Origin of the sequence: Pseudomonas sp. SM4 (genome assembly GCF_051913165.1) — a bacterium.
Classification (GTDB): Bacteria; Pseudomonadota; Gammaproteobacteria; order Pseudomonadales; family Pseudomonadaceae; genus Aquipseudomonas.
On sequence record NZ_JBODOE010000001.1, the window covers coordinates 1 to 57,671 of the forward strand.

The window sequence follows — 57,671 nt, forward strand, 5'->3', positions numbered from 1 at the left end:
CACCCAAGCAATTTGAGTCGAAAGGCCAGATTGCGGTGTGTGAAGACGAAACGAACCGAAAGTTCGATGTTCACAAACACCGAAAGCTGTCACATACCCAATTTGCTGAAGCGAGGCCATCTGGCCACGACTCAGTACCCGAATTTCTTGACGACCATAGAGCGTTGGAACCACCTGATCCCATCCCGAACTCAGCAGTGAAACGATGCATCGCCGATGGTAGTGTGGGGTTTCCCCATGTGAGAGTAGGTCATCGTCAAGATTAAATTCCGAAACCCCAATTGCGAAAGCAGTTGGGGTTTTGTTTTGCCCGCAGGAAAGTTCTTACAGCATTCACGGACGCCGTCCGGCTGCTACAACCTGCCGACAATGCTAAGGTTCTGCCCTGGCTTTCGTACTTTCCAAGGAATCCTTTATGCCGGGCGCCCAGTCCCTCAACGCTGCATTCATGGTGGTCCAGAGCAATAGCCTGGACGAACTGCGCAGCCTTGTGATCAGCATAATGCGGCGTTATCCACTGGCGCCCCTGGAAAACGAAATAGCCCTCGTGCAAAGCAACGGCATTGCTCAATGGCTGAAATTGGCACTGGCCGAGGACCCCGAAGACGACGACCTCGGTGGCTGCGGTATCGCTGCAGCAATTGATGTGCAGTTGCCCGGCAGTTTCATGTGGCAGCTCTACCGGATGGTTCTGGGTCGTGAAGAGATTCCTGCCAAGTCCCTGCTCGATAAGGCCCCGCTGACCTGGCGTCTGATGCGCCTGCTCCCCCAGGTTATTGATCGCCCTCACTTTGAACCGTTGCAGCGCTTTCTTACCCACGACACTGATTTGCGCAAGCGCTATCAGCTGTCCGAACGTCTCGCAGATCTCTTCGATCAATACCAGGTGTACCGGGCGGACTGGCTTGAAGATTGGGCGGAAGGGCGACACCAGTTGCGCAATGTCAGAGGTGAAATAAAGCCACTGCCTCCGACCAGCTGCTGGCAAGCCGAGCTATGGCGAGCATTGCTGGGGGACGTCGGTGAACAAGGCATGGCGCAGAGCCGTGCCGGCGTCCATCAGCGGTTCATTGAGCGCATCAACAACCTCACCGAGGCGCCGGCGGGCCTGCCCTCGCGAGTCATCGTTTTCGGTATCTCTTCGCTACCAGCCCAGGTACTCGAAGCGCTCGCAGGGCTTGCGCGTTTCAGTCAGGTTCTGCTGTGCGTGCACAACCCTTGCCGTCACCACTGGGCCGATATCGTCGCCGACAAGGATTTGCTGCGTCACCAGTACAAACGGCAATCGCGCAAGAGTGGCATGCCCGTAGTACTCGACCCGGACACGATGCATCAACACGCCCATCCGCTGTTGGCTGCCTGGGGCAAACAAGGTCGCGACTACATCAACCTGCTCGACAGTTATGATGATCCCAACAGCTATCGCGCAGCTTTTCGCGATGGGCGCATCGACCTGTTCAGCGATACTCAGCCGGATAATCTGCTCAATCAACTGCAGAACGACATCCTCGAATTGCGTCCCCTCGATGAGACCCGCGAGCATTGGCCTGCGGTTGATCTGGAACAGGACGATTCGATCCGCTTCCACATTGCTCACAGCGCTCAACGTGAAGTTGAAATCCTCCACGACCAGCTCCTGGCACGCTTCAGCGCCAACCCGGATCTGCGCCCGCGCGATGTCATCGTAATGGTTCCGGACGTCGACAGTTATGCCCCGCACATTCGCGCCGTTTTTGGTCAGCTTGATCGGCATGACCCGCGTTTCATTCCCTTCACACTGGCGGATCAGGGCCAGCGTGGTCGTGATCCCCTGTTGATCGCCGTCGAACACCTGCTCAAATTGCCAGACAGCCGCTTCCCGGTCAGTGAGATCCTCGACCTGCTTGATGTGCCTGCACTGCGTGCCCGTTTCGGTGTGGAAGAGCGCGATCTGCCGACGTTGCACCGCTGGATCGAAGGCGCGGGCGTGCGCTGGGGCATGAACGCCGAGCAACGTGCGGGCCTCGGATTACCTGAGGAGCTGGAGCAGAACAGTTGGCATTTCGGCATGCGCCGTATGCTGTTGGGGTACGCGGTCGGCAGCGCCGATGCCTGCGCAGGTATTGAGCCCTATGACGAAATCGGTGGCCTCGACGCGGCATTGATCGGCCCGCTGGTGGCCTTGCTGGATGCGCTGGAACTCGCTCATCAGCAGCTCACACAACCGACTCAACCCAAGGAGTGGGGTCAGCGCCTGCAAGCGCTGATGCAGTTGTTTTTCAAAGCCAGCAATGAGCACGACGATTATTTGCTGACCCAACTGGAAGAGCTTCGCGAAACCTGGCTGCAGACCTGTGAAGCGGTTGGTCTGGAGGATGCTCTGCCGCTCACCGTTGTACGTGAAGCCTGGCTCGCCGGGCTGGATCAGGGTCGATTGTCTCAGCGCTTTCTGGCCGGTGCCGTGAACTTTTGTACGCTGATGCCCATGCGCGCCATTCCGTTCAAACTGGTCTGTCTGCTGGGGATGAACGATGGTGATTACCCTCGCGCGCAACCGCCGCTGGACTTCGATCTGATGGGCAGCGACTACCGTCCGGGCGACCGCTCCCGACGTGAAGATGACCGTTATCTCTTGCTCGAGGCGCTCCTGTCGGCGCGCCATCAGCTCTACATCAGTTGGGTAGGCCGCAGCATTCGCGACAACAGCGAGCGACCTGCTTCGGTGTTGATCGGCCAGTTGCGCGATCACCTCGCCAGCGGTTGGCGACTGCACGATGAAAGCCAGGACCTGTTGAGCGCAATGACTGAAGAGCATCCGCTGCAACCGTTCAGCGCACGCTATTTTCATGAAGGTGATCAGCTGTTCAGCTACGCCAGTGAATGGCAGGTCTTGCATCAACAGCCTGTGTCACAAACCAGCGGGCAGTTGCTCACACCTTATGTTCAGGAGGAACCGCTGAGCCTTGTTCTGTTGCAAGACTTCCTGCGTAACCCGGTACGGCATTTTTTCACTCAGCGACTCAAAGTTTATTTCGAGGCGGCCGAAGCGCCGCTGGCCGACGAAGAACCTTTCGTGCTGGACGCGTTGCAGCGCTATACGCTCAGCGACAGCCTGCTCGAAGCAGCGCTGCGGCAACCGGATAACATCGATCAGGCGCTCGAAGCTCAGGCCAGGCGTCTGCAAAACAGCGGCTTGCTGCCGATGGCAGGCTTTGGTGAATGCCTGCAACGCGAATTGATAGAACCACTGCCGGACTTGCTGCAGCGCTATCAACAGCTTTTGACGTTGTGGCCGACCCCGCTGACCAGCGCCATCCCGATTAATCTCGAGTTGCAGGGCGTACGTCTTGAAGGCTGGCTCTCAGGCCTGCATCAGCGCGCCGATGGCGGTGTGTTGTCGGTCACGACCATTCCCAACAGTATCGGCTCGATCAAAAGTCGCAAATGGCATCGACTGACCAAGTCCTGGGTCAATCATCTGGTCGCCTGCGCCAGCGGGCTTTCATTGAGCACCGCGCTGGTGGCCAGTGACGATACGCTGCTGCTGGAGCCCATGGCGCCAGACCGATCCGTGAGTTTGCTCGGCGATATGCTTCTCGCCTGGCAGGCGGGCATGCGTCAACCATTGCCAATCGCAGTGAAGACCGCATTTGCCTGGCTGTCGCAGACCGACCCGCTCAAGGCCGAAACCGCTGCCCGTAAAGCCTACGAAGGTGACGGTCAGACCAGCGAAGGCGAGCGCCGCGAAAGCCCGGCGTTGTCCCGACAATATGCCAACTTTGATGCCCTGCTCGAAGACGAGACGTTCACCGGCTGGTGCGACGCTTTGTATCGGCCTTTGTTTGAAGCGCCATGGCGCTCTTTGTCCAGTGAAGGGGCGCGCGCATGAGCAGCAAAACACCGCTCGCCCTAGCCTTCCCGCTGCGTGGCAGCCAGTTGATCGAAGCCAGCGCCGGCACCGGTAAAACCTTCACCATTTCTGCGCTCTATCTGCGGCTGATCCTGGGGCATGGCGGCGAATCGAGCGGGTTCGCCCGTGAATTGTTGCCGCCGCAGATCCTCGTGGTGACGTTCACCGATGCGGCGACCAAAGAACTGCGCGAGCGGATCCGTATACGCCTGGCCGAAGCCGCTCGCTACATGCGTGACGAAATTCCCGCGCCCGACGGTTTGATCGCTGAACTGCGCGATCAATTCGAGCCTCAGCAATGGCCGGGATGCGCCAACCGACTGGATATCGCCGCGCAGTGGATGGATGAGGCCGCCGTCTCGACCATTCACAGTTGGTGTCAGCGCATGCTGCGTGAGCATGCGTTCGACAGTGGCAGTCTGTTTACTCAATCCCTGGAAACCGATCACAGTGATTTGCTGGGCGAGGTGTTGCGCGATTATTGGCGGCTGTTCTGCTATCCGATGCACGGCGATGCGCTGAATTGGGTGCGCAGCAACTGGGGCGGGCCGGCGGCGTTGTTGCCTCGGGTACGCGGGCTGTTTGCCAGCGAACGTGACAGTGATGAAACCAAGTCTCCGGCCGAGCTGATCGAAGAATGTCTGCTGGAGCGTCGCGCGGCGTTGGTCGAGTTGAAAATGCCCTGGCGTCAGTGGGCGGACGAGTTGCTCGCCATCTGTCATCAGGGCGTTGCCAGCAAAACCGTCGACGGTCGCAAGATGCAGGCGCGTTATTTCGAACCGTGGTTCGAGAAGCTCAAGGCCTGGGCTGAAGACGAGACCCTCGAACAACTCGACATCGGCACTGGCTTCAGTCGGCTGACCCCCGACGGCATGGCGGAAGCCTGGAAGGGCCAGGCCCCGAGCCATCCGGGCCTGGATGCCATGCCCGGGCTCAAGTCGAGTCTCGATGCCTTGCCGACGCCCGACGCCGCTGTTTTGCAACACGCCGCCAAATGGGTCGGTGCGCGCTTCGAGGAAGAGAAGCGCCGTCGCGCTGAAATGGGTTTTGACGATATGTTGCTGCGCCTGGATGCGGCGCTGCAATCGGAGGGCGGCGAGCGTCTGGCGACGTTGATCCGCGAGCAGTTCCCGGTCGCGCTGATCGACGAATTCCAGGACACCGACCCGGTGCAGTACCGGATTTTCGAGAGCATCTACCGCATCGAAGACAACAGCCCAGACACCGGCCTGTTCCTGATCGGCGATCCCAAGCAGGCGATCTACGCGTTTCGCGGTGCGGACATCTACACTTACCTGCGCGCGCGTCAGGCCACCACCGGCCGGCTGCATACGCTGGGCACCAACTTCCGCTCCAGCCACGGCATGGTCAAAGCGGTCAATCATGTTTTCGAACGCGCCGAGTCCCGAGAACTGGGGCGCGGTGCGTTTTTGTTCCGGGAAAAAAACGGTGAGAATCCCGTGCCGTTTCAGCCGGTCGACTCACAAGGCCGCAAGGAAAAACTGCAAATTGCCGGACAAGACGTTGCGGCGCTGAACGTCTGGCACTTGTCCTCTGATCAGCCACTCTCCGGCGCTGTCTATCGCCAACAATTGGCCGCAGCCTGCGCCAGTGAAATCACCGCGCTGCTCAACGGCGGACAAACCGCCAGCGCCGGATTCACTCAGGACGGTAAGGACTTCAGAGGGCTGCGGCCATCCGACATCGCGATCCTCGTCCGTGATGGCAAAGAGGCCCAGGCCGTGCGCGGTGAACTCGCCGCGCGCGGTGTACGCAGTGTCTATCTCTCCGACAAGGACTCGGTATTCGCCGCGCAAGAGGCCCACGACCTGCTGGCCTGGCTCAAGGCCTGTGCCGAACCGGATGTCGAGCGCTCGCTGAAAGCCGCACTGGCGTGCATCACCCTCAACCTGCCATTGGTTGAACTGGAGCGGCTGAATCAGGATGAGCGGGTCTGGGAAACCCGGGTCATGCAGTTCCGTGGCTATCGCGAACTGTGGCGCAAACAAGGCGTGTTGCCGATGCTGCGGCGTCTGCTGCATGACTTCCATTTGCCGCAGAGATTGATCGCGCGCACCGACGGTGAACGGGTGCTGACCAACCTTTTGCACCTGTCGGAGTTGATGCAGCAGGCCGCTGCGGAGCTTGATGGTGAGCAGGCGTTGATTCGTCATCTGGCCGAGCTGCTGGCGTTGTCCGGTCAAGCCGGCGAAGAGCAGATCCTGCGCCTGGAAAGTGACGAGCAGCTGGTCAAGGTCGTGACCATTCACAAATCGAAAGGCCTTGAGTACCCGTTGGTCTTCCTGCCCTTCATCTGCTCGGCGAAACCGGTGGACGGCAGTCGTTTGCCGCTGCATTACCACGACGCAGCAGGCAAGGCGCATGTCAGCCTCAAGCCGACGGCCGAGTTGATCGCGCAAGCCGATGACGAGCGCCTGGCTGAAGACCTGCGCCTTTTGTATGTCGCCCTGACCCGCGCGCAGCATGCCTGCTGGTTGGGCGTGACGGATCTCAAGCGAGGCAATAACAACAGCTCGGTGCTGCACCTTTCTGCGCTGGGCTATTTGCTGGGTGGCGGCGCATCGCTGGGTGAATCCAGCGGATTGCAGCGTTGGTTGCAAGACCTGCAACAGGACTGCCCGGCCATCAGCATCGGCGAGATGCCCGCGCCTGCCGACGAGCACTACCAGGCTCCGCGCAATGAGGCCATCCTCAGTGCCACGCTGCTGCCCAAGCGCAGGGCCAGCGAAAACTGGTGGATTGCGTCCTACAGTGCATTGCGCATCAGTGACGTGTTGAGTGTCGGCAGCGATGAAGCCCCGGACAGTCCGCAAGCGCAAAAGCTGTTCGATGACGAACGCCTCGACCCGGATGCGCCGCGAGAAATCATTGCTGGCGGAGCGGACATCCATCGCTTCCCTCGCGGCCCCAATCCGGGAACGTTTCTCCACGGTTTGCTCGAGTGGGCAGGGGATGATGGTTTTGCGGTTTCCCGTGAAGCGCTGGTCGACGCGATTGCCCGTCGCTGCAACCTGCGCGGCTGGGAAGGCTGGATCACGACCCTCAGTGACTGGTTGCAGCATCTGCTCAAATCGCCGTTGCCAGTCGGCAGCGGGCGAGTACCGGTGGTGCTTGAGCAACTCAAGCAATATCGCGTCGAGATGGAATTCTGGTTCGCCAGCCACAAGGTCGATGTGCTCAAACTCGACGAACTCGTGCGCCAGCACACGCACAATGGTGTGGCCCGTGTGGCGGCGGAACCGGTGCAACTGAACGGCATGTTCAAAGGTTTTATCGACCTGACGTTTGAACACGATGGTCGTTATTACGTGGCCGACTACAAATCCAACTGGCTCGGCGTGGACGATCTGGCCTACACCGAGCAAGCCATGGAAAAGTCGATCCTCGATAACCGCTACGACCTGCAATACGTGTTGTACCTGTTGGCGTTGCATCGTCAGTTGAAGGCGCGACTGCCCGACTACGATTACGACCGGCATGTCGGTGGCGCGCTGTACCTGTTCCTGCGTGGCACGCGAGCCGACAGTCGCGGCGTGTATTTCGCCCGGCCGCCGCGCACGTTGATCGAACGCCTGGACCGGATGTTCCAGGGCAAACCTGAACCCAAAGCCGAACCCGCATGGGAACAGGGAGTCCTGCTATGAGCCGTACCTTTGCCGATCTGCTGCCAACGCCTTTGACTGCCGATAGCTTGTCGACGCTATCACCACTGAGCAAAGCCGATGATTTGCTGTTGTTGCTCACGCGTTGGGTCGAGCGTGGCTGGCTGCGGGCACTGGACAAGGCCTTCGTCGCGTTTCTTCACGAACTTGAGCCAGGCACTGATCCGCTAGTACTGCTCGCCGCAGCCCTGACCAGCCACCAACTTGGTCATGGCCACGTCTGCCTGGATCTGTTCGAAACCCTCAAAGCCCCGGATTTCGCACTGTCACTGCCACCCGAAGGCGATGTGCAGGGAGGCGTGTTGTTACTGCCCTCGCAATTGCTTGAAGCGCTTGATGGCGTGCATTGGTGCAAGGCCCTGGCGAGCAGCGATCTGGTCGCGCTGGCGGCCGATACCCGGCCAGCGGCGCAGCAGCGTCCGCTGGTGCTCTGCGGAAAACGCCTGTATCTACGGCGCTATTGGGCCTACGAACGGCGCATCGATACGGCGTTGCGCCAACGTCTCACCCAGGCCGAAGCGACGCCGGCTGATCTGTCGCAACGGCTGAATGAGTTGTTTGGCTCAGCCACGGCGGGTGAAGTCATCGACTGGCAGAAACTCGCCTGCGCCCTCGCCACGCGCGGCGCTTTCAGCATTGTGACGGGCGGTCCGGGCACCGGTAAAACCACCACCGTGGTGCGGTTGCTCGCGTTATTGCAGGCGCCGGCCGTCGAGGCCGGTCAGCCACTGCGCATTCGTCTGGCTGCACCGACAGGCAAGGCCGCTGCGCGGTTGACCGAGTCCATCAGTCAACAGGTGCAGTCGCTGAAAGTCAGTGAAGAGGTGCGGGCGAAAATCCCCTGCGATGTGACCACGGTGCACCGCTTGTTAGGCAGCCGTCCCGGCACCCGGCACTTCCGTCACCATGCGGGCAACCGTTTGCCGCTGGATGTTCTGGTCGTCGACGAAGCTTCGATGATCGACCTGGAGATGATGGCTAACTTGCTTGACGCCTTGCCGCCCCATGCGCGGCTGGTGTTGCTGGGCGACAAGGATCAACTGGCCTCGGTTGAGGCCGGCGCAGTGCTCGGCGATTTGTGCCGTGATGCCGAGAGTGGCTGGTACAGCCCGCAAACACGCCAGTGGCTGGAGTCGGTCAGCGGCGAATCCTTGCAGGACAGTGGTTTGCACGAAGACCTCGATGGTGCGCATCCGCTGGCACAACAAGTAGTGATGCTGCGTCACTCGCGGCGCTTCGGCGAAGGCAGCGGCATCGGTCAGCTGGCGCGGCGGGTCAATCAGCAGCTGCCGGACGAGGCGCGTCAGCTCCTCGCGGCCGGGCACTACGCCGATGTGTTTTCCCTCGCGCTCAAGGGTGAACACGATCATCACCTGGAGCGCTTGCTGCTTGAGGGCCATGGCGACGGCCCGCAAGGCTATCGGCATTATCTGAGCGTGCTGCGCGATCAGCGTCCGCCGCTGGGCAGACCGCTGGAACACCCGGACTGGATCAACTGGGCGCGTGAGGTCTTGCAGGCATTCGATACCTTCCAGTTGCTGTGTGCCGTGCGCAAAGGGCCGTGGGGCGTTGAAGGTTTGAATCAGCGCGTTACCGCCGCATTGCTCAAGGCGCGACTGATCGAAAACGACCAGCAATGGTACGAGGGCCGCCCGGTGCTGATGACCCGCAACGACTACGGCCTGGGCTTGATGAACGGCGATATCGGCATCGCCCTCAAGTTGCCCGAGCGCGAAGGGCCTGACGCTGGCAAAGCGGTGTTGCGTGTGGCTTTTCCGCGAAACGACGGGCAGGGCGGGGTGCGCTTTGTATTGCCGAGCCGGCTCAACGATGTCGAAACCGTCTACGCCATGACCGTGCACAAATCCCAGGGCTCCGAGTTCGCCCACACCGCGCTGATCTTGCCGGACGCCTTGAATCCGGTGCTGACCAAAGAGCTGATCTACACCGGCATCACGCGCGCCAAGCATTGGTTCACCTTGATCGAGCCTCGCGCCGGGGTGTTTGAAGAAGCGGTGTTACGCAAGGTCAAACGCCTGAGCGGCCTGATGCTGGAACTGGAGGAAGGCGTCGAGCCTCAGCAGTGAAAACGCGCGGGGCCGGCGACGATTATTGACCAACCGGTCAGTGGTCGGCGCCTCGCTGGCGTTTAGCCGCTGTGCTATCGTTGCGGCATCATTTCGATAGATCCAAGAGAATCCCTGCATGAAGGTGTCTGTCTGGGCGACAGGGCGCGTAGTTGGCTGCCAACACGCGTTGCTTGGCGCTCTGCTCTGGTTGTTGACGGGCTTAGCCGTCGCGCAATCACAAGCGCCGACAGGCATGGCCGAACAACGTGCCAAATCTGTCACGCAGGTGGTTCTTGGCATCCTCAGCTATGCGCGCTGGCCGGTCGAACCTGCGCAGTTGCGTCTGTGCATCGTCGGCCCCACCGAATACACCGATGACCTGGTCAAAGGCACCACGCAGGCGACCGGTCGCCCGGTCATCGTGCGTCGGCTGTTGGCCGATAACCCGGCCATCGTCAGTGAATGCGATGCGGTGTACATCGGCAAACTCACCTCGGATGAACGCAGTCGCCTGTTCGCCTCGCTGATCGGCCACCCGGTGCTGAGCATCAGCGAAGGCGACGATCAGTGCACGGTCGGCAGTCTGTTCTGCTTGCGCGTGGGCGACGATCAAGTGTCCTTCGAGGTCAATCTCGACTCCGTTGCCCGCAGCGGCGTACGCATTCATCCAAGCGTGCTGCAGTTGTCGCGTCGCAAACCGGCGGCACCATGAGACTCTTTCGATCGAATACCCGCCCAACCCTGGGCTCGGTGCTAGGCCGTGGACATTTGACCGTCGCGCTAATGGCGGTGGCGATGGCCAGTGTTTCGCTGACGCTGTTAGGCGTTCTGGCGTTGCGCGTGTATGCCGATCACAACCTGCACCTGATTGCTCGCTCGATCAGCTACACCGTTGAAGCGGCAGTGGTGTTCAACGACAAGACGGCTGCCACGGAAGCGCTGGAGTTGATCGCGTCCACTGAAGAAGTGGCCGATGCGCAGGTGCTCGATGCACAGGGGCGGTTGCTGGCACGTTGGCAGCGACCAGAGAACGGCCTGTTCTCCGAGCTGGAAATGCTCATCACCCGCGCTTTGCTGGAGCGACCGATCAGCCTGCCGATTGTCCATCAGGATCGGGAAATCGGTCGCGTGCTGCTCATCGGACACGGCGGCAGCCTGATGCGCTTTCTGTTGAGCGGTCTGGCCGGGATTCTGCTCTGCACCGCCATCAGCGCGTGCGTGGCGATTTATCTGGCGCGGCGGCAACTGCGCGAAATCATCGGCCCGCTGCGCAGCCTCGCCACCGTGGCCCACGCTGCTCGCAGCGAACGGGCGCTGGACCGGCGCGTGCCGCCGGCGCAAATCGCTGAGCTGGACAACCTCGGCAACGACTTCAATGCCTTGCTCGACGAACTCGAGTCCTGGCAGAGCCACCTGCAGAGCGAAAACGAAACCCTCGCCCACCAGGCCAGTCACGACAGCCTCACCGGTCTGCCGAACCGCGCTTTTTTTGAGGGGCGACTGATCCGCGCTTTGCGCAGTGGCGGCAAACTCAACGAGCGAGTGGCCGTGCTGTTTCTCGACAGTGACCGTTTCAAAGGCATCAACGATAATTTCGGCCACGCCGCCGGCGATGCCGTGTTGGTGGCCATCGCCAATCGCATTCGCGCGCAATTGCGTGAGGAAGATCTGGTGGCGCGCCTTGGCGGTGACGAGTTTGCCGTGCTGCTGACGCCTTTACACAGGATCGAAGATGCCGAGCGCATTGCCGACAAGATCCTCGCCAGCATGGACATGCCCATCGCGCTGCCGGGGGATAGCAGTGTCGTGACGTCGCTCAGTATCGGCATCGCGGTTTTCCCCGATCATGGCGCCACCCCCGGTGCCCTGCTCAATGCCGCCGATGCGGCGATGTATCAGGCCAAGCGCCTGTCGCGTGGCGCCCAATTCACGGCTGGGTCGGAGCACTTGGTCGATCCCGTTCAAACCAGGAGCTGATGCCCGTGTTCACACTTCCAATCCGATTGTTTTCCGCGCTGTTGTTGATCGCCGCACTGGCCCTGACCGGTTGCCAGACTGCCCCACAAAAAGGCCTGACCCCGGCGCAAGTCGCCGTGCTCAAACAACAGGGCTTCGAGTTGACCGACGAGGGCTGGGAGTTTGGCCTGTCCGGCAAAGTGCTGTTTGGCAGCGACGTTGAAAGCCTGAATGCGCAAAGCACCGAAATCGTCGAACGCATTGGCAAGGCCCTGCTGGGTGTCGGCATCGAGCGCGTGCGGGTCGATGGCCACACCGACGCGTCGGGCAAGGAAACCTACAACCAGCAGTTGTCACTGCGCCGTTCCAAGAGCGTTGCCAATGTGCTCGGCACCGTCGGCATGAAACAGGAGAACATCCAGTTGCAAGGCCTGGGTAGCAGCGAGCCAGTGGCCTCCAACGCCACGGCGGCGGGCCGTACGGAAAACCGTCGGGTGGCGATTGTGGTCAGCGCCGATTAATCGGCGAACTGCATCTCACGGCTTTCGCCCATCAACAGCGCCTGATTACGCTCGGTCACCTCACGGATGTAATCCCACAACAGGGTGATCCGCTTCAACTTCCTCAGATCCTCCCGGCAGTACATCCAGAACTGCCGGGTGATGTTGATTTCCTCCGGCAACACCGGCAGCAAACGCGGATCCTGCGCGGCCAGGAAGCACGGCAGAATCGCCAGTGAACGCCCCTGCTGTGCAGCAACGAATTGCGCGATCACGCTGGTGCTGCGCAAATTTGCGTGGGCACCGGGCAGCACGTTGGCCAGGTAGAGCAGCTCCGAGCTGAACGCCAGATCGTCCACATAACTGATGAATTGATGCTTGCCCAAATCTGCTGGGCGGCGAATCGGTGGGTGTTTGTCGAGATAGTCCTGGGTTGCGTAGAGCTGCAAGCGATAGTCGCAGAGTTTGCAGCAGACGTACGGGCCGTGCTCCGGGCGTTCGAGGGCGATGACGATGTCGGCCTCGCGTTTGGACAGGCTGATGAAGTGCGGCAGCGGCAGGATGTCCACCGAGATCGCCGGGTAGGCATCGACGAAATGGCTCAGTTGCGGGGTGATGAAAAAACTGCCGAAACCTTCGGTGCAGCCCATGCGCACATGCCCGGACAGCGCCACGCCAGAGCCTGAAACCTGCTCGCAGGCCATGTGCAATGTGCTTTCAATCGACTCGGCATAACCGAGCAAACGCTGACCTTCGGCGGTCAGCACGAAACCGCTGGTGCGCGACTTTTCAAACAACAACGTGCCGAGCGCCGCTTCCAGCGAACTGATCCGTCGCGACACCGTGGTGTAGTCGACAGCCAGCCGTTTGGCCGCCGTGCTGGCCTTGCGGGTGCGGGCGACTTCGAGGAAAAACTTGAGGTCGTCCCAGTTCAGCGAACCTAGAGATGTGATGTTTTTTTGCATGATGGACGGGCTTATATGTGCGTTCTTATTAGAAGTTTGCACATCTATACTCCAAAAACAGTCCGACAACCAATTCGTGACACACGCCTCATCTCAAGGCGAACCCTTCGCCTTGGCTCCTACGATAAAAACAAGTTTCGGAGACCAGCATGAACGCATCGCTTACGCCCAACGACACCACGCTGCAAAAGGTCAAACTGCTGATCAATGGTGAGTGGGTCGAATCGCAGACCACCGAGTGGCACGACATCGTCAACCCGGCGACCCAGCAAGTGCTGGCTAAAGTCCCGTTCGCCACTGCCGCTGAAGTCGATGCCGCCGTCAGCGCCGCACAGCGTGCCTTCCAGACCTGGAAACTGACCCCGATCGGCGCGCGCATGCGCATCATGCTCAAGCTGCAAGCGCTGATCCGCGAACACTCCAAACGCATCGCCGTGGTGCTCAGCGCCGAGCAGGGCAAAACCATTGCCGACGCCGAGGGCGATATTTTCCGTGGCCTGGAAGTGGTTGAGCACGCCTGCTCGATCGGCACTCTGCAAATGGGCGAGTTCGCCGAGAACGTCGCCGGCGGCGTTGATACTTACACGCTGCGCCAGCCGATCGGCGTGTGCGCCGGCATCACGCCGTTCAACTTCCCGGCGATGATTCCGCTGTGGATGTTCCCGATGGCCATCGCTTGCGGCAACACCTTCGTCTTGAAGCCTTCGGAACAGGATCCGCTGTCGACCATGCTGCTGGTGGAACTGGCGGTCGAGGCTGGCGTTCCGGCGGGCGTGTTGAACGTGGTGCATGGCGGTAAAGACGTGGTCGATGGCTTGTGCACGCATAAGGACATCAAAGCGGTGTCCTTCGTCGGTTCGACCGCTGTTGGGACTCACGTTTACGATTTGGCCGGTAAGCACGGCAAACGCGTGCAATCGATGATGGGCGCGAAAAACCACGCCGTGGTGCTGGCCGATGCCAATCGCGAACAAGCACTGAATGCCTTGGTCGGCGCCGGTTTCGGTGCGGCCGGACAACGTTGCATGGCCACTTCGGTGGTGGTGCTGGTTGGTGCGGCGAAACAATGGTTGCCGGATCTGAAAGCGCTGGCGCAGAAACTTACCGTCAACGCTGGCAGCGAGCCGGGCACCGACGTTGGCCCGGTCATCTCGAAGAAAGCCAAGGCGCGAATTCTCGAGCTGATCGAAAGCGGCATCAAGGAAGGCGCCAAGCTGGAACTGGACGGTCGTGACATCAAGGTGCCGGGTTACGAGCAAGGTAACTTTGTCGGCCCGACCCTGTTCTCGGGCGTGACCACCGACATGCAGATTTACACCCAGGAAATCTTCGGCCCGGTGCTGGTGGTGCTGGAAGTCGACACCCTTGATCAGGCGATTGCGCTGGTCAACGCCAACCCGTTCGGCAACGGCACCGGCCTGTTCACCCAGAGCGGTGCGGCGGCGCGTAAATTCCAGACGGAAATCGACGTCGGCCAGGTCGGCATCAACATCCCGATTCCAGTACCGGTGCCGTTCTTCAGCTTCACCGGTTCGCGCGGTTCGAAACTTGGAGACCTCGGCCCGTACGGCAAACAAGTGGTGCAGTTCTACACGCAGACCAAAACGGTCACGGCGCGCTGGTTCGATGACGACAGCGTCAATGACGGCGTGAACACCACCATCAACCTGCGCTGAGGAATGGCCATGAAAATCGCATTTATCGGGCTGGGCAACATGGGCGCGCCGATGGCGCGCAACCTGATCAAGGCTGGCCATTCGCTGAACCTGGTCGACCTGAACAAAACCGTGCTGGCGGAACTGGAACAAATGGGTGGCACCATTCGCGCTTCGGCGCGTGAGGCGGCCGAGGATGCCGAGCTGGTGATCACCATGCTGCCGGCGGCCGTGCATGTGCGCAGTGTCTGGCTCGGCGAAGATGGCGTGCTGGCCGGCATCGGCAAAGGCGTGCCGGCGGTGGATTGCAGCACGATTGATCCGCAGACGGCGCGCGATGTCGCCGCCGCTGCCGCCAAGCACGGCGTGACCGTGGCCGATGCGCCGGTGTCCGGTGGCACCGGTGGCGCGACCGCCGGGACGTTGACCTTCATGGTCGGCGCCACCCCGGAACTGTTTGCCACCCTGCAACCGGTGTTGGCGCAGATGGGCCGCAACATCGTGCATTGCGGTGACGTCGGCACCGGGCAGATCGCCAAGATCTGCAACAACCTGCTGCTGGGGATTTCGATGGTCGGTGTCAGTGAAGCGATGGCGCTGGGCGATGCGCTGGGGATTGATACCTCGGTGCTGGCCGGGATCATCAACAGTTCGACCGGGCGCTGCTGGAGTTCGGAGATGTACAACCCGTGGCCAGGCATCGTCGAAACGGCGCCGGCCTCGCGTGGTTATACTGGTGGTTTTGGTGCGGAGCTGATGCTCAAGGATCTGGGCCTGGCAACGGAAGCGGCGCGTCAGGCGCACCAGCCAGTGGTGCTCGGCGCGGTGGCGCAGCAGTTGTATCAGGCGATGAGTCAGCGAGGGGAAGGCGGGAAAGACTTCTCGGCGATTATCAACAGCTACCGGAAACCGCAGTAACTCTTCAAAAACCTGAGGTGAAAGGGCTTTTTGTGGCGAGGGGATTTATCCCCGTTGGGGGGCGTAGCAGCCCCCTACAGTGTGTCAGGTAAACCGAGTGCTCAGGTTTTGCGACTGCTGCGCAGCCGAGCGGGGCGGTGCGACGTTTCGCTGAATCCCCTCGCCACAGGGTTCCTGTTTCCACAGGGATCATTGGGGTGTGGTTAAGAAATTTGCAGTAGGTGTTGCCGGGACATCACGTCGGGTGATCTCCCGGCTTTTTTGTGCCAAAAAAAAGATCGCAGCCTGCGGCAGCTCCTACAGAAACACATTCCCATGTAGGCGCTGCCGCAGGCTGCGATCTTTTGCTTTATCAGGCAAACACGAAATACTTGCGCACGGTCTCGACCACTTCCCACGTCCCCGTCATCCCCGGCTCAATCACAAAGATGTCGCCAGCGCGCAGGTGGATCGGCGCCATGCCGTCCGGGGTGATCACGCAGTAGCCTTCCTGGAAATGGCAGTACTCCCACTTCACGTATTCGACGCGCCACTTGCCCGGTGTGCAGATCCAGGTGCCCATGATCTTGCTGCCGTCTTCGCTGGTGTAGGCGTTGAGGTTGACGGTGTGCGGGTCGCCTTCGAGTTTTTCCCATTTGCAGGCGTCGAGTACCGGCAGCGGGTGGGTGTCGCGCAGAACGGTGATAGGGGCGGACATGGTGGCTCCAGACAAATGACGAGTTGAATCATCACCCTAACGTCTGGTGAAGCAGCCCAGATGTCTGGGGTCGACCTCGGGATGCTTAGGAGCGCTGAGCGGAAATTTCTCATAACGCCGGGGATTTGCACCAATGCTGTGCATATATGACGAATTTAATACAGTCTTGCCCCATAAAAGTTCAATAAATTTTTAGACTAAAACGAGATAACCATTCGGACACCTATTGCAAAAGAAAATCGTCTGTACTATAACATTCGTACTAAAGGACATTCCCACCCTGATGGAGTTACACCTGAGTCACGGACAGACTTGAGCTCGCTTTTTCTCGGACCGACAACAGACTTGGCCATTGGCCAAGTGTGAACTTTCACCTGTCGTTAATGAATAACGATAATTGAATGGAACAGTCAGTTAATAAGTGGCGCAGGCGCAATGCCATGCGTGCTTTGAGATAAGCATTTAAATAAATCGTTAATGATTGATCTGCATTGATTGACGGCGTGCGCGGTATTTCTGCGCGCAAAAAATCACTTGTGCTCGGCATCATGGAATGAGGCTAGATTGTGGACGACGTAAATGTAATTGAAGTTTCAACCTCCGTTGACAGTTGCAGTGTGCTCGGCCGGCATGTGTGGGTGCGAGCAGGCACTCGTCTGCAAAATGTTCAGGTGGCGGATGACTGTTTTATCGGTTTTCGCTGCGATGTGCAGTTTGCCTCGATCGGTCAATCCAGCATGTTGGCCACGGGTGTGCAATGCAGCGGCACCGCGCAGGCACCGATCCGCATCGCCGACAATGTCTGGCTCGGCGCCAAGGTCGCCGTCAACGCAGGTGTCAGTATTGGTGCTGGCGCAGTGATCGCCGCCGGTGCCCTGGTGACGGCAGATGTACCGGCCGACGCCATCATGGTTGGGCGCCCGGCGCGCTTCATCGGCTTCCGTTCGGTGGTCGAGGATGGTCGCCCGAGCCCCCGGCAGGTGTTGGCGAAAGTGCGGGAAAGGGTCCGTTCCGGCTTGCCTTCGATGCTTGATCGCTCAACGCAGTCGGTCTCCCGGCTCAAATCGCTGAACCCCGACACCGCGACCTGGGAAATCAGCGACGAAGCTTTGATCGACGCGGAATTACGCGGTGGTGCGTCGGTGGAAATCGCCCGCGATTGCATTCTGATCGGGCGCAGCAGCCGTCAGGGCGGGATGTCGCAACTGGGCGGCATCGAACTCGGCACGGGTGTCCGGCTCGGCGAAGGTGTGGTCATCGAAGCCGCTGGCGGCGTGTCGATTGGCGTGTTCAGCGAAGTGGCGGACAACGTCACGATTGTGGCTTCAACTCACGACCATTCATTCCGCTCGCTGCCTTGGGAAGAAGCCCCGGTGCGGATTGGAAGTCGTTGCGTGATTGGTGAAGGCGCGCTCTTGGTAGGTCCACTGAATGTCGGTGATGGTGCAGTTATAAAGCCCCACTCAGTGGTTATAAGGGATGTATTGGAAAACACTGTGGTTCATGGCGTTGTTCAACTAATGGAGATTCAAGAATGATTTTATTTGCCCCCAATCCAACCGGTTCCGGTCATAACATGCGTGCGCTGTCGATCGCTCAGGCGATTAAAAAGCAGTGTCCGGCCATGCCCCTGACCGTGGCGCTGGCTTCGTTGCAGCCGACGTTTACACCGTTGTTTGAAAAGTCCGGTGTCGAGGTGGTGGATATTGCCGGTCGTTTGGTCGATTACTCGAAAAAGAGCAACTTGTCGAAAGAACTCGACTGGGCCAATTATATCGGCGGTTATATCGCCAATACCTTCTTGTCGGGTGAGCGAATTCTCTCTTATCTGGCGCTGATCGCCGAATACAAACCGACCGTACTGGTTTCGGACTACAACATGGCGGCCTGTCTGGCGGCGATTTTCAGCGGTACGCCGCTAGTGTTCGTCACCGAACGCTATGACTTCACCCTGTGTCAGCTGGAAGACCATGACCTGGCCGACGGCGGCTTCGAGGTCAATGCGTTGGAAATGGCCCGGGCCCGCACCGCACTGCACAGCCAGTTCAACTGGATGATCAACCAGAGCCAATTGGTACTGACCGACAAGCCGTACGTGGCTTCTCTGGATCAGGCCACGCCGGTCGCCGAAGCGCTGCTCAGCGGCAAGGCGCACTTTGTCGGGCCGATGATTCGCGACATCAATGTGCAGAGCGGCCTGAACGTGCGCGAGCAACTGAACCTTGGCGATTCGCCGTTCATTGTCGCGTCGATCAGCGGCACCACCATGTTTGCGCAAAACAAGGATGCGTTGCTCGCCGCGTATCTGGACAGCTTCAAGGTCCTGCGCGAACGCAATCCGGATCTCAAACTGGTGTTGCTCGGCCGTCAGGATATCGCCGCCCAGGACGGTGTGGTGTGCGTGCCTTACTACCCCGACTGGATGGGCCTGTTGCGCGAAGCCAGCCTGCTGATTTCGGCGCCGGGCTGGATCACCGTCACGGAAATTGCCGCCCTGCACGTTCCGACCCTGTTTGTGCTGCCGTCCAAGTCCGAGTACCACGAGCTTGAAGCCCTGCGTCGTCTGGAGCTGCTCGGTTTCCCGACACACCTGGGGCACGATCGCGACCGCCTCGTCGAACTGGTGCAAAGCGAGCTGGAGAAAGACACCCAGTCGGCGGCGTACTACGCGCCCCATCAACAGGTCGCTGCACCGGACGGCGAAGGCGCGGCCCGTGCTGCAACGCGCATCATCGAATTGTGCAACGGCGCTGTTGTGCCATTGACCGAAAGCAAAGCGGCTTAACCTCAAGGAAGAGGGATTCACCATGGCGCTGCATCCGCAGTTTCTATTTGATCAAGGTCTCAAGGACATCGAGTTCGGTGGTTTTTTTGCCGTCACCGATGCCAGTGGGCAGGTCGCGATTTCCAGCGACAAGCAGTTGCAGGATCAGATCGACGCAACGCTGTATCAGGCCGAACACGGCGATGACGCACAACTGCGTTTTGCCCATGCCGGGCTGATGCGTCTGCACGATGCTCTGAATGCAGGTTTTCACGAACTTGCCGATCGCTACTGGACGCCGCATGGCTCCGGTCGCTGCAGAACCCTGGCGCTGCAACTGGATGCGCTGGCGGCATTGATCGCCTATCAACGGCGGGTGCCGGAAGACGTCACCAACCGCGCGGCGATTGCCGGTCTGCTGGAGCAGGTTGAAGCGCTTTATGCCCGGTCTACCGTCGCTGGCGTGTACAGCAGCGACTGGTCGACGCCGCTGGAACTGGCGACCTCGATCGACCTCGACATCAGCGCCACGGCACTGCTGGCGCACATCGGTAACGAGCCTTTGGGCCTCGGTTTGCTCGGGCATTTGCAGGTGCACGCCGAAAACCTGATCGCCCGGGTGGCTGGCAGCGACAGCGAGTCGTGCGTTGATATTGAGTTGAGCCGTTGCGCGGTGCGAGCACACGTCAGCCTGGTGCTGGCGCGTCTGGCCAACGTGCGTGACGACAACGCGTTGTCGAACCTGGCGCGCTCGTTTGTGCTGCAAACGTTGGCGCTGTTCCGCGATCCGGCTTACGGCGGCTACTGGGACCGGGTCGGCATCAACGGCAAGGTCCGCTGCGACTGGCACACCTCCTACAAACGTCATGAGTCGCCATTTCCGATCAAGACAGCGTACGACGTGGCGTTGCTGTTGCAGGCGATCCAGGCGTTGCCGGGCGGTGCGAGCGAGAGTGACCGGGCCTCGGTGACGGCTGCGTTGCTGGAGTTTCACGACACCCGCAACGGTGGGCTGTTCATGGGCAAAGGCTATTTCTGGTCGACGCCCGATGACCCGACTGTGCCGTTCATTCGTCAGTTCTGGGCGCCGCCGCGTCAGCCAGGGATTTTCAGCATCGGCAACCTGACGTACTTGCCGTTGCATTTGAAGAGTCTGAAAACCCAACTGGCCGCGGCGCATGCCTTGCAGTCCATCGCGCCGGTAACGATTACGCCGGCACACGACGACGCCGAGCGGGTGAGCCGCGAACTGGAGGTCATCGATGGGCAGGGCGACGTGCAGGACATTCATCCGCGCGGCGTACCGTCGATCAATGTCGATCTGCAGCGTTATCTCGCGTGGCTGGCCAAGGCCCGGGCGTCGACTCAGACCCCTTACGGGCTGACTGCCGAAACCACGCCGCTGGGCTTTCGCGCCGACAAGACCTGGCAGGTGTTTTCCGGCCTGCATGTGATTTGCGACCTGCACGCACTGGGCCTGCCAATCGAAAACAAGGCGAGCCTGATCGATTGCATCCAGGCCTCGCAAAATATCGACGGCGGTTTTGCCGAACAGCCGGGGCACTTGAGTGATGTCTTTGCCACGTACTGCGCGGTGTTGTCGTTGCGTGTGCTGGGTGCCTTGCCGGGCGATATCGAGGGTTGTGTGCGCTACCTGCAAGCGTGCCAGAACAGCGATGGCGGGTTCGGCGACGTGGCGGGTTTCGGCTCCGATATCTGGCACACCAACCTTGCGGTGCTGTCGCTGCACGCGCTGGGCGCCAAGGCCGTGGATGAGCAAGCGGTAATGGCGTTCGCCTTGCGTTGCCGTTCGGCCGACGGCGGATTCGGCAACAAGCCGGGTTATCCACCGGATGCGTTTTCGGTGTACCGCGTGGTGTCCACGCTGTTCATTCTCGACCGCCGCCTCGTCGATGCGCGGCAGACCGTGGAGTGGCTGCAGAGCCTGCAATTGGCCAATGGCTCGTTCCACTATCGGCCGGGCAAAGCGGTCAGTCTGGTCGGCACGTATATGGCGATTGCGGCGATGTACCTGCTCGATGCGCAGCCGACACATTTACAGGCGTCGAAAGACTGGATCGCCTCTCACCAGAAACAGGACGGTGGTTTCGGCCCGCTCAACTCGACCTCGGCGACCACCGACGAAAGCTTCGTCTGCATCCAGACGCTGCTGATTCTTGAGCAAGGCCTGTCGCAATACTGGGTGGCATTGCTGAACTGACCCGCCCCTGAAGGCGGGCAGCATCGAAGGACTGTGAATCATCATTTTGCCAGGGGAGGCGCTGATGAAAATTTTAGTGACAGGGGGCGCGGGCTTTATCGGCTCGGCAGTGGTGCGGTTTTTGCTCAATGAAACCGAGTGCGAAGTGATCAATGTCGACAAACTGACCTACGCCGGCAATCTGGAGTCGCTGGCTGAAATCGCGGACTCGCCGCGTTACCGTTTCTGCCAGGTGGACATCTGCGACAAGCCGGCGCTGGACGAACTCTTCGCGCGTCTGCAACCGGACGCGGTGATGCATCTGGCGGCCGAATCCCATGTGGATCGTTCGATCGATGGCCCTCAAGCCTTCATCGAAACCAACATCGTCGGCACTTACACCCTGCTCGAAGCCGCGCGCGGCTATTGGAACCGTCTGGACGCTGCGCGTCAGCAGGCGTTCCGTTTCCACCATATTTCCACCGACGAGGTGTACGGCGATCTGGAGCCTGAAGATCCGGCGTTTACCGAAACCACCGCCTATGCGCCCAGCTCACCTTACTCGGCGACCAAGGCCGGTTCGGATCATCTGGTGCGCGCCTGGCATCGCACGTTCGGGCTGCCGGTGGTGATGAGCAATTGCTCGAACAATTACGGGCCGTACCACTTCCCGGAAAAACTCATTCCGCACGTCATTCTCAATGCACTGCAAGGCAAGCCGCTGCCGGTGTACGGCGACGGTGCGCAGATCCGCGACTGGCTGTTTGTCGAAGATCACGCCCGGGCGCTTTACGCGGTGGTCAGCAACGGTGAAGTGGGGCAGACCTACAACATCGGTGGTCACAACGAAAAAACCAACCTTGAAGTGGTGCACACCGTGTGCGATCTGCTTGAGGCGCGGGGTGCGCAGAAACCGGCCGGGGTCGCGCATTTCCGCGACCTGATCACCTTCGTCAAGGATCGTCCGGGCCACGACAAACGTTATGCCGTCGATGCCGGCAAGATCCACGCGCAGTTGGGCTGGACGCCGCAGGAAACCTTCGACAGCGGCATGAAAAAAACCGTCGACTGGTACCTCGACAATCGCGCCTGGTGGATTCGTGTGATCTCCGGCGCCTACGCCCTCGAACGTCTCGGCGACCAGTTGCAAGAAGCCCACGTGGCTTGACATCACCCCCCGTCAATGACGCCGGTTGGCGTCAGTCATCTATTGCTGAAAAGGAAACAGGCATGGCCAAGTACAAGGGAATTCTGTTGGCGGGCGGCGCTGGCTCGCGGTTGCATCCAATCACTTTGGGCGTCTCCAAGCAGTCGCTGCCGGTGTATGACAAACCGATGATCTACTACCCGTTGTCGGTGCTGATGCTGGCGGAAATTCGCGAGATCCTCATCATCTCCACTCCCGAAGATCTGCCGGGCTTCCAGCGCATGCTCGGTGACGGCAGCCAATTGGGCCTGAGCCTGAGTTACGCCGTGCAACCGAGCCCGGACGGCCTGGCCCAGGCGTTCATCATCGGTCGCGAATTTGTCGGCGACGACAACGTCTGCCTGGTGCTCGGCGACAATATTTTCTACGGCGCCGGCTTCGGTGAAACGCTGTTGCAGGCTGCGACCCGCGAAGAGGGCGCGACCGTGTTCGGCTACTACGTGGCAGATCCGGAACGCTTTGGCGTGGTGGAATTCGACGCCAACGGCAAGGCCCTGAGCATCTGTGAAAAACCGAGCGAGCCGAAGTCCAACTTCGCCGTTACCGGCCTGTATTTCTACGACAACGAAGTGCTGCGCATTGCCGCCGAGATCCAGCCGTCGCCGCGCGGCGAACTGGAAATTACCGACGTCAACAATGTTTACCTGCAACGCGGACAGTTGAACGTTTCGGTGATGGGCCGCGGCATGGCCTGGCTGGATACGGGGACTCACGACGCGTTGATGGAAGCGGGCAATTTTGTCCAGGCCATCGAGAAACGTCAGGGCCTGAAAATCGCTTGCCTGGAAGAGATTGCCTACAACAAGGGCTGGATCGATGACGCGCAGTTGCTGGTGCTGGCGGGCAGCATGAGCAAGACCGGTTACGGTCAGTATCTGGCACGACTGATCAACGATGACGTGCTGACGGTGCTGGATGCCCAGCGTTCGCTGAAGGGCGCGGCCTGATTGTCCGGGCATTTCAGTGCGCGGGCCAAGCGCTCGGCAGGGTCAACACCCCGCACGAGCGCACTGGCGAGCAAGCTCGCTCTCTGCGGTTTTAGTGGCCGGTTACGCTGTCCGCTTGTGGCGTTTTAGCGTTCGGGTGTGAGTCGGCTGGCGGCATCTGCAGCGATTGCAGATGTGCCAGGCGATTGGCGTGGGTCGGTGCTTCGGCGGCCAGCGGCGAGCGGCGTTTGCGGGTTTCTTCACGCAGCACCGGCAGCACTTCCTTGCCGAACATGTCGAGCTGTTCCAGCACGGTTTTCAACGGAATGCCGCCATGGTCGAACAGGAAGAGCTGGCGCTGATAGTCGCCGAAGTACTCGCGGAAGGTCAGCGTCTTGTCGATGATTTCCTGCGGGCTGCCAACGGCCAGCGGGGTCATCTCCATGAACTCTTCCAGGGATGGACCGTGGCCATACACCGGCGCGTTGTCGAAGTAGGGACGGAACTCGCGGCGGGCATCCTGGGAATTGCGGCGCATGAAAATGTGCCCGCCAAGGCCGACGATGGCTTGCTCCGGCGTGCCATGGCCGTAATGGGCAAAACGCGCCCGATAGAATTCGACCAGGGCCATGAAATGCTCGCGCGGCCAGAGGATGTGGCTGGCGAAAAAGCCGTCACCGTAATACGCCGCTTGTTCAGCGATTTCCGGGGTGCGGATCGAGCCATGCCAGACGAAGGGCGGCAGGTCGTCCAGCGGCCGGGGAATGGAGGTGAAGTTGTTCAACGGGGTACGAAAACGACCGCTCCAGTTGATGTCTTCTTCGCGCCAGAGCCGATGCAGCAGGCGATAGTTTTCCATTGCCAGCGGCAGCCCGTCGGTGATGTTTTTGCCGAACCACGGATAGACCGGTGCGGTGTTGCCGCGCCCGAGCATCAAGTCCATGCGCCCGCCGCAGAGGTTTTGCAGCAGCGAATATTCTTCGGCCAGGCGCACCGGGTCGTTGGTGCTGATGAGCGTGGTGGACGTCGACAGAATGATGCGTCGGGTTTTCGCGGCGATGTAGGCCAGCAGCGTGGTGGGAGAGGAGGTGATGAATGGAGGATTGTGATGCTCGCCGGTAGCGAACACATCCAGCCCGATGTCTTCGGCTTTCTGCGCAATTTGCAGGGTGGCCTGGATGCGTTCCGATTCGCTGGGGGTACGGGCGTTGGTAGGGTCTTGTGTGACGTCGCCAACGGTGTAGATCCCGAATTGCATAAAGCCTCCTTGCCTTGGGTAAAGGGTATGTTTGAAACCCTGCCGCGAAGGTTAAATCGTCGCGGCACTTGAAATGTACGCCTGTACACGTACAATCGCAATTGTGCATCATCGTTCGAACGGATTTCGACCACCTCATCTAGACGGGAGCGCGACATGGAACTGGGATTTATCGGCTTGGGCACGATGGGCGCACCGATGGTGCTGAACCTGCTGAAGGCCGGGCATCAGGTGCGTGTGTGGAACCGCTCGGCGGCGCCGTTGCAGGCGCTGGTCAATGCCGGTGCCGAAGCCGTCGACAGCCCGGCGCTCGCGGCTCGCGCCGAGGTGCTGATTTCGATGCTGGGCGACGATGCGGCGATTCGTGCGGTGTTTCTGGATGCCCACGCCATCGACGGTCTGGCGCCCGGCAGCGTTCACGTCAACATGTCCACGGTGTCTGTCGCCCTCGCCCGGGAAATGGCGGCCCTGCACAAGGCGCGCGATGTGGCTTATGTGTCGGCGCCGGTGCTGGGGCGTGTGGATGTCGCGGCCGCCGGCAATCTGAATATCCTCGCCTCAGGCGATGCCGAGGCGCTGGCGCGGGTGCAGCCACTGTTCGATGTGCTGGGGCGCAAGACCTGGCCATTCGGCGAAGACGCAGAACGCGCCTGCGTAGCCAAACTCTCGGCCAATCTGATGATTGCCGCAGCGATTGAGTCGACCGCCGAGGCGTCGACCCTGGCCAACGGTTACGGCATCAGTCGCGCGGATTTCATCGAGATGATCACCTCGACCCTGTTCCCCGTGCCGGTGTATCAGGGCTACGGAAAACTGATGGTCGACAAACAATTCGAGCCCGCCGGGTTCAAGCTGTCGCTGGGGCTCAAGGATGTCCGCCTGGCGCTGGAGGCCGGCGAAGCTGCGCACGTGCCGCTGCCGTTTGCCAGTGTGTTGAAGGACAACTTGCTCGATGGCATGGCCCACGGTCAGGCCGATCAGGACTGGGCGTCACTTTCGCAGGTGAGTGACCGACGCGCTGGCTCAAAGTAATCATGGGGTAGGGCAAGCCGTAACTTCGGTGCAAGTTCGGTGACCACTTTGCGCCTTGAGTTTTAGTTTGAGCGTTAGTTGTCTTTTACTGAAAATATGCAAGAAGTCTGATAATAACGCTTGTCAATGTACGACTGTAGACGTACATTTTTGCCGGGGTTTAACAACAATAAAAGTTCTGTCTGTTTTTTCATCTGCTGACCCTCAATAAATAATAGCTAGGAGCCGTTATGAAGAATCTAATGCAATGGAACAGCCTTCCCTCCGAATCCAATGAATGGCTCGAGAAGGTGCGTGCACTGAACCCGCTGATCGTTCAGCACCGAGATTACAGCGAGCAGACGAACGCGACGCACAAGGACGTAATGTCTCAATTTTTCAAGGACGGTTTTGGCCGCACGTCAGTGTCCAGGGCATTCGGCGGATCCCAGGTCGACATCCAGACCACCTCGGCACTGTTGCTGGAATTTGCCCGGCATGACGCTTCGCTGTCCTGGCAACTGGCCGTGCAGGTGGCCATGGGCCGACTCTCCGATTACTTGCCGGAAAGCACCTCCGAAGCGATCTACAACCACTGCGATGGTTTTGTGATCGGCGCCATTCACTCCGGTGGCGAAGCGCTGCCGATGGGCGACGATTACCTGCTCAGCGGCCGCTGGGCGTTCGCCAGCGGTTCGGCGCATGCCGACTGGCTGGTCTGCACCGCGACCGTCAAAGGCACGGAAAACAACACCACACCTGAAGTGCGAATGTTCTTTGTGCCGGCCAGCCAGTGCAAGATCCTGCCGACCTGGGACACCCTCGGCATGCGCGGCACCGGCAGCCATCACTTCGAATGTTCGCAGGTGCTGGTCAACAAGGCCTTCTCCCTGAACACCGAAAGCCTCAAGCAATCGCCCGAAGCGCGCAGCTCGCGTGCCTACGCTACCGGTTACTACGAGTTCGGTACGCTGGCAGCGATGTCCACCGTGCTGGGCGTTGCCCGCGCGGCGGTCGACCACTTCCGCAACGATCGCGCCGTCAACGCCGATCCAGGCCTTGAAGGGGTAATCTTCGAAAAAACCGGCCGGGCGATCTCTTCGGTGCACACCGCCCAGTTGCTGCTCGAAGACGCGATTCACCAAGTGATCAATCGCGGTGAAACCTTCGGTGAACCGGTCAGTGCGCGCGTCGGCCTGGCGGCTTCAGTGCTCACCGAAAACTCGGTGAACGCGGTCAATCAGATCTTCTCGATGGCCGGTTCGAAAGCGGTTTACAAGTCGCACTTTCTGGAACGTTGCTTCCGCGATATTCATACCGGTTCGAAGCACTTCACCTTGTCGCCTTTGAACTTGCACGGTATCGGTAAATATTATCTGGATAAAACCAATGCGCTGGCAGCGGCTTGACAGATAACTAACAAAACAGGCGCGTTACACGTGAATTGCCACAGGGATATATAGCGCGCCTGTTTTGTGCAACAGCCTTTATTTTCTTAATAACTGAACTTTTGTGCTCGCAATAAAGAGTCAAGGGAGTGCCATATGCTTGCCCGAAATATCATTAAATCGCTGGTTTTTCTTCTCCTCGTACTGATCTTTTCCGCTGTGCTCGGCTGGCGCTTCTGGGCGCCACCGCAAGCCGCTGCCGACCAGCGCATCCCGAGTACGCGGGTCGGTCTGGCCGTGGCCAAAAAACAACCGTACACCTACTACCTTGAAGCGATCGGCAAACTGGAAGCGCAGCGTCAGGTGCTGGTCTCGGCCGAAGTCAGCGGCAAAGTGGTCGACATCGATTTCGAGTCCGGCGATCAAGTGGCGGCGGGGCAGGTGTTGCTCAAGCTCAACGACGCGCCGGAGCAGGGTGAACTGGTGCGCCTCAAAGGCGAGTTCGAATCGGCCAAGGCGCAATTTGCCCGGGTTCAGGAACTGGCCAAAAGCGGTGCAGAAAGCCGCCGCGCCTTCGACAGCGCCCGAGCGCAATACGACGCGGCCAAAGGTGACATGGAGCGCATGCAGGCGCAGATCGCCCAGCGTCATATCCGTGCGCCATTTGCTGGCACCCTCGGTATTCGTCAGGCGCACCTCGGCCAATATCTGCAGGCCGGCAGCGCGGTGGCAACCCTGACGGATCCCGGTGTGCTGCGGGTCAATTTCACCCTCGCCGAGCGCGATGGCTCGCGGGTGCAACTGGGCCAGACCGTGCAGGCCAAGGTCGATGCCTGGGCGGATCAGACGTTCGCCGGGAAGATCGTTGCGGTCGACCCACAGATCAACCAATCCCACACCATCAATGTGCAAGCGGTCATCACCGATACCAAAAAACTCCTGCGCCCAGGCATGTATGCGCGGGTCTCGGTGACGTTGCCGCAGACCGCCGAATTGCTCATCCCGGAAACCGCCATCACCTACAACGCCTACGGCGAGAGTGTGTTCTCGGTCTACACCGACGAAGCCGGTGTGCAGAAGGTCAAGCGTGAAAGCATCAAGGTCGGCGAGCGCCGCGACGGTTGGGCCGTGGTCGACAAGGGCCTGGACGACGGTGCGCAGGTGGTGACTTCGGGTCAATTGAAACTGCATGACGGCGTGGCCGTGGAAGGTATCCCGGACACCATTGCTCTCAAACTCAGCGGGCTGGAAAAATGAATTTCACCGACCTCTTTCTTCGCCGGCCGGTGCTGGCCGTGGTGGTCAGCACGTTGATTCTGTTGTTCGGTGTCCGGGCGCTGATGAACCTGCCGATTCGCCAGTATCCGATGCTGGAAACGTCGACCATCACGGTCACCACCCAGTACCCGGGCGCCTCGTCCGAACTGATGCAAGGCTTCGTCACTCAGCCGATCAGTCAGGCGGTGGCCTCGGTCGAAGGGATCGATTATCTGTCTTCGGCTTCGACTCAGGGCCGCAGCCAGGTGACGATCCGCATGGCGCTCAACAGTGACTCCATCGCGGCGCTGACCGAGGTCATGGCCAAGGTCAACCAGATCAAATATCGCTTGCCCAAGGATGCCTACGACCCGGTGGTGGAACGCACCTCGGGCGGTTTCACCAGCGTGGCTTACGTGGCGTTTGCCAGTTCCAACCTGACCATTCCGGAAATGTCGGACTACATTTCCCGCGTCGTCGAACCGATGTTCGCCGGCATCGAAGGCGTGGCCAAGATCAACATCATGGGCGAGCAGAAACTCTCCATGCGCCTGTGGCTCGACCCGCAACGCCTGGCCGGCTACGGCATGACCGGCCAGGACGTTTCGACCGCCATCGAGGGCAACAACTTCCAGGCCGCACCCGGCCAGGTCAAAGGTTTGTATGTGGTCAGCAACCTGCGGGTCAACACGGACCTGAACAGCGTGGAAGACTTCCGCGACATGGTGCTGCGCAACGATAACGGCCACATCATTCGTGTGCGCGATGTCGGCACGGTCGAGCTGAATGCGGCGTCCACCGATACCAGCGGCGCGATGAGCGATGTGCCGGCGCTGTTCCTCGGCCTCGACGCGGCGCCGACCGGCAACCCGCTGGTGATCGTCAAGCGTGTGCGCGAATTGCTGCCACAAATTCAGGAAACCCTGCCACCGGGCGTGACCGTGCAGATTCCTTTCGAAGTGGCGCACTTCATTCAGTCGTCGATCGATGAGGTGTCTTACACCCTGCTCGAAGCGCTGGTGATCGTGGTGCTGGTGATCTACCTCTGCCTGGGCACGTTCCGTACGGTATTGATTCCGTTGGTGACGATTCCGCTGTCGATGCTCGGCGCGGCGATGCTCATGCAGATGTTCGGCTTCAGTCTCAATTTGTTGACCCTGCTCGCCATGGTCCTGGCCATCGGGCTGGTGGTGGACGACGCCATCGTCGTGGTGGAAAACGTCCACCGGCATATCGAGGAGGGCAAGACTCCGTTCGATGCGGCGTTGATCGGTGCGCGGGAAGTGGCCGGGCCGGTGGTGGCGATGACCTTCACGCTGGCGGCGGTGTATGCCCCGATCGGCTTGATGGGCGGCCTGACCGGCACGCTGTTCAAAGAGTTCGCGTTGACCCTGGCCGGCGCCGTGGTGATTTCCGGCATCGTCGCGCTGACCTTGTCGCCGATCATGAGTACGCGTTTGCTGGATGCGAAAACCAGTGAAGGGTTCATGGCGGTCAAGGCCGATCGCTTCTTCCAGAATCTGGCTCGCCGTTACGGCGCGTTGCTCGGCGGTTCGCTGGCGAAGCGCTGGATCAGTCTGACCGTGGCGCTGGTGATCTTCTTCAGCCTGCCGTTCCTCTATCGCTCGGCGCAGACCGAACTGGCACCGCTGGAAGACCAGAACATTCTGCTGACCGCGATCAAAGCGCCGCAGCACGCCAACCTCAATTACCTCGAAGCGTACGCGCACAAACTCTACGAGACCTTCAACGAAATTCCCGAGGGTTACAGTAACTGGGTGGCCAACGGCACTGACGGCCTGTCCAACAGCGTCGGCGGGATCAACCTGGTCGATTGGGAAAAACGTGGCCGCGATGCCAATACCATTCAGCCGGACTTGCAGGCCCGGGTGAACCAGATCGAAGGCACGAGCATTTTCGTCTTCCAGATGCCGCCTCTGCCGGGCTCCACCGGTGGCTTGCCGGTGCAGATGGTTATTCGCAGCGATCAGGAATACCTGGCGCTGTTCAACGTGATGGATCAGCTCAAGCAAGCGGCGCAGGCCAGCGGTCTGTTCGCGGTGGTCGACAGTGATCTGGACTTCAACAATCCCGTGGTGGAGATTCAGGTCGATCGCGCCAAGGCGAACGCCTTGGGCATTCGCATGCAGGACATTGGCGAGACGCTGAACAGTCTGATCGGCGAAAAGTACGTCAACCGGTTCTCCTTCCACGGGCGTTCGTATGACGTGATTCCACAGTCGATCTCTTCGGACCGCCTGACCCCGGAAACCCTCAAGCTCTACTACGTCAAGGATCAGAAGGGCAATCCGGTGCCGTTGTCGACGCTGGCCACCCTCAGCGTCAAGGTCGAACCGAACCGCCTGACCCAGTTCAACCAACAGAACTCTGCGACGTTCCAGGCCATTCCGGCACCGGGCGTGACGTTGGGTGCTGCGGTGGAGTTCCTGCAAAAACAATCGGAAAGTTTCCCCGCCGGTTTCAGTTTCGACTGGCAGTCCGACGCGCGCCAATACGTGCAGGAAGGCAACAGCCTGGCGTTCACCTTCGGTCTGGCCCTGGTGATCATCTACCTGGTGCTGAGCGTGCAATACGAGAGCTTCCGCGATCCGTTCATCATCCTGATCAGCGTGCCGCTGTCGATCTGTGGCGCATTGGTGCCGCTGGCGCTGGGCATGACTTCGATGAACATCTACACGCAGATCGGTTTGATCACGCTGATCGGCTTGATCAGCAAGCACGGGATTCTGATGGTCGCGTTTGCCAACGAACTGCAACGCAAGCAGGGCATGGACCGCGTGCAAGCCATTCAGCACGCCGCGCAAGTACGCCTGCGGCCAATCCTGATGACCACCGCGGCGATGGTGGTCGGTCTGGCGCCGTTGTTGTTCGCCAGTGGTGCCGGCGCCAACAGCCGTTTCGGCCTGGGCTTGGTGATTGTGGTGGGGATGCTCATCGGTACGTTGTTCACCCTGTTCATTCTGCCGTCGGTCTACACCCTGCTGAGTTCGATCAAGCAGCCGGCCCGCGTCACTGAAGCCGCCATGGCCGGTGCGCCGCAACCCACCTTGTGAGGACGTTTTCATGTATCGGATTACACGCTTCATGCTGGCGCCCCTGGCCGTTTCCATCCTGTTGTCGGCAGGCTGTGTGAACTACGCCGGGATCAATCACCAGGGCAAATTGTTGTCGCTTGGCGAGGCGTCTTCCGACAGTCTCAAGGACACCCTGCCGCCGGCCGCCTGGCCGCGCAGCGATTGGTGGGCGACGCTGGGCGATCCACGCCTCGGCGCGCTGATCGAGGAGGCCTATGCCAGCAACCCGGACCTGCAGGAAGTCACGGCGCGGGTGGCCAAGGCCAATGCCTTTCTCGACTTGCGCGACGCCGAGCGCTACCCGCAAATGGACGCGGCGGCCGGTGTCACCCGTGGTCGTTTGTCGAAGTTCGAGGACTACAGCGGCGAGGGGCACCAGTACTTCACCGCACGCAATCTGGCGGTCAATTTCAACTACACCTTCGACCTCTGGGGCGGCCAGCGTGCCGCCTGGGAGTCGGCGCTCAACGGCGCGATGGCGGCCGAAGTCGATCTGCAATCGTCGCGCCTGATTCTGACGGTCAACGTGGTCAAGGCCTACAACCAGTTGGCTTACGCCTGGCAGGTGTCGGAGCTCAATCGCCGCGACCTGGAGCGCCTGAGCAAACTGGTCGAGCTGACCGATTCACGCTACGGCTCGGGGCTGGATAACCTGTCGCAACTCAAGCAGGTACAGAGCCTCAAGGCGCGTTCGGAGTCGACGCTGATCGGCGCCAACGAGGACATCGAAATCGCTCGCTTGCAGTTGTCGGCGCTGATCGGCAAAGGCGTTGATCGTGCGCACACCATCGAGCGTCCGGCGAGTCTGCAAGCCAGCGTCGTGGCGTTGCCCGCGCAATTGCCGGCGCAACTGCTCGGGCGTCGCCCGGACATCGTCGCGGCGCGCTGGCGCGTCGAAGCCGAGAACAAAAACATCGAAGCGGTGAAGACCACGTTCTACCCCAACATCAACCTGGTGGCTGCGGCGGGTTCGCACGCGCTGACGGGGGACGCGCTGTTCGCCGGGGTCAGTAAGTTCTGGAACGTTGCGCCGACCGTGACGCTGCCGATCTTCGATGCCGGGCGCCTGCGCTCCGACCTCAAGGCTGGCAATGCACAGCTGGACAGCTCGATCGCGCAGTACAACCGCGTGCTCAGTTCGGCCCTGCACGAAGTGGCGATTTCGGTGACGCAACTGCGCTCTTTCGAGCAGCAGATTGTCGTGCAGCGCGATGCCTGCACGATTGCCCAGTCGTCTTACGATCTGTCGCAGTCACGCTACAAGGCCGGAGAGGACACGTTCCTCGATGCGCTAAACATCGAGCAACAATTGATTCAGGACGAAATGCGTCTGGCGTTCCTCAACAGCAAGCACATCGACAGCTCGATTTCGTTGATGGCAGCGCTGGGCGGCGGGTTCCAGGAGCAACCGTTGCAGGCGGCGCAGAGCGCCGGGCTGTAGTGACAGACGTGGCGTAGCCAGCGGGACGGCTGTCGCCGGGAGGGGCTTGTTGTGTATAGTCTTACTGTTCTCGTATAGACGAATTCAAGCAAGTTTTCTCCCGCCTATATCATCAAAGGTACCTACCTATGAACGTCCCGAATCACCCCAATCAGGACCAGATCCTTTTGGAGAATGTTCTGTCCGCATTGGGCAGTCCGTTGCGTCTGACTGTCTTGAAAGTCTTGGCCGATGGCCAGGAACATCCTTGCGGCCGGATCCTCAAGGGCGCCTCGAAGTCGACCATGACTCACCACTGGCGGGTCCTGCGTGACAGCGGTCTGATTTGGCAACGGCCGTACGGTCGGGAAAACCTGCTGTCGCTGCGTCGCGAAGACATGGACCTGCGGTTTCCCGGCTTGCTTGATTCGCTACTCACGGCGGTCAAGTTCGACGAGCAGACCGTCGATGTGATCAGCAAGCACGAAGTGACCGAAGACAGCAGTACGCAATGACCACGACGTTGCGCTGAAGGCCGTGTTCTTCAGCGCCAGCAATACAATGACGATCAACAGGGAGGTTGAGTGCGGGTATGGATACGAGTCATTACTGGTCGTCACGACCACTGGCGCAATTGAGCGGTGCGGAACAGCACTGGCTGTTTCTGCCGGGAGCGCTGACGCCGCGTCTGAAAGCCATGGGTGCCTATTCGATCGAAGTGGTCGAGCAGTTCCAGGGCGCGCTCAACCCGGATGAGGCGCAAGCCTTGAACGTCCCCGCGGCCAGCACTGGCTGGGTGCGTGAAGTGGTGATGAAACTCGATGGCGAGGCGTGCGTGACCGCGCGCAGCCTGACCAGCATGCCGGCGTTGCACAGCGACTGGTCGGAGTTGAACAACTACGGCGGACGACCATTGGCGGAGATTCTCTACACGTCGGAGCAGACCCTGCGCGAGCCGTTTCAGTGCGCCGTGTTAGCCCCCGGCGCGCCGCTGACGGCACTCTCCCATCGCTTCGCACCGCAGGCCAAACGCCTGCTGGCGCGGCGCTCGCGTTTCACCCGCAATGGCTCGCCGCTGTTGGTCAGTGAATGTTTTTTGCCCGCGTTCTGGGCGCGGGTCGAGTACGCCTCGGGCCTGAAATCCGCCTCGTGAATTAAAGCCTTGCGGGAGCCAGCTCCCGCAAGTTCAGAGCCGAATCACCGCTTCGATCTGGCTGATCGCCGGCGTCAATGCCTGCGCCAGTTGCTGGGCTTTGCAGGTGGGGTGCATGGTTCTCGACGAGCGCAGAAACAGCGGGTCATCAAAGCGCTTGCGCAACCGCGCGAGCGACCCGCTGATGGCCGGTTGTTTGACGTTCAGCCGCTCGGCCGTGCGCGATACGCTGCGTTCACGAAACAACACCAGAAAGATGATGATCAGGTTCAGGTCGATATCCGCGAAGTTGTCTTCATTGAATAGCATGGTCACTTCCCTGTTTAGACCTGGAGGCCGGCGTGCAGACTGCCGCACGCCGGCCTCCAGGGATAATCACTGATCCGGGGCCAGGCGCAACTCGTCGTTCAGACGGTAGTAATTGCGATTGAAATAGACGAGGCCTTCCGTGGCTTCGCTGTGCTGCAGTTCGAGGATTTCACAGTAAAAAATGCTGTGAGTGCCGACCTCGTCGATCTTCGCGACACGGCAGTCAAGGCTGACCAACGCCTCGGCGATAACCGGCGAACCGGTCACCAGGGTCTGGCAGTTCACGCTGGAAAAGCGCTCCTGCATGGTCAGTTGCCGGTTGGCGAACGCCCCGGACGTCGACTGATGCCCACCGGTCAAGACGTTCACACACAGCACACCGTTGGTTTTGAAATGCTCGTGATTGGACGACGAGCGATTGACACACACCAGCAGCGTTGGCGGCGAATCCGTCACGCTGCACACCGCCGAAGCGGTAAACCCGAAACGCCCGGCAGGGCCATCGGTTGTGACGATGGTGACGGCACTCCCCAGCATCGCCATTGCATTACGAAACTCCGTTGAATCAACCACAGCGTCACCTCATTCCATGTAGGTCATTGGGAGCCGATCCGTTCTTCCTTGTCCGTTGTCGTTGTGCGAAAACGGTATCGGGCAACACGTTCGCTCTGCCGATATAGTACGTATGTATACGTACCTTGCAAGCTATTCCTTGTGCTTATTTTGCAGAAAAATATGCCAGCCTGATCGGTCGCCAGTGCTCTGTTCTCAAGTGTCAGACAAGGCCTGCAGCAGGGACTTGGCATACGTCGGCAACGCGTCGAATTCGCGCGCGCACAGCAGCAGTTTTCGTCGCGCCCACGGCTCATTCAGCGCCAGGCTTTTCAACGATTGCGAGGGCGCGCGCTCGATGGCTGCCAGGGGCACGATGGCAATGCCTGCGCCCATCGCAACCATGCGCAGCACGCCATCAAAACCGTCGGCGCGGATGCGAATCTGCATCCGTGCGCCGGCGTGCAGCGCTTGCTCTTCCAGGTACACCGCCAGTGCGCTGTCGGCGCGCAGCCCGACGAAGTCGTGGCGCAAGGTGTCGCTGAAACTGACTTCGCTCAAGCCGGACAAAGGATGATCGCAGGGCAGGATCAGCACCAGTGGATCGTCGCGAAATGCTCGGGTCTGCAAATCGGTGGTGTCGACCGCGTCGGAAACGATGCCGATGTCCGCCGCGCCCTGGCGCAATGCGTGGGTAATGCGCGCGCTGGGCAGCTCCTGCAGATCGATGTCGAGATTGCGATGGTGTTGCAGGAATTCGGCGAGCACTTCCGGCAAGTATTCAGTGATCGCTGTGGTGTTGCACAGCAGGCGCACCTGGCCTTTGACACCTTGCGCGTAATCCGCCAGATCCTGCTGCATGCGTTCGGCCTGTTGCAGGAGCACGCGAGCATGTTGCGCCAGCGCGGTGCCGGCGGGTGTGGGGGTGACACCGCGACGGCCACGCTGGAGAAAATCAACGCCCAGCGAGGCTTCCATCGCACGGATTCTGGCGCTGGCGGCGGCGAGGGAAAGATGGCTGCGAGCGGCGCCGGCGGTGATGTTGCCGGTGTCGAGGATGTGCAGGTAGAGGCGCAGGTCGGTGAGGTCGAAGTGCATGTCGGCAGCCGCTGAATTTGTGGGGTTTAAGCAGGGCCCCATCGCTGGCAAGCCAGCTCCCACAGGTTCAGCGTTGATCACAAGTTTTGTGCACGACACAAAACACTGTGGGAGCTGGCTTGCCAGCGATGAGGCCTTCAGCCTCTCGAAATTCCAGAGGCAGCCTCAGTATATGGCAGATTTTCACCCCGTCCCGACTGGCGCACAGTAACGCCATGAACACACTCGCAGACTTCTACCAGAATCTCGGCCTGACCCTGTCCTTGCTGGTCATCGCCACCTTCATTCTCGCCGGCCTGATCAAAGGCATCATCGGCCTTGGCCTGCCCACCGTCGCCATGGGCCTGCTCGGTCTGGCTATGGCACCCTCGCAGGCAGCCGCGCTGTTGATCATCCCGGCGACGCTGACCAACCTCTGGCAACTGGCATTCGGCGGGCATCTGCAAGGGCTGATCAAACGCCTTTGGCCGATGTTGCTGATGATCTTCCTTGGCACCGGCATCGGCACCTTGTGGATCGGCATGGCCGGCGGACATTGGGTGGTGCGCGGACTCGGTGCGGCGTTGTTGCTGTATGCGCTGAGCGGCTTGTTTCTGCCGACGCTCAGCGTAAAACCCCGTCATGAAGGCTGGCTTGGCCCGCTCTGTGGTTTGATCACCGGCATCATCACCTCCGCCACCGGCGTGTTCGTGATTCCGGCGGTGCCCTATCTGCAGGCGCTGGGTTTGAGCCGTGACGAACTGGTGCAGGCGCTTGGCCTGTCGTTCACCGTCTCGACCCTGGCGCTGGCCGGCGGCCTGCTCTGGCGTGGCGCACTCGGCGGCGGTGAATTGAGCGCTTCGTTGCTGGCGCTGATTCCGGCGGTGCTGGGCATGTTGCTCGGCCAATGGCTGCGGCAACGCATCAGCGCTGTGTTGTTCAAGCGCGTGTTCTTCATTGGACTGGGCGCGCTCGGCGCCCATTTGTTGATCAGCGGTTAGCCGAGGCTGCGCTGAGCATGTCGATGGCGCGGATATCGAAATCGCGCTCCAGATAGTCCATACGCTCTGCAAAAAATGCCTTCATGTGCGGCAGGTTCGAGTGCACATCCAGGTGCGCCTGGCTCTCCCAGATCTCGTAAAAGATAAACAGCGACGGATCTTCCTTGTCGCGCAGCATGTGGTATTCGATGCAACCAAGCTCGGCGCGGCTTGGTTCAACATAGGCGCGAAACAGCGCCTCGAAGGCCGCGGATTTTTCCGGGCGGGTCTTGGCGTGCAGGATGAAACCCTGGCGTTCACTCATCTCAAATACCTCCTCAAATGCAGATGGCCGCGCATGCTATGGCAATAATCGGCATTCGATTCGTGCTTTTCAGTCAAATGTATTTTGCGTAATCACGGCTTATTCCGCGCGAGGCGGACGGTTAATCTGCCGCCATTCCAGTTTCCCTTCTCACTCCAGCCCAATGGCTGCGCCGAGGTTTTGTCATGAAAAAAGTGCTGTTGCTCAATGGCGGTAAAAAATTCGCCCACTCCGACGGTCGCTACAACGCCACCCTGCACGAAGCTGCGCTGGGCGTGCTGGATCGTGGCGGGCTCGACGTTAAAACCACTTTCATCGACGAGGGTTACGACGTCGCGGAAGAAGTGGCCAAATTCCTCTGGGCCGACGTGATCATTTATCAGATGCCGGGCTGGTGGATGGGCGCGCCGTGGACGGTGAAAAAGTACCTCGACGAAGTCTTCACCGAAGGCCATGGCAGCCTCTACGCCAGCGATGGCCGCACCCGCTCCGACGCCTCGCAGAAGTACGGCAGCGGCGGTCTGATTCAGGGCAAGCAATACATGCTGTCGCTGACCTGGAACGCACCGCAGCAAGCGTTCGATGACCCGACAGATTTCTTCGAGGCCAAAGGTGTTGATGCGGTGTACTTCCCGTTCCACAAGGCCAATGAGTTTCTGGGCATGACCGCATTGCCGACGTTCTTGTGCGTGGACGTAATGAAACGCCCGAACATCGAGGGTGATGTGGCGCGTTATGAGCAGCATCTGACCGAGGTGTTTGGCCTTAAGGCTTGAGGCTGCCACCTGTGCCCAGGGGATTAATCTGGGGTTATGGGTTTTATTGTGGTGAAGAGATTTATTGTTGAGGGGATGTACCTGTGGTGGGATTTATTGTTGAGGGGATTTATCTGTGGTGATGGGATTTATTGTGGCGAGGGGATTTATCCCCGATGGGTCGCGCAGCGGCCCCGCGCTTGATCCTGAAACAGAGCGGGCCTGCTGCGCAGTCCATCGGGGATAAATCCCCTCGCCACAAGTAGATCTCTGTGAACAGAAAATTCCCCACCCGCTCAAGCCATTCCTTCACCACAATACAGGGGTGATGACCATCCTAAGGGACACCCGTGAAAGCCAGATCCGATGAGTTGCAGATTTTCGTCTGTGTGATCGAGTGCGGTTCCATCTCCGCCGCCGCCGAGCAAGTCGGCCAGACGCCGTCGGCCGTCAGCCGCACGCTGTCGAAGCTGGAAGCCAAACTCGACACCACGCTGATCAACCGCACCACGCGGCGCATGGATCTGACCGAGGAGGGCAAGTACTTCTTCGAACACGCCAAGCTGATTCTTGATCAGATGGATCAACTCGAAGAACGCCTGTCCTCGCGCCAGCAGACCCCGTCCGGGCGTCTGCGTATCAACGCCGCGTCGCCGTTCATGCTCCACGCGGTGGTCCCCTACATCGACGAATTTCGCCGGCTCTACCCGGACATCCAGCTCGAACTCAACAGCAATGACCTGATCATTGACCTGTTGGAACAAAGCACCGACATCGCCATCCGCATCGGCACCCTCGCCGATTCGACGCTGCACGCGCGTTCGCTCGGTTGCAGTCCGCTGCTGATCGTCGCCAGCCCTGCGTATCTGGAAAAACATGGCGCGCCACAGCAAGTCGCCGATCTGAGCGAGCACACCTTGCTCGGCTTCACTCAGAACGAAGGCCTCAACCAATGGCCGCTGCGTTACGTGCACGGTGACCGCTGGCCGATCACCCCGGCGATCAGCGCTTCCAGCGGCGAGACCGTGCGGCATCTGGCGCTGGAAGGGCAGGGCATTGCTTGCCTGTCGCACTTCATGACCATCGACGACATCCGCGCCGGCCGTTTGAAAGTCCTGCTCGGCGAATTCAACAGCGGTTATCGCCAGCCGATCAACGCGGTGTACTACCGTAACTCGCAATTGGCGTTGCGCATTCAGTGCTTCCTCGACTTCATTCAGAGCAAACTCGCCGCCTACGCCAGCGCCGATTTCAAGGGCTGATTCGTGACCTCTACGCAAGAGTGAATTGGCCGAGGGCGGGTTTTTCCCTCCGGCTCACGGGCCGATACTCGTCCCATCACTTACTCACGCAGGGAGTTTCTCCATGAACGTATTCATCACCGGCGCTGCCGGTTTTATCGGCGGCTCGATCGCTACCGGTCTGGTTCAGGCCGGGCATAACGTCACCGGGCTCGTGCGCAGCACCGAACAGGCTGCCGAGCTGAAAGCGTTGGGCATCACCGCGGTTATCGGCACGCTGGATGACAAAGCACTGCTCGCCGAACAGGCCAGCGCCGCTGACGCCGTCATCAACGCCGCCAGCAGCGACCATCGCGGCGCCGTCGAAGCCTTGCTCGATGCTTTGCGCGGTACCAACAAAGTCTTTCTGCACACCAGCGGTTCGAGCATCGTCGGTGACGCGTCGGGCGGTAAATCCAGCGACGTCATCTACTTTGAAGACAACCTGCCGGAGCCGACCGTCGACAAGGCCGCACGCGTGGCCATCGACAACCTGATCCTCGCCGCGGCAAAGGATGGCGTGAATTCCGCCGTCATCTGCAACACGCTGATCTACGGCCACAGCCTGGGCGTCAATCGCGACAGCGTGCAACTGCCGCGATTGCTCAAGCAAGCGCGCAAAAGCGGCGTGGTGCGCCACGTCGGCACAGGCCAGAACATCTGGTCCAACGTGCACATCGAAGACGTCGTCGCCCTCTACCTGCTGGCGCTGACCAAAAACGTCCCGGGCACGTTCTACTTCGTCGAAAGCGGCGAAGCGTCGTTCATCGACATGACCACCGCCATGGCCCAAGCGCTGAACCTGGGCCAACCGCAAGACTGGCCATTGAAAGACGCCGAAGCCGAATGGGGCTACGAAATGGCCAACTACGGCCTCGGCTCCAACAGCCGAGTGCGCGGCAAACATGCGCGCGAACTGCTGGGCTGGACGCCGAAACGCACGTCAGTGGTTGAATGGATTCGTAACGAAATGGTGTGATGGGTGTTTGAGCCCCGCCGGGCTTTGCTATCACCCTTCAGAACGGCTGCCATCGGGCAGCCGTTTTCGTTTCAGGCTTTGCGCTTGTATTGCCTCAGACCTATGGTGCTCTGAACGTCGCCAGTTCAGCAGGTACAGGTAATGGACGCTTGTCGCGATTATTGGCGGACGTCATGGCCGTGCAGGCGGGCTACGTGCCGCTGGATTACAGCAGTTGGGAACGAAACAAAGAGGCTTATTTTGCAGCAATCAGTCAGGGGCTGAACTGCAACTACGAACCCATGGAGTATTGGGTTCGGCAGGCATTGTGGACTTGAAGTCGACGCTACTTGGCCAGGGACAAATTTAGAAACTTACTGGATCTGACTTTGAGTTTGCGCTCAATTGCCTCGACACTTTGGCCCGTCTCTATGGCTGTCGAGCTGGCGATTGCGCGGATCAGAGTATCGGCTGTCAGTTTTTTTCTGGTGCGACGTGCGGAGGTCATGGCGGGGACTCTACGGAATTTGTAAGGCGAGTATAGCGCTTGGCTGGCTTAGAGAAACACAACGTAAGGCTGGACGCGAACCTGTGGGAGCTGGCTTGCCAGCGATAGCGGTTCACCAGTCAGCATCTAAGTTGAATGTGCAGCCGTCATCGCTGGCAAGCCAGCTCCCACAGGTTATCCGCGTTCTGTCTGACGCAATGCGCTCAAACTGTAGGAGCAAAGCTTGCTCGCGAAAGCGCCGTGTCAGTCGGCAGTGATTTTGGATGTGACACCGTCTTCGCGAGCAAGCTCAGCTCCTACAGGTCTTGTGTGGACATGAAAATTCGCTGAGTGGATTTTCATTAATCACGACAAAACATATCCATTTACGACATCCCTTGCCTCTCCACGAAAATTACTTTCATGCGGTTTGAAATTTCGATCTCGAAATGATTTATGAGTTTCACAACCCATTCGAACGTGACCCTTTCGAGGAGTACCGCATGACGCCTTCCTTCGGCTATTGGCTGCTGGTGTATGCCGCCGTCGCCATCATCGCTTTGATCGTTCTGATCGCCCGTTACCGGCTCAATCCGTTCATCGTCATCACCCTGATTTCCATCGGCCTGGCGCTGGTGGCCGGGATGCCGGCCTCCGGGGTTGTCGGGGCGTATGAGGCCGGGGTGGGCAAGACGCTGGGGCATATTGCGCTGGTGGTGGCGCTGGGGACGATGCTTGGCAAGATGATGGCCGAGTCCGGCGGTGCCGAGCAGTTGGCGCGCACGTTGATCGATAAATTCGGTGAAAAGAACGCGCACTGGGCAATGGTCTGCATCGCGTTTCTGGTCGGGCTGCCGCTGTTCTTCGAGGTCGGTTTTGTCTTGCTGGTGCCGATTGCGTTCACCGTGGCGCGCCGCGTGGGTGTGTCGATTCTGATGGTCGGTTTGCCGATGGTCGCCGGCCTGTCGGTGGTGCATGCGCTGGTCCCGCCGCACCCGGCGGCGATGCTCGCTGTGCAGGCTTATCAGGCGTCGGTCGGGCAAACCTTGCTGTATGCGATCGCCATCGGCATTCCGACGGCGATTATCGCCGGCCCGCTGTACGCCAAATTCATCGTGCCGCGCATTAACTTGCCGGCGGATAACCCGCTGGAAAAACAATTCCTCGACCGCGAACCGCGCGACAAGCTGCCGGGTTTCGGCATCACCATGGCGACCATTCTGTTGCCGGTGGTGTTGATGCTGATCGGCGGTTGGGCCAACCTGATTTCCACGCCGGGCAGCGGTTTCAACCAGTTCCTACTGTTCATCGGCAACTCGGTGATCGCGCTGTTGCTAGCGACTTTACTGAGTTTCTGGACGCTGGGTATCGCTCAGGGTTTCAGCCGTGAATCGATCCTCAAGTTCACCAACGAATGCCTCGCGCCAACGGCCAGTATCACTTTGCTGGTCGGCGCTGGCGGCGGTTTGAACCGCATTCTGGTCGACGCGGGCGTCACCGATCAGATCGTCGGCCTCGCTCACGAATTCCACCTGTCGCCGCTGATCATGGGCTGGCTTTTTGCAGCGCTGATGCGCATCGCTACAGGCTCGGCGACCGTGGCCATGACCACCGCGTCCGGCGTGGTCGCGCCGGTGGCCATTGGTCTGGGTTATCCACACCCTGAGCTGTTGGTGCTGGCGACCGGCGCCGGGTCGGTTATCTTTTCCCACGTCAACGACGGCGGCTTCTGGTTGATCAAGGAATACTTCAACATGACGGTCGCGCAGACGTTCAAGACCTGGACCGTGCTTGAGACGCTGATCTCGGTAGTCGCGTTCGGCCTGACCGTCGGCCTTTCTTACCTGCTGTAACCGGAGCCCGCCGACCATGGACATCCTCTACCAGATTCGCGCCCGTCAGGATTCCTTCAGCGCCGGCGAAGGCCGTATCGCCCGGCTGATGCTCGACGATGTCGGTTTCGCCGCCAGCGCCAGCCTCGAAGACCTCGCGCAACGCGCCGAAGTCAGCACCGCCACGCTGTCGCGTTTTGCCCGCACGGTCGGTTGCCGCGACCTGCGTGATCTGCGCCTGCAACTGGCCCAGGCCAGCGGGGTTGGCAGCCGTTTTCTCGACCCGGCGGGCACGCCTGAACAGTCGGCGTTCTACGGCCAGATCGTCGGCGACATCGAAACCACGCTGCGCCAGCATCTGGCCGGATTCGATGAATCACGCTTCGCCGATGCAGTGAAACTGCTCGGCCAGGCACGGATGATTCACGCCTTCGGCATGGGCGGTTGCTCGACGCTGTGCAGTGATGAATTGCAGGTACGGCTGGTGCGCCTCGGCTATCCGATTGCGGTGTGTCATGACGCGGTGATGATGCGCGTCACCGCCGCCAGCCTCAACGCCGAGCAAGTGCTCATCGTCTGCTCGCTGACCGGCATCACCCCGGAGCTTTTGGAAACGGTGGAACTGGCGCGCAACTACGGCGCGCGCATTCTCGCCATCACCCGCGCTGACTCGCCGCTGGCGGAACTGGCCGACATCGTCCTGCCGCTGCAAGGTGCGGAAACCTCGTTCATCTACAAACCGACGGCGGCGCGCTACGGCATGCTGCTCGCCATCGACGTGCTCGCGACCGAGCTGGCGCTGGCCAATCCTGAAGACAATCAAGAACGTCTGCGGCGGATCAAACTGGCCCTCGACGAATACCGTGGCGGCGACGATCACCTGCCGCTGGGAGACTGACATGTTGTACGACACCCTGATTCGCAACGCCTTGATCATCGACGGCAGCAACACGCCCGGCTACCAGGCCGACGTGGCAATCCGCGATGGCCGTATCGAGCGCATCGGCGATTTGTCCGAGGCCACGGCGACCGAAGAAATCGACGCCGCCGGCCGCGTGCTGGCGCCGGGTTTTATCGACGTGCACACCCATGACGACACGGTAGTGATTCGTCAGCCAGAGATGCTGCCAAAACTCAGCCAGGGCGTGACCACAGTGATTGTCGGCAACTGCGGGATCAGCGCTTCGCCGGTGACGCTGCAGGGCAATCCGCCGGACCCGATGAACCTGCTCGGCACCGCGGCGGCGTTCGTTTATCCCCGTTTCAGCGATTACCGCGCGGCAGTCGAAGCGGCGAACACCACGCTGAACGTCGCCGCACTGATCGGCCACACGGCGCTGCGCAGCAATCATCTGGATGACCTGTTGCGCACCGCGACCCCGGATGAAATCGCCGCGATGCGCGAGCAATTGCGTGAAAGCCTTGAGGATGGTGCGTTAGGTTTATCCACAGGTCTGGCCTACGCCAGCGCTTACAACGCCTCCACCGATGAAGTCATGCAATTGACTGAAGAACTCACGGCATTCGGCGCGGTGTACACCACGCATTTGCGTAGCGAGTTCGCCCCGGTTCTGGAGGCGATGGACGAGGCGTTTCAGATCGGTCGTCACGCCAAATCGCCGGTGATCATTTCCCACCTCAAATGCGCCGGCGTGGGTAACTGGGGGCGCAGTCCCGAGCTGCTCGCATCATTGGAAGAAGCCGCGAAAACCCATCCGGTCGGCTGCGATTGCTATCCGTATGCGGCGAGCTCTTCGACGCTGGATTTGAAGCAAGTTACCGATGCGCATCGCATCACCATCACCTGGTCGACGCCGCATCCGGAAGTCAGCGGTCGCGACTTGATCGACATCGCCGCCGAATGGAATCTGCCGCTGCTCGACGCCGCCAAACGCCTGCAACCGGCGGGTGCGGTGTACTACGGCATGGACGAGGCGGATGTACGAAGAATCCTCGCGCATCCGCTTTCGATGGTCGGCTCTGATGGACTGCCGGAAGACCCGTTCCCGCATCCGCGTTTGTGGGGCGCGTTCCCACGGGTGTTGGGCCATTTCAGTCGCGACGTCGGCCTGTTTCCGCTGCACACCGCCGTACACAAGATGACCGGTTTGTCGGCGGCACGGTTTGGTTTGAAGGAGCGCGGCGAGATTCGTGAAGGCTATTGGGCGGATCTGGTGTTGTTCGATCCGGCGACGGTGCGGGATGTCGCCGATTTCAACGATCCGCAAAGAGCGGCGCAGGGTATTGACGGGGTTTGGATCAATGGCGTGTTGAGTTACCGCGACGGGCAGGCGAACGGGCGCAGGGAAGGGCGGTTTCTGGCGCGCGAAGGTGATTTACGCAAAGGATTTCATCAGTCGAAATCCCCCCTGTAGGAGCTGCCGAAGGCTGCGATATTTTTGATCCACATCTCATAGTGGCACTGTGCAATTAAAGATTGTCGACACCAAGCCGAAGTGCTGACATCCAGCCCAACTACACTGTCGGGCCAACCAGTCAGGGAGCACCCCATGAGCTTCGGCAAAACCACCCCGATCCTGCGGATCTTCGATGAAGCCAAAGCCGTTGAATTCTACGTCGACTTCCTCGGCTTCAAAATCGACTGGCAGCACCGTTTCGAAGCGAATTTCCCGTTGTATCTGCAGGTGTCTCGCGGTGAGTGCGTGCTGCATCTGTCCGAGCATCACGGCGATGTGAGCCCGGGTTCGGCACTGCGTATTGAGACGGATGAGCTGGAGGTGTTTCAGCAGCAACTGCTGGCCAAGGACTACAAGTTCTCGCATCCGCAGATTCAGGCGATGCCGTGGGGCAGCCAGGACATGACCATCGCCGATCCGTTCGGCAATCGGTTGGTCTTCACCAACGCAATCAGCTCGTAAAAAACGCAGGCGCAAAGCTTGCTCGCGAAAGCATGGGTTCAGTCAGCACAGATGCTGAATGCCATGGCGCATTCGCGAGCAAGCTTTGCTCCTACAGGGCTGTCGTTATTCGGTTGGTACTAATTGGTCCAGCACGCGATTGACCGCCATTTCCGCCACCATCACCACTTGCGCAATGCCCTGCAAAGTCTTGCGATGGGTGCCTTCAACCTGCGCGGCATGGTTGTTGAGCATGACGGTGGCCGAGCCAAGGGTTTCGCTGGCGTCGGTCAGCAGGGATTCGGTGTTCGCCGCGGGGTTGGCCATGTACAGCGTGTTGGGCGAGTAGGGCGTGGCCATGAGGTCGGCGTTCGTCGGACCGAGGTAGTGGTCGAGCGCGCGCTCGGCGGCTTCGTGGAATTTCTTCGAATCGGGGGATTCGTAGGGGGATGCCGGGTCGGTGGCCGGCGGGTTTGGCGTAACTTTGAACATTAACCAGATCCTCAAATTAAGCTGGCCACCGCTTCTCTACTAAAAGAAGTGGAGGCAGCTATGCGCAGGTTAGTAGACCGGGGATCTGGGAAACCGGCGCGCCCGAGGGCGCCCTACGCACAGCCACCATAACGTTCAGGCAAGACCCGATTGCTTGATGAGCTATACGCCCCAAATATTCCGGGCTACTAAACCCGATCACTGGAAATCAGTGACGCAATCAAGTTACGCAGCATGCTCAGGGCGCACAAGCCGGCGGATTCTGGCGTAGGCGTAGGTTATGGCGCAAGGATTTGTGGGCTGTTTCGCGTAACGCCGGGTGTCCTTAAACAGCTGCGCTGCAGGATGTTTAATGCGCTCAGGTATCGAAGATTTGCTTGTAGGAATTGTGGGCTGCAACTGACGCCATCGCTGGCAAGCCAGCTCCCACAGTGTTTTGTGTCGTGCATAAAATTTGTGATCACCGCTGAACCTGTGGGAGCTGGCTTGCCAGCGATGACGCCGGCTCATTCACCCCCGATGCATCTGCCGAAACTCCCCCGGCGGCATCCCGCGTCGGCTCTTGAACGTGCGGTGGAACGATCTCGGTTCGGTAAACCCCAGATACTGCGCAATGTCCTGAATCGGCAACGTACTGTTGAGCAAGTAATGCTCCGCCAGCTCCTGGCGCAAATCATCGAGAATCTGCTGATACGACGTCCCCGCCTGATGTAACTGGCGCTGTAACGTACGCACCGACACCGCCAGATGCTCGGCCACCTGTTCCTTGCGCGGCAAGCCTTCCTTGAGCAACTGCCGCAGAATGTTCTTCACCTGCTGCTCCAGCGACGCATCCTCCAGCGTTGCCATCAACCCCAGCGCATGTTCCTCCAGTGTGCGCAGTAACTGCGCATCGGCCTGACGCAGCGGCAACTGCAAATACGCCAGCGGCACAACCAGCGCCGAGTACGGTTGATCAAACAGCACCGGGCAATCGAAAAACGCCTCGTACTGCGCAGGCGTCGCCTCGGCCGGGCACGCATGTTCGAGCCAGACAGCGGCCGGCGACATCTGCGTGTCGGCGATCCAGCGTGCATATTGCAGCCATGAGCCGAGCACGTTCTCCACCAGATGCCGGCGAATCCGTGGGCGCTGATAACGGCACGTCCAGATCAGATGCACGTGGCCATCCAGCACCTCGGCACGACTCACGCCCATGTCGCCGACCAGTTTTTCGAACGGCATGATCCGGCTCATCGCATCGCCCAACGTCGCGCAGTTCATGGTGATGTAACCGAGCACGCTCCACGAATTGGGCAGGACGAAATTCGCCGCGTTGAGCCCGAACAACGGATCCCCCGAATGCTCGCAGAAATAATCCAGCAAGCGTTCATGCGCCTCACCGGGCAAGCGCAGGGTGTTGTCGCTCAACTGCTGCGCCTGCAATCCCGCCGCCGCCAACGCTGGTTCGACGGCCATGCCCAGTTGTTCGGCATGGCGCAGGTATTTGAGCAGTGGCGGAACTGAGGTGAAGCCGAGCGATTGCATGATCCCTTCCTTTGATCGACGGCCGCGTGGGCGGATGAATGCCTGAAAGGTAATTTGAAACCCCGACTAAAGTAAATGGCTGACGCTTGCGCGACGTTTGACTCAATTGGCTACACGAACTGGCCGGATGCGACCGTGACACTTTGCGGCCGCTGGCTAGTATGGGGGCCTGAAATATCACTGATCTGACGGCAAAAAAGGACACACGCATGCGACGCTGGAACGGCTGGGGAGATGCAACCACGGTGGTCGAACTGCCGGCCCAGGGCGCGGAGTTTCTTCATGAGCGACTGGGCGAGGGGCGCGCGCTGCCCGATGCGACCCTTGAAGCGGCATTGGCGCGTGTGCCGAGTTCGCGGTTGCAGGCGCACACGTTGTACAGCGTCGATGCTCATGATCGTTTGCTGCATGCGCGGGGCCAGAGCCTGCCGGACTGGCTGGCGTTGCGCGAAGGTGCGCTGGACAATTATCCCGATGCGGTGGCGTTTCCCGAGACCGCTGAACATATTCGCCAATTGCTGGCGCTCGCTCACGAACAGGACTTGTGCCTGATCCCTTATGGCGGCGGTACTTCGGTGGCCGGGCACATTAATCCGCCGGATTCAGCGCGGCCAGTGGTGACGGTTTCGCTGGCGCGGATGAATCGCCTGATCGACCTCGACGAGCAGAGCCTGCTGGCGACGTTCGGCCCCGGTGCGAGCGGGCCGCAGGTGGAAAGTCAGTTGCGTGCGCGGGGCTATACGCTGGGGCACTTTCCGCAGTCGTGGGAGTTGTCGACGTTGGGTGGTTGGGTTGCCAGTCGTTCCAGCGGTCAGCAGTCGTTGCGCTATGGCCGGATCGAGCAGTTGTTTGCTGGCGGCACTTTGGAAACGTTCGCCGGGCGTTTGGAAATTCCAACTTTCCCGGCTTCGGCGGCGGGGCCTGATCTGCGCGAAGTGGTGCTCGGTTGCGAGGGCCGTTTCGGGATCATTTCCGAGGTCAAAGTGCGGGTCAGCGCGCTGCCCGCCGATGAACGTTTCTACGGCGTGTTTCTGCCCTCTTGGACCAAGGCCCTGCAAGCCATCCGCCAATTGGCCCAGGCACGCGTGCCGCTGTCGATGCTGCGTTTATCCAACGCCGTGGAAACCGAAACGCAACTGGCGCTGGCCGGTCATCCGCAACAAATCGCCTGGCTGGAAAAGTATCTGAAGCTAAGGGGGGCGGCAGAGGGCAAATGCCTGCTGACCTTCGGCGTCACCGGCAATCGTCGGCAAAACGCGCTGTCGCTGACCCAGGCGCGGCAGCATCTGAAGGCGTTCGGTGGCGTGTTCACCGGCACTTTGCTCGGCAAGAAATGGGCGCAGAACCGCTTCCGTTTCCCTTACCTGCGCGAGAACCTGTGGAACGCCGGTTACGTGGTCGACACCCTCGAAACCGCCACCGACTGGAGCAATGTCGACAACCTGCTCAACCTCATCGAAAACAGCCTGCGCGAGGCCTTGGCCGCCGAGGGCGAGCGCGTGCATGTGTTCACCCACTTGTCCCACGTCTACGGCGAAGGTTCGAGCATCTACACCACTTACGTGTTTCGTCCGGCCGCAGACTATCCGGCGACACTCGCGCGCTGGAAAGCGCTAAAACACGCGGCCAGCCAGACCATTGTCGACAACCACGGCACCATCAGCCATCAGCACGGCGTCGGCAAAGATCACGCGCCGTACCTGTTGCGTGAGAAGGGCGCACTGGCGATGGATACCTTGCAGGCGCTGAGTAAACACTTCGATCCGGCCGGGCGCCTCAACCCCGGCACGCTGTTGCCGGAGTGACGGCCATGAGTCATGACTGGAACGCCGCATGGCGCCAGCAGATTCTGCCAACACTGGCGGATGAAACCTGGGATCTGATCGTCATTGGTGGCGGCATCAGCGGCGCCGGCATCCTGCGTGAAGCAGCACGCCGAGGCTGGCGCTGCCTGTTGCTGGAACAGCGCGACTTTGCCTGGGGCACCTCCAGCCGATCGTCGAAAATGGTCCATGGCGGCTTGCGTTACATCGCCAAGGGTCAATGGCGCCTGACCCGCGATTCGGTGCGCGAACGTCAGCGCTTGCTCGACGAAGCGCCGGGGCTGGTCGAGCCGATGAGTTTCATGATGCCGCACTATCGCGGCGGCTTTCCCGGGCCTCGGGTGTTGGGTGGTTTGTTGAGTGTTTACGATGCTTTGGCCGGAAGGCGCAGCCATCGTTTTCATGATGCACAACAGCTCCGATATCTGGCGCCGGGCGTGAAGGAAAATAACTTGCTAGGCGGCACCAGTTTTGTCGATGCGCTGACGGATGACGCGCGACTGGTAATGCGCGTATTGAGCGAGGCGCGGGCGGATGGCGCGGTCGTGGTCAATAGCGTTCGCGTCGAGCATTTGCTGCGAGAAAACGGGCGAGTGTGCGGCGTTCAGATCGAAGACTGCGAGGCCGGCGCGACCCTGCAATTACGCTGTGGCGTGATCGCCGTGGCCACCGGCGCCTGGGCTGAACGCTTGCGGCCGACTGAGGCGCCACGGCAATTGCGGCCGTTGCGCGGCAGTCATTTATTGCTGCCGAACTGGCGTTTGCCAGTGGCGCAGGCGTTCACGTTTCTGCATGAACGCGACCGGCGTCCGGTGTTCGTTTTTCCTTGGGAAGGCGCGACGGTGGTCGGCACCACGGATCTCGATCATAGCGAAGATCTCGATCACAGCGCGAGCATCAGCGGCGAAGAACTCGACTATCTGCTGGCTGCCTGCACACAGCAATTTCCCGGTGCTGAAGTGACGGCGAATGACGTGCTGTCGACATGGTCGGGCGTACGTCCGGTGGTCGGCAGCGCAGGTGCGCATCAGGACAAACCCTCGAACGAAACCCGTGAACATGTGCTGTGGCAGGAGCCCGGTTGCGTGACGCTGGCCGGCGGCAAACTGACCACGTTCCGCCCGCAAGCCATCGAAGTGCTCAAGGCCTGCGCGGCGATGATCGAACGTGCCTTCGTCGATGATGCCGCGCCGGTGTTTGCCGCCGTTCCTGCGCTGCCGATTCCAGAGTTGAGCAACCATCAATGGCGACGCTTGGCCGGACGGCATGGCCGCAACCTGCCGAAGCTGGCGCAGATGATCAAAGACATCGGCCACGAAACGGTCGGCGCCACGGACACCTTGTGGGCGGAACTGGCCTTCGCCTGCGAAGCGGAAATGGTTCTGCACCTCGACGATCTGCTGTTGCGCCGCACGCGTCTCGGCCTGTTGCTGCCTCACGGTGGCGAAGACTATTTCACCGCCATCCGCCAAATCTGCCAGCCACGACTCGGTTGGAGCGACGAATACTGGCAACAGGAAGTGCAGCGTTATCAGGCGTTGTGGCAACGCCATCACGGTCTGCCGGATGCCACGCCTTGATGCCCCTTGAAGAGAGCTCCATGGATAACCACCCGAACAAGCGTTACCTGCTGGCGATCGACAACGGAACCCAGAGCGTGCGCGCGTTGCTCTTCGATCTGCAGGGCAATCTGCTCGGTAAAGGCAAGGTTGAATTGCAGGCGTATTACTCGACGCAACCGGGTTGGGCCGAGCAGGATCCGGAGTATTACTGGGCCAAACTCGGCGAGGCGTGTCAGCAAGTCTGGGCGCAAACCGGCATTGATCGTTCGCAGATTGCTGGCGTTTCCCTGACCACCCAGCGCGGCACGGTGATCAATGTTGATGCCGAGGGCAAACCGCTGCGCCCGGCGATTTTGTGGCTTGATCAGCGCCAGAGTGAAGTCGAGGGCGGGATCAAAGGGCCGTGGGGCTGGCTGTTCAAACTGGTCGGCGCGCAGGGTACGGTGGATTATTTTCGTGCCCAGGCTGAGGCGAACTGGATTGCGCAGCATCAGCCAGAGGTGTGGGCGGCGACCGACAAGTTTTTGCTGCTGTCGGGGTTTCTCACGCATCGACTGTGCGGGCGCTTTGTCGACTCGGTGGGTTGCTGCGTCGGCTATCTGCCGTTCGATTTCAAACGCCTGAAATGGGCCGCGCCGAGAGACTGGAAATGGCAGGCGTTGGCGGTACGTCCCGAGCAATTGCCGACCCTGTACAAACCCGGTGAAACCCTCGGCTACATCACCGCTGAAGCGGCTCGCCACACCGGCATTCCCGAAGGCTTGCCGCTGATTGCGGCGGGCGCCGACAAGGCTTGTGAAGTGGTCGGTGCCGGCGTGGTCGACGCGGGCACGGTGTGCCTGTCTTACGGCACCACGGCGACGATCACCAGCACCCGTTCGCGCTATCTGGAAATCGTCCCGTTGATTCCGCCGTATCCGTCAGCGGTGCCCGATCAGTTCAACTGCGAGGTGATGATTTATCGCGGTTACTGGATGGTCAGCTGGTTCAAGAACGAGTTCGGCTTGCGCGAGATGCAGCAGGCCAAAGAGCAGGGCATCGAGCCGGAGCAGTTGTTCGATGCGCTGGTCGATGCAGTGCCGCCAGGCTCGATGGGTTTGATGCTGCAACCGTATTGGTCGCCGGGGATTCGCGAGCCCGGCGTGGAAGCGAAAGGCGCGATGATCGGCTTCGGCGATGTGCACACCCGCGCGCATATTTACCGGGCGATTCTTGAGGGGCTGGCGTATGCCTTGCGCCAAGGCATGGAGAATATCGAGCGGCGTTCGAAGGTTTCGGTGAAGCGCCTGCGCGTGGCCGGTGGCGGTTCGCAGAGTGATGCGGCGATGCAGCTTACGGCGAATATTTTCGGCCTGCCGGCGGAGCGTCCGCATGTGTACGAAGCATCTGGCTTGGGGGCGGCGATCTGCTGTGCGGTGGGGCTCGGATTGCACGCAGATTTCCCAACTGCAATCGCCGCGATGACCCGCGTCGGCGAGGTCTTCACCCCACAACCCGATGCGCAGAAAATTTACGAGCAACTGTACAAAGAGGTCTACCTGCGCATGTACCGCCAGCTCAAACCGCTCTACCAAAGCATCCGCAAAATCACCGGCTACCCCGCCTGAAAAGCACACCACAATTCCCCTGTAGGAGCAGCCTTCGGCAGCTTCTACAGGGATCGTATCGTCACCTGAAATGGCGTACCGCCAGCTCAAACCGCTGTACCAGAGCATCCGCAAAATCACCGGCTACCCCGCCTGAAAGAACGCCACAAATCCCCCTGTAGGAGCTGCCGAAGGCTGCGATCTGTTGACCTTGTTTTTCAAGATCAACGTCAAAAGATCGCAGCCTGCGGCAGCTCCTACATAAATCGTATCGTGATCTGAAATGGCGTACCGCCAGCTCAAACCGCACTACCAGAGCATCCGCAAAATCACCGGCTACCCCGCCTGAAAAGCACACCACAATTCCCCCTGTAGGAGCTGCCGAAGGCTGCGATCTTTTGATCTTGTTTTTCAAGATCAACGTCAAAAGATCGCAGCCTGCGGCAGCTCCTACAGGGATCGTGTTGAGATTTGAATTGGCGCCATCGGAGACTTTTTCTGGTGAGATCGGACAGTGTCAGCGGCGGGGGCGGTTGTTAGGCTCATTCCCCACGGCACCTCCAATAAGAACCCGGCAATGAAGCTGACATTCCTCCTGTTGCTGCTTTGTGCAACGGCCCCAAGTGCTTGGGGCTGGTCGAACCATACGGTGGGCAGCTACCTGGCGTTGCAGGATCTGCCGGGGTTGCGCGATGCGCCGACCGTCGAAGTCGAGCCGCTGGAAAACTTCCTCACGCAGCAATACCAAGCCGTCAGCACATTGCTGGATGAGCAGGAAACCTTCGCCCGCGAACACTTCGCTCAATACCCGCCACGCCCCGACGCGCTGAAATTACCCGCCACGCCGAGTGACAATCTGCGCCACGACTTCCTCACGGCATTGCGCATCAATCCCGAGATTTACCTGGCGATGGTCATCCAGCCATTGCCCGGCAAAGACCTGGCCGAGCGCGAGCATTTGCAGGCCAATCAAGTCATGGTCGAGCAAACCCTCTCACCGTGGAGTCGCGAGCGCTTCATCGTTGTCGCCGACCGCGAAAAAGTCGCGCCGCTTGCGGTGCTGGCCAGCGCCGCTGATGAGCCGGATTACGGTCACGACATCAACCTGTTCAGCGACAACCCCGGTGCAGTCGGCGCGGTCTATGGCTTCGGCCCGCAGCCGTTCGGCGATGCGCGTTTCCAGTACAGCTCGCAGGCACCGTTTCACATGGGCTTCTTCCATGAGAGTGCGGTGGTTTACGCGGCTGCCGGTTTCCTTGAACGCAGTTGGCCGGACTGGCGCGCGTATCAATACATGGGGCTGGCGCGCCTGGCGTTTGCCAGCGGTCATCGGTACTGGGGCTATCGCTTTCTCGGCTGGGGCCTGCACCACATTCAGGACCTGACCCAGCCCTATCACGCCAAGCCATTGCCGGGAGTCGACCTCGCCAGTCTGCTGCTGCTGGAAGGTAAGGCCATCGCCGGATTCGCGGAGGACAAACAGGCCTCGATCGAGCGCGTCGCCACGCGGCACATGGAAGTGGAGAAGTACCAATCGACGTGGCTGCGCCGTTTGCTGCGCGCCGGCCAGCCGCATCCGATGCTCGACGCTTACGCCGATGTCGCCCGAGACAAAAGCTATCCGCCGTACTCGGTCGACTACCTGCGCGAAGTGGTCAGCGCCGAGTCGGTCGATGATTCCGCCGCCTTCGACGAAGCGATCGGCCAGTGGCTGGAAACGGCGCCAGCGACCAGCGATTTCAGCAGCGGCAATCAGCTGCAACGGGAAAATTTCGACCACCCGGCTCTCAACCAGCAACTGTTCAAGCTGCTGGGGCATTTCGGCGCGCACAGCCGGATCTACGTCAGCGCGGGATTGGCGCCCTAGCCCTCGCGGCAGGACAAAAAAAAATAAAAAAACAGGGAAGGAGGAACACATGATCAACACTCGATTGCGCCTGACGGGCGCCGCGCTCCCCGGTGTCGGCCTGGCCGGGCTGCTGCAACTGTGCGCAGTCGATGGCGCACACGCGGTGGAATTCAGCGTGCTCGACAAACAGGTCACCGGCTCGTTCGACACGACTTTGTCCTATGGCCGTTTGTGGCGGGTGCAGGGCCGCGATAAAACCAACGACGACGTCAACACCAACGACGGCAATCGCAACTTCGACACCGGGCTGGTTTCCGAGGTGTACAAGATCACCTCCGAGCTTGAGGCCAACTACCAGAACTACGGCGTGTTCATGCGCGGCACCGCGTTCTACGACACGCAACTGATGGACAAACGCAACAATTACTACGACAACAACAGCCCCTCGCAACCGAGCCAGAGCTACCCGCAGGACGACCACTTCACCGGCCAGACCCGTGACATCGCCGGCAGCCGCATCGAGATGCTCGACGCCTACGTGCATGGCAGTTGGGACGTTGCGCAGATGCCGGTGACCGCGCGTGTCGGCCGGCAGGTGTTCAATTGGGGCGAGGGGATTTTCTATCGCGGAGGGATCAACACCACCAACCCGGTGGACGCGGCCAAGTACCGACTGCCCGGCGCGGAAGTGAAGGAAGTGTTGGTGCCGGTGGAGGCGCTGAGCTTCAACGTCGGCCTCACCGATTCGCTGACGATGGAGAGTTTCTACCAGACCAACTGGAAGGAAACCCGCATCGATCCGGTCGGCACCTTCTACTCGCAAACCGACCTGTTCGCCGACGGCGGCAACACCGGTTACAACAACTTCAGCGGCACCGCGCTCGACACGCCGGTGCCGGGGTTTGGCAATGTCATCGGTCTGTACAGCGCGTTGGGCAACAACCCGTTGCTCAGTCCGGTTTTGCAGACCACTGGCCTGTACGCCAACGGCGTGACCCCAGCTTACGGCAACACGCTGAAGGTGGCGTCGGTCGGCAAGGACTACAACGCGCGCAACGATGGCCAGTTCGGCTTCGCCTTTCGTTACATCGCCGAGCAGCTCAACAGCACCGAGTTCGGTTTGTACATGGTCAATTACCACGCCAAGGAACCGACCATTGCGGCAGATCTGGGCGGCTACAACGGCATCGACATGAACGCCCTGACCAACCTGTTGGCCGGTGTTGCGGGCGATCAGGCGGGAGCGCTCGCCAACGGTCTGGCCACGGCTGATGTGATGGGCAACATTCAGGCGCATCGTCGCTATGCCGAAGACATTCGCATGTACGGTTTCAGCTTCAACACCACGCTGGGCGAGGCCTCGGTGTTCGGTGAAATCGCTTATCGGCCGAATCTGCCGATCGGCGTCGCGGCGACCAACGATTTGATCGGCGACCTGGCCAACGGTGCGGCTGTGGCGGTGACGGGCCGGTCGATCAACGTCGGCGGGCAGATGGTCAATCTCAACAGCGAGATCAACAACGCCGAGCGCGTCGAAGCGTTCAACACCTCGCTGGGCACCATTTACAACTTCGGCCCGACGGCTTCGTTCGACTCGCTGTTCGGCATCTTCGAACTGGCCTCCGAACACCTGCGCGGCAGCAGCCTGCAATACACCGCTTATGACGGCAGCACGCGTTATTACGCGGGTACCGGTAACTATTCCTATGTGTCCGGTGGTGATCGCGACGATCAGGTCAACCGTGATTCCTACAGCTACACGGCGATGCTCAACGGCACGTGGAACGACGTGTACGCCGGGGTCAACGTCTCGCCTTACGTGGTTTACAAGGATGACTTCAAGGGCAACAGCTACCAGGCCGGCAACACCATCGAAGGTCGCAAGGCCTACACGCTGGGGATCAAGGCCAACTACCAGAACAAGCTCGAAGCCGAACTGCAATACACCGAGTTCTACGGCGGCGGACAAAACAACGGCATCCGCGACCGCGACAACGTCGGGTTCAACCTCAAGTATTTCCTTTGATACCCAGAATACCGACGCACCCCTTGTAGGAGTGAGCCTGCTCGCGATGGCGGACTTTCAGTCGCAGTAGTTTTTGCCTGATACACCGCTATCGCGAGCAGGCTCACTCCTACAGGGGAGCTGCGGGCATTGCAGACCTCACTCCCATTTCGGAGATTGATCATGTTTCACAACTCACGATTGACTAAGGCTTCGCTCGGGCTTGTTCTAGGTCTGGCCGCCGGCAGCGTTTTCGCCGCCATTACCCCACAACAAGCCGAGCAACTGAAAACCACCCTGACCCCCATGGGCGCCGAGCGGGCCGGCAACGCCGCTGGCACCATCCCGGCCTGGACTGGCGGCATCACTCAGGCGCCCGCCGGCTACAAACCCGGCCAGCATCACCCCGACCCGTACGCCGCCGACAAACCGCTGTTCACCATCACCAAAGCCAATCTCGACCAGTACAAAGCGCACCTCACGCCCGGCCAGATCGCCCTGTTCAACAGCTACCCCGACACCTTCCAGATGCCGATCTATCCGTCCCGTCGCTCCGGTTCGGCACCGCAATGGCTGTACGACAACACCCTGAAAAACGCCACCTCGGCCAAGCTGCTCGAAGGCGGCAGCGGCTTCTCCGATGCCTACGGTGGCGTGCCATTCCCGGTGCCAAAGGACGGCGTTGAAGTGCTGTGGAACCACATCACCCGCTATCGCGGCATCTACGTCGTGCGCCGCGCTTCCGAAGCGCCAGTGCAACGTAACGGCAGCTTCGCGCTGGTGACGTCACAGCAGGAAGCGCTGTTCAACTACTACCGCCCGAACGGCCAGTTCGCCGATCTGAAAAACATCCTGTTCTACTACCTCGCCTTCGTGAAAAGCCCGGCGCGACTGGCCGGTGGCGCCGCCCTCGTGCACGAAACCCTCGACCAGCTCAAGGACGCACGCCAGGCCTGGATCTACGACGCCGGCCAACGCCGCGTGCGCCGCGCACCGAACCTTGCGTACGACACGCCGATCGCCTCCTCCGATGGCCTGCGCACCGCCGACGACACCGACCTGTTCAACGGCTCGCCGGATCGCTACGAGTGGAAGCTCAAGGGCAAACAGGAAATCTACATTCCCTACAATAATTACAAAGTCGGCAGCCCCGACGTGAAATACGCGCAACTGCTCACCCCGGGCCACCTAAACCCGCAATACACCCGCTACGAACTGCACCGGGTCTGGGTGGTGGAAGGCAACCTGAAACCGGGCTCGCGGCATATCTACTCGAAACGCGTGCTGTTTCTCGATGAAGACAGCTGGGGCGCGGCACTGGTCGATCAATACGACGGGCGAGGGGAGCTGTGGCGCGTGTCGATGGCCTACCTGAAAAACTTCTACGACCTGCCGACCACGTG

At 60.2% G+C, this 57,671-nt stretch carries 44 protein-coding genes and 1 rRNA gene (1 of these 45 running past the window's edge); 36 read left to right on the forward strand and 9 right to left on the reverse strand.

Annotated elements, in window-relative coordinates; genetic code table 11:
* The first annotated feature begins 146 nt into the window (after positions 1-146).
* The 7 genes from rrf (at position 147) to ACQ4MY_RS00035 (ending at position 12,118) form a co-directional block, all read left to right on the forward strand.
* Positions 147-262 (forward strand): 5S ribosomal RNA (gene rrf / locus ACQ4MY_RS00005).
* A 153-nt stretch (positions 263-415) separates the two neighbouring features.
* Entirely contained in the window at positions 416-3,868 is a 3,453-nt protein-coding gene (gene recC / locus ACQ4MY_RS00010; RefSeq protein ID WP_440093041.1) for an exodeoxyribonuclease V subunit gamma, read from the forward strand.
* On the forward strand, positions 3,865-7,554 hold the full coding sequence (gene recB, locus ACQ4MY_RS00015) for an exodeoxyribonuclease V subunit beta (protein ID WP_440093042.1): 3,690 nt from the start codon (positions 3,865-3,867) through the stop codon (positions 7,552-7,554). The genes recC and recB overlap by 4 nt, the downstream gene beginning before the upstream one ends.
* On the forward strand, positions 7,551-9,659 hold the full coding sequence (gene recD, locus ACQ4MY_RS00020; protein ID WP_440093043.1) for an exodeoxyribonuclease V subunit alpha: 2,109 nt from the start codon (positions 7,551-7,553) through the stop codon (positions 9,657-9,659). Before recB ends, recD begins: the two co-directional genes overlap by 4 nt.
* Before the next feature lie 118 nt (positions 9,660-9,777).
* Positions 9,778-10,353 carry a YfiR family protein gene (locus ACQ4MY_RS00025; RefSeq protein WP_008083321.1) on the forward strand — a complete coding sequence of 192 codons (576 nt, stop codon included), beginning with the start codon at positions 9,778-9,780 and terminating at the stop codon, positions 10,351-10,353.
* On the forward strand, positions 10,350-11,618 hold the full coding sequence (locus ACQ4MY_RS00030) for a diguanylate cyclase domain-containing protein (RefSeq protein ID WP_440093045.1): 1,269 nt from the start codon (positions 10,350-10,352) through the stop codon (positions 11,616-11,618). Before ACQ4MY_RS00025 ends, ACQ4MY_RS00030 begins: the two co-directional genes overlap by 4 nt.
* Entirely contained in the window at positions 11,618-12,118 is a 501-nt protein-coding gene (locus ACQ4MY_RS00035) for an OmpA family protein (protein ID WP_440093046.1), read from the forward strand. The genes ACQ4MY_RS00030 and ACQ4MY_RS00035 overlap by 1 nt, the downstream gene beginning before the upstream one ends.
* On the opposite strand, the gene ACQ4MY_RS00040 is transcribed toward ACQ4MY_RS00035, so the two are convergent.
* The gene (locus tag ACQ4MY_RS00040; RefSeq protein WP_440093048.1) at positions 12,115-13,062 is read right to left on the reverse strand and encodes a LysR family transcriptional regulator; all 948 of its coding nucleotides are present in this window, start codon (positions 13,060-13,062) and stop codon (positions 12,115-12,117) included. The two genes, ACQ4MY_RS00035 and ACQ4MY_RS00040, sit on opposite strands and share 4 nt — an antisense overlap.
* 149 nt (positions 13,063-13,211) lie before the next feature.
* On the opposite strand from ACQ4MY_RS00040, the gene ACQ4MY_RS00045 reads away from it, so the two are divergent.
* Positions 13,212-14,738, forward strand: a complete 1,527-nt coding sequence (locus ACQ4MY_RS00045) for a CoA-acylating methylmalonate-semialdehyde dehydrogenase (RefSeq protein WP_008083340.1) — start codon at positions 13,212-13,214, stop codon at positions 14,736-14,738.
* Positions 14,739-14,747: 9 nt separating this feature from the next.
* Positions 14,748-15,635, forward strand: a complete 888-nt coding sequence (gene mmsB / locus ACQ4MY_RS00050; protein WP_440093051.1) for a 3-hydroxyisobutyrate dehydrogenase — start codon at positions 14,748-14,750, stop codon at positions 15,633-15,635.
* 352 nt (positions 15,636-15,987) lie between these two features.
* Here the strand turns inward: mmsB and ACQ4MY_RS00055 are convergent, their stop codons facing one another.
* On the reverse strand, positions 15,988-16,332 hold the full coding sequence (locus ACQ4MY_RS00055) for a cupin domain-containing protein (protein WP_158830155.1): 345 nt from the start codon (positions 16,330-16,332) through the stop codon (positions 15,988-15,990).
* A 566-nt stretch (positions 16,333-16,898) separates the two neighbouring features.
* Here ACQ4MY_RS00055 and ACQ4MY_RS00060 point away from each other — a divergent pair.
* The 5 genes from ACQ4MY_RS00060 to rfbA all read left to right on the forward strand — a co-directional run bounded on the left by ACQ4MY_RS00060 (position 16,899) and on the right by rfbA (position 23,450).
* On the forward strand, positions 16,899-17,870 hold the full coding sequence (locus ACQ4MY_RS00060; protein ID WP_440093054.1) for an acyltransferase: 972 nt from the start codon (positions 16,899-16,901) through the stop codon (positions 17,868-17,870).
* The gene (locus ACQ4MY_RS00065; RefSeq protein WP_440093056.1) at positions 17,867-19,117 is read left to right on the forward strand and encodes a hypothetical protein; all 1,251 of its coding nucleotides are present in this window, start codon (positions 17,867-17,869) and stop codon (positions 19,115-19,117) included. The genes ACQ4MY_RS00060 and ACQ4MY_RS00065 overlap by 4 nt, the downstream gene beginning before the upstream one ends.
* 22 nt (positions 19,118-19,139) lie before the next feature.
* Entirely contained in the window at positions 19,140-21,317 is a 2,178-nt protein-coding gene (locus ACQ4MY_RS00070) for a prenyltransferase/squalene oxidase repeat-containing protein (protein ID WP_440093058.1), read from the forward strand.
* 64 nt (positions 21,318-21,381) lie between these two features.
* Positions 21,382-22,464 carry a dTDP-glucose 4,6-dehydratase gene (rfbB, locus tag ACQ4MY_RS00075; protein WP_158830159.1) on the forward strand — a complete coding sequence of 361 codons (1,083 nt, stop codon included), beginning with the start codon at positions 21,382-21,384 and terminating at the stop codon, positions 22,462-22,464.
* Positions 22,465-22,526: 62 nt separating this feature from the next.
* Positions 22,527-23,450 (forward strand): glucose-1-phosphate thymidylyltransferase RfbA, encoded by a 924-nt coding sequence (gene rfbA / locus ACQ4MY_RS00080; RefSeq protein WP_129388750.1) that lies wholly within the window; start codon positions 22,527-22,529, stop codon positions 23,448-23,450.
* Between the two features lie 91 nt (positions 23,451-23,541).
* Here the strand turns inward: rfbA and ACQ4MY_RS00085 are convergent, their stop codons facing one another.
* Positions 23,542-24,687 (reverse strand): LLM class flavin-dependent oxidoreductase, encoded by a 1,146-nt coding sequence (locus tag ACQ4MY_RS00085; RefSeq protein ID WP_440093060.1) that lies wholly within the window; start codon positions 24,685-24,687, stop codon positions 23,542-23,544.
* A gap of 123 nt (positions 24,688-24,810) precedes the next feature.
* Between ACQ4MY_RS00085 and ACQ4MY_RS00090 the strand changes: the two genes are divergently transcribed.
* From ACQ4MY_RS00090 to ACQ4MY_RS00120, 7 genes are all read left to right on the forward strand, one after another.
* Positions 24,811-25,719: an NAD(P)-dependent oxidoreductase gene (locus ACQ4MY_RS00090; RefSeq protein WP_440093641.1), complete on the forward strand. Its 909-nt coding sequence runs from the start codon at positions 24,811-24,813 to the stop codon at positions 25,717-25,719.
* Between the two features lie 230 nt (positions 25,720-25,949).
* Positions 25,950-27,107: an oxidoreductase gene (locus tag ACQ4MY_RS00095; protein WP_440093062.1), complete on the forward strand. Its 1,158-nt coding sequence runs from the start codon at positions 25,950-25,952 to the stop codon at positions 27,105-27,107.
* 135 nt (positions 27,108-27,242) lie between these two features.
* Positions 27,243-28,343, forward strand: a complete 1,101-nt coding sequence (locus ACQ4MY_RS00100) for an efflux RND transporter periplasmic adaptor subunit (protein WP_008083357.1) — start codon at positions 27,243-27,245, stop codon at positions 28,341-28,343.
* Complete coding sequence (locus tag ACQ4MY_RS00105; protein WP_008083358.1) at positions 28,340-31,417, forward strand: MexW/MexI family multidrug efflux RND transporter permease subunit; 3,078 nt, start codon at positions 28,340-28,342, stop codon at positions 31,415-31,417. The genes ACQ4MY_RS00100 and ACQ4MY_RS00105 overlap by 4 nt, the downstream gene beginning before the upstream one ends.
* Positions 31,418-31,427: 10 nt before the next feature.
* On the forward strand, positions 31,428-32,879 hold the full coding sequence (locus ACQ4MY_RS00110; protein WP_440093065.1) for an efflux transporter outer membrane subunit: 1,452 nt from the start codon (positions 31,428-31,430) through the stop codon (positions 32,877-32,879).
* 128 nt (positions 32,880-33,007) lie between these two features.
* Positions 33,008-33,373, forward strand: coding sequence for an ArsR/SmtB family transcription factor (locus ACQ4MY_RS00115; RefSeq protein WP_008083365.1), 366 nt, complete (start codon positions 33,008-33,010; stop codon positions 33,371-33,373).
* 77 nt (positions 33,374-33,450) lie between these two features.
* The gene (locus tag ACQ4MY_RS00120; protein ID WP_008083382.1) at positions 33,451-34,011 is read left to right on the forward strand and encodes a chorismate--pyruvate lyase family protein; all 561 of its coding nucleotides are present in this window, start codon (positions 33,451-33,453) and stop codon (positions 34,009-34,011) included.
* A gap of 33 nt (positions 34,012-34,044) precedes the next feature.
* Here the strand turns inward: ACQ4MY_RS00120 and ACQ4MY_RS00125 are convergent, their stop codons facing one another.
* From ACQ4MY_RS00125 to ACQ4MY_RS00135, 3 genes are all read right to left on the reverse strand, one after another.
* The gene (locus ACQ4MY_RS00125) at positions 34,045-34,320 is read right to left on the reverse strand and encodes a LysR family transcriptional regulator (RefSeq protein ID WP_008083384.1); all 276 of its coding nucleotides are present in this window, start codon (positions 34,318-34,320) and stop codon (positions 34,045-34,047) included.
* 66 nt (positions 34,321-34,386) lie between these two features.
* Positions 34,387-34,893: a flavin reductase gene (locus tag ACQ4MY_RS00130; protein WP_045123182.1), complete on the reverse strand. Its 507-nt coding sequence runs from the start codon at positions 34,891-34,893 to the stop codon at positions 34,387-34,389.
* A 195-nt stretch (positions 34,894-35,088) separates the two neighbouring features.
* A complete protein-coding gene (locus ACQ4MY_RS00135) occupies positions 35,089-35,970 on the reverse strand; it encodes a LysR substrate-binding domain-containing protein (protein WP_440093068.1) in 882 nt (293 codons plus the stop codon).
* 215 nt (positions 35,971-36,185) lie between these two features.
* On the opposite strand from ACQ4MY_RS00135, the gene ACQ4MY_RS00140 reads away from it, so the two are divergent.
* Complete coding sequence (locus tag ACQ4MY_RS00140) at positions 36,186-36,950, forward strand: sulfite exporter TauE/SafE family protein (RefSeq protein WP_440093070.1); 765 nt, start codon at positions 36,186-36,188, stop codon at positions 36,948-36,950.
* Here the strand turns inward: ACQ4MY_RS00140 and ACQ4MY_RS00145 are convergent.
* Entirely contained in the window at positions 36,940-37,254 is a 315-nt protein-coding gene (locus ACQ4MY_RS00145) for a putative quinol monooxygenase (protein ID WP_440093072.1), read from the reverse strand. The two genes, ACQ4MY_RS00140 and ACQ4MY_RS00145, sit on opposite strands and share 11 nt — an antisense overlap.
* Positions 37,255-37,439: 185 nt before the next feature.
* On the opposite strand from ACQ4MY_RS00145, the gene ACQ4MY_RS00150 reads away from it, so the two are divergent.
* From ACQ4MY_RS00150 to ACQ4MY_RS00185, 8 genes are all read left to right on the forward strand, one after another.
* The gene (locus tag ACQ4MY_RS00150) at positions 37,440-38,030 is read left to right on the forward strand and encodes an NAD(P)H-dependent oxidoreductase (protein WP_440093074.1); all 591 of its coding nucleotides are present in this window, start codon (positions 37,440-37,442) and stop codon (positions 38,028-38,030) included.
* Between the two features lie 329 nt (positions 38,031-38,359).
* Positions 38,360-39,271, forward strand: a complete 912-nt coding sequence (locus ACQ4MY_RS00155; RefSeq protein ID WP_053116979.1) for a LysR family transcriptional regulator — start codon at positions 38,360-38,362, stop codon at positions 39,269-39,271.
* Positions 39,272-39,374: 103 nt separating this feature from the next.
* Positions 39,375-40,268 (forward strand): NAD-dependent epimerase/dehydratase family protein, encoded by an 894-nt coding sequence (locus tag ACQ4MY_RS00160; protein WP_440093076.1) that lies wholly within the window; start codon positions 39,375-39,377, stop codon positions 40,266-40,268.
* A 149-nt stretch (positions 40,269-40,417) separates the two neighbouring features.
* Entirely contained in the window at positions 40,418-40,585 is a 168-nt protein-coding gene (locus ACQ4MY_RS00165; RefSeq protein ID WP_400774731.1) for a hypothetical protein, read from the forward strand.
* A gap of 652 nt (positions 40,586-41,237) precedes the next feature.
* Positions 41,238-42,587 carry a GntP family permease gene (locus ACQ4MY_RS00170; protein WP_440093078.1) on the forward strand — a complete coding sequence of 450 codons (1,350 nt, stop codon included), beginning with the start codon at positions 41,238-41,240 and terminating at the stop codon, positions 42,585-42,587.
* A gap of 16 nt (positions 42,588-42,603) precedes the next feature.
* On the forward strand, positions 42,604-43,464 hold the full coding sequence (locus ACQ4MY_RS00175; protein ID WP_095191405.1) for a MurR/RpiR family transcriptional regulator: 861 nt from the start codon (positions 42,604-42,606) through the stop codon (positions 43,462-43,464).
* A gap of 1 nt (position 43,465) precedes the next feature.
* Complete coding sequence (locus tag ACQ4MY_RS00180) at positions 43,466-44,941, forward strand: N-acyl-D-amino-acid deacylase family protein (protein WP_440093080.1); 1,476 nt, start codon at positions 43,466-43,468, stop codon at positions 44,939-44,941.
* A 135-nt stretch (positions 44,942-45,076) separates the two neighbouring features.
* Entirely contained in the window at positions 45,077-45,445 is a 369-nt protein-coding gene (locus tag ACQ4MY_RS00185) for a glyoxalase superfamily protein (RefSeq protein WP_440093081.1), read from the forward strand.
* A 105-nt stretch (positions 45,446-45,550) separates the two neighbouring features.
* Here the strand turns inward: ACQ4MY_RS00185 and ACQ4MY_RS00190 are convergent, their stop codons facing one another.
* Both ACQ4MY_RS00190 and gliR read right to left on the reverse strand, forming a co-directional pair.
* Complete coding sequence (locus tag ACQ4MY_RS00190) at positions 45,551-45,916, reverse strand: DUF6124 family protein (protein WP_158830174.1); 366 nt, start codon at positions 45,914-45,916, stop codon at positions 45,551-45,553.
* Between the two features lie 510 nt (positions 45,917-46,426).
* Entirely contained in the window at positions 46,427-47,443 is a 1,017-nt protein-coding gene (gene gliR, locus ACQ4MY_RS00195) for an AraC family transcriptional regulator GliR (RefSeq protein WP_440093085.1), read from the reverse strand.
* Between the two features lie 209 nt (positions 47,444-47,652).
* On the opposite strand from gliR, the gene ACQ4MY_RS00200 reads away from it, so the two are divergent.
* The 6 genes from ACQ4MY_RS00200 to ACQ4MY_RS00225 all read left to right on the forward strand — a co-directional run.
* Positions 47,653-49,248, forward strand: coding sequence for an FAD-binding oxidoreductase (locus tag ACQ4MY_RS00200; protein ID WP_440093087.1), 1,596 nt, complete (start codon positions 47,653-47,655; stop codon positions 49,246-49,248).
* A 5-nt stretch (positions 49,249-49,253) separates the two neighbouring features.
* On the forward strand, positions 49,254-50,846 hold the full coding sequence (locus tag ACQ4MY_RS00205) for a glycerol-3-phosphate dehydrogenase/oxidase (RefSeq protein ID WP_440093089.1): 1,593 nt from the start codon (positions 49,254-49,256) through the stop codon (positions 50,844-50,846).
* A gap of 20 nt (positions 50,847-50,866) precedes the next feature.
* Positions 50,867-52,435: an FGGY-family carbohydrate kinase gene (locus tag ACQ4MY_RS00210; protein ID WP_440093091.1), complete on the forward strand. Its 1,569-nt coding sequence runs from the start codon at positions 50,867-50,869 to the stop codon at positions 52,433-52,435.
* Positions 52,436-52,991: 556 nt separating this feature from the next.
* Entirely contained in the window at positions 52,992-54,281 is a 1,290-nt protein-coding gene (locus ACQ4MY_RS00215) for a phospholipase (RefSeq protein ID WP_440093092.1), read from the forward strand.
* 49 nt (positions 54,282-54,330) lie between these two features.
* A complete protein-coding gene (locus tag ACQ4MY_RS00220; RefSeq protein ID WP_440093094.1) occupies positions 54,331-56,289 on the forward strand; it encodes a DUF1302 domain-containing protein in 1,959 nt (652 codons plus the stop codon).
* A gap of 162 nt (positions 56,290-56,451) precedes the next feature.
* A protein-coding gene (locus tag ACQ4MY_RS00225; protein ID WP_440093095.1) for a DUF1329 domain-containing protein crosses the window boundary here: on the forward strand, positions 56,452-57,671 show its 5' portion. 154 nt of this gene lie beyond the right edge of the window; only the first 1,220 of its 1,374 coding nucleotides appear in the window; it begins with the start codon at positions 56,452-56,454; its stop codon lies beyond the right edge, outside the window.

Excerpts from the sequence above, each read along its gene's own strand:
- recC (WP_440093041.1), top strand. The coding sequence starts at position 416 with ATGCCGGGCGCCCAGTCCCTCAACGCTGCATTCATGGTGGTCCAGAGC.
- recB (WP_440093042.1), top strand. The coding sequence starts at position 3,865 with ATGAGCAGCAAAACACCGCTCGCCCTAGCCTTCCCGCTGCGTGGCAGC.
- recD (WP_440093043.1), top strand. The coding sequence starts at position 7,551 with ATGAGCCGTACCTTTGCCGATCTGCTGCCAACGCCTTTGACTGCCGAT.
- ACQ4MY_RS00025 (WP_008083321.1), top strand. The coding sequence starts at position 9,778 with ATGAAGGTGTCTGTCTGGGCGACAGGGCGCGTAGTTGGCTGCCAACAC.
- ACQ4MY_RS00030 (WP_440093045.1), top strand. The coding sequence starts at position 10,350 with ATGAGACTCTTTCGATCGAATACCCGCCCAACCCTGGGCTCGGTGCTA.
- ACQ4MY_RS00035 (WP_440093046.1), top strand. The coding sequence starts at position 11,618 with ATGCCCGTGTTCACACTTCCAATCCGATTGTTTTCCGCGCTGTTGTTG.
- ACQ4MY_RS00040 (WP_440093048.1), bottom strand. The coding sequence starts at position 13,062 with ATGCAAAAAAACATCACATCTCTAGGTTCGCTGAACTGGGACGACCTC.
- ACQ4MY_RS00045 (WP_008083340.1), top strand. The coding sequence starts at position 13,212 with ATGAACGCATCGCTTACGCCCAACGACACCACGCTGCAAAAGGTCAAA.
- mmsB (WP_440093051.1), top strand. The coding sequence starts at position 14,748 with ATGAAAATCGCATTTATCGGGCTGGGCAACATGGGCGCGCCGATGGCG.
- ACQ4MY_RS00055 (WP_158830155.1), bottom strand. The coding sequence starts at position 16,332 with ATGTCCGCCCCTATCACCGTTCTGCGCGACACCCACCCGCTGCCGGTA.
- ACQ4MY_RS00065 (WP_440093056.1), top strand. The coding sequence starts at position 17,867 with ATGATTTTATTTGCCCCCAATCCAACCGGTTCCGGTCATAACATGCGT.
- ACQ4MY_RS00070 (WP_440093058.1), top strand. The coding sequence starts at position 19,140 with ATGGCGCTGCATCCGCAGTTTCTATTTGATCAAGGTCTCAAGGACATC.
- rfbB (WP_158830159.1), top strand. The coding sequence starts at position 21,382 with ATGAAAATTTTAGTGACAGGGGGCGCGGGCTTTATCGGCTCGGCAGTG.
- rfbA (WP_129388750.1), top strand. The coding sequence starts at position 22,527 with ATGGCCAAGTACAAGGGAATTCTGTTGGCGGGCGGCGCTGGCTCGCGG.
- ACQ4MY_RS00085 (WP_440093060.1), bottom strand. The coding sequence starts at position 24,687 with ATGCAATTCGGGATCTACACCGTTGGCGACGTCACACAAGACCCTACC.
- ACQ4MY_RS00095 (WP_440093062.1), top strand. The coding sequence starts at position 25,950 with ATGAAGAATCTAATGCAATGGAACAGCCTTCCCTCCGAATCCAATGAA.
- ACQ4MY_RS00100 (WP_008083357.1), top strand. The coding sequence starts at position 27,243 with ATGCTTGCCCGAAATATCATTAAATCGCTGGTTTTTCTTCTCCTCGTA.
- ACQ4MY_RS00105 (WP_008083358.1), top strand. The coding sequence starts at position 28,340 with ATGAATTTCACCGACCTCTTTCTTCGCCGGCCGGTGCTGGCCGTGGTG.
- ACQ4MY_RS00110 (WP_440093065.1), top strand. The coding sequence starts at position 31,428 with ATGTATCGGATTACACGCTTCATGCTGGCGCCCCTGGCCGTTTCCATC.
- ACQ4MY_RS00115 (WP_008083365.1), top strand. The coding sequence starts at position 33,008 with ATGAACGTCCCGAATCACCCCAATCAGGACCAGATCCTTTTGGAGAAT.
- ACQ4MY_RS00120 (WP_008083382.1), top strand. The coding sequence starts at position 33,451 with ATGGATACGAGTCATTACTGGTCGTCACGACCACTGGCGCAATTGAGC.
- ACQ4MY_RS00125 (WP_008083384.1), bottom strand. The coding sequence starts at position 34,320 with ATGCTATTCAATGAAGACAACTTCGCGGATATCGACCTGAACCTGATC.
- ACQ4MY_RS00135 (WP_440093068.1), bottom strand. The coding sequence starts at position 35,970 with ATGCACTTCGACCTCACCGACCTGCGCCTCTACCTGCACATCCTCGAC.
- ACQ4MY_RS00140 (WP_440093070.1), top strand. The coding sequence starts at position 36,186 with ATGAACACACTCGCAGACTTCTACCAGAATCTCGGCCTGACCCTGTCC.
- ACQ4MY_RS00145 (WP_440093072.1), bottom strand. The coding sequence starts at position 37,254 with ATGAGTGAACGCCAGGGTTTCATCCTGCACGCCAAGACCCGCCCGGAA.
- ACQ4MY_RS00150 (WP_440093074.1), top strand. The coding sequence starts at position 37,440 with ATGAAAAAAGTGCTGTTGCTCAATGGCGGTAAAAAATTCGCCCACTCC.
- ACQ4MY_RS00160 (WP_440093076.1), top strand. The coding sequence starts at position 39,375 with ATGAACGTATTCATCACCGGCGCTGCCGGTTTTATCGGCGGCTCGATC.
- ACQ4MY_RS00170 (WP_440093078.1), top strand. The coding sequence starts at position 41,238 with ATGACGCCTTCCTTCGGCTATTGGCTGCTGGTGTATGCCGCCGTCGCC.
- ACQ4MY_RS00175 (WP_095191405.1), top strand. The coding sequence starts at position 42,604 with ATGGACATCCTCTACCAGATTCGCGCCCGTCAGGATTCCTTCAGCGCC.
- ACQ4MY_RS00180 (WP_440093080.1), top strand. The coding sequence starts at position 43,466 with ATGTTGTACGACACCCTGATTCGCAACGCCTTGATCATCGACGGCAGC.
- ACQ4MY_RS00185 (WP_440093081.1), top strand. The coding sequence starts at position 45,077 with ATGAGCTTCGGCAAAACCACCCCGATCCTGCGGATCTTCGATGAAGCC.
- ACQ4MY_RS00190 (WP_158830174.1), bottom strand. The coding sequence starts at position 45,916 with ATGTTCAAAGTTACGCCAAACCCGCCGGCCACCGACCCGGCATCCCCC.
- gliR (WP_440093085.1), bottom strand. The coding sequence starts at position 47,443 with ATGCAATCGCTCGGCTTCACCTCAGTTCCGCCACTGCTCAAATACCTG.
- ACQ4MY_RS00200 (WP_440093087.1), top strand. The coding sequence starts at position 47,653 with ATGCGACGCTGGAACGGCTGGGGAGATGCAACCACGGTGGTCGAACTG.
- ACQ4MY_RS00205 (WP_440093089.1), top strand. The coding sequence starts at position 49,254 with ATGAGTCATGACTGGAACGCCGCATGGCGCCAGCAGATTCTGCCAACA.
- ACQ4MY_RS00210 (WP_440093091.1), top strand. The coding sequence starts at position 50,867 with ATGGATAACCACCCGAACAAGCGTTACCTGCTGGCGATCGACAACGGA.
- ACQ4MY_RS00215 (WP_440093092.1), top strand. The coding sequence starts at position 52,992 with ATGAAGCTGACATTCCTCCTGTTGCTGCTTTGTGCAACGGCCCCAAGT.
- ACQ4MY_RS00220 (WP_440093094.1), top strand. The coding sequence starts at position 54,331 with ATGATCAACACTCGATTGCGCCTGACGGGCGCCGCGCTCCCCGGTGTC.